General features: G+C 70.4%; 57 protein-coding genes (1 of these 57 cut by a window edge). 20 read left to right on the forward strand and 37 right to left on the reverse strand.

Annotated elements, in window-relative coordinates; translation table 11 throughout:
- Positions 1-40: 40 nt before the first annotated feature.
- Positions 41-457, reverse strand: a complete 417-nt coding sequence (locus tag OU416_RS15095; protein WP_270927584.1) for a RidA family protein — start codon at positions 455-457, stop codon at positions 41-43.
- Between the two features lie 294 nt (positions 458-751).
- Here OU416_RS15095 and OU416_RS15100 point away from each other — a divergent pair, with 294 nt between their 5' ends.
- From OU416_RS15100 to OU416_RS15115, 4 genes are all read left to right on the forward strand, one after another.
- A complete protein-coding gene (locus OU416_RS15100) occupies positions 752-1,834 on the forward strand; it encodes a serine hydrolase domain-containing protein (protein WP_270927585.1) in 1,083 nt (360 codons plus the stop codon).
- 71 nt (positions 1,835-1,905) lie between these two features.
- Positions 1,906-3,540, forward strand: coding sequence for a hypothetical protein (locus tag OU416_RS15105; protein WP_270927586.1), 1,635 nt, complete (start codon positions 1,906-1,908; stop codon positions 3,538-3,540).
- Positions 3,541-3,560: 20 nt separating this feature from the next.
- The gene (locus OU416_RS15110; RefSeq protein WP_270927587.1) at positions 3,561-4,019 is read left to right on the forward strand and encodes a GNAT family N-acetyltransferase; all 459 of its coding nucleotides are present in this window, start codon (positions 3,561-3,563) and stop codon (positions 4,017-4,019) included.
- A 28-nt stretch (positions 4,020-4,047) separates the two neighbouring features.
- A complete protein-coding gene (locus OU416_RS15115) occupies positions 4,048-4,440 on the forward strand; it encodes a VOC family protein (protein ID WP_270927588.1) in 393 nt (130 codons plus the stop codon).
- A gap of 4 nt (positions 4,441-4,444) precedes the next feature.
- Here the strand turns inward: OU416_RS15115 and OU416_RS15120 are convergent, their stop codons facing one another.
- On the reverse strand, positions 4,445-4,987 hold the full coding sequence (locus OU416_RS15120) for a GNAT family N-acetyltransferase (protein ID WP_270927589.1): 543 nt from the start codon (positions 4,985-4,987) through the stop codon (positions 4,445-4,447).
- 127 nt (positions 4,988-5,114) lie between these two features.
- Here OU416_RS15120 and sph point away from each other — a divergent pair, with 127 nt between their 5' ends.
- Positions 5,115-6,038: a sphingomyelin phosphodiesterase gene (gene sph / locus OU416_RS15125; RefSeq protein WP_270927590.1), complete on the forward strand. Its 924-nt coding sequence runs from the start codon at positions 5,115-5,117 to the stop codon at positions 6,036-6,038.
- Between the two features lie 62 nt (positions 6,039-6,100).
- Here sph and OU416_RS15130 read toward each other — a convergent pair whose 3' ends face one another.
- Complete coding sequence (locus OU416_RS15130) at positions 6,101-7,087, reverse strand: malate dehydrogenase (RefSeq protein WP_093146003.1); 987 nt, start codon at positions 7,085-7,087, stop codon at positions 6,101-6,103.
- Between the two features lie 280 nt (positions 7,088-7,367).
- Here OU416_RS15130 and OU416_RS15135 point away from each other — a divergent pair, with 280 nt between their 5' ends.
- Both OU416_RS15135 and OU416_RS15140 read left to right on the forward strand, forming a co-directional pair.
- Positions 7,368-8,042, forward strand: coding sequence for a DUF899 family protein (locus tag OU416_RS15135; protein ID WP_270927591.1), 675 nt, complete (start codon positions 7,368-7,370; stop codon positions 8,040-8,042).
- An 87-nt stretch (positions 8,043-8,129) separates the two neighbouring features.
- Positions 8,130-8,768: a LysE family translocator gene (locus OU416_RS15140; protein WP_270927592.1), complete on the forward strand. Its 639-nt coding sequence runs from the start codon at positions 8,130-8,132 to the stop codon at positions 8,766-8,768.
- A gap of 3 nt (positions 8,769-8,771) precedes the next feature.
- On the opposite strand, the gene OU416_RS15145 is transcribed toward OU416_RS15140, so the two are convergent.
- The 12 genes from OU416_RS15145 to OU416_RS15200 form a co-directional block, all read right to left on the reverse strand.
- Positions 8,772-9,038 (reverse strand): YdeI/OmpD-associated family protein, encoded by a 267-nt coding sequence (locus OU416_RS15145; RefSeq protein WP_270927593.1) that lies wholly within the window; start codon positions 9,036-9,038, stop codon positions 8,772-8,774.
- A 26-nt stretch (positions 9,039-9,064) separates the two neighbouring features.
- Positions 9,065-10,321: an MFS transporter gene (locus OU416_RS15150; protein ID WP_270927594.1), complete on the reverse strand. Its 1,257-nt coding sequence runs from the start codon at positions 10,319-10,321 to the stop codon at positions 9,065-9,067.
- 75 nt (positions 10,322-10,396) lie between these two features.
- Positions 10,397-12,685, reverse strand: a complete 2,289-nt coding sequence (locus OU416_RS15155; RefSeq protein ID WP_270927595.1) for a PQQ-dependent sugar dehydrogenase — start codon at positions 12,683-12,685, stop codon at positions 10,397-10,399.
- 29 nt (positions 12,686-12,714) lie between these two features.
- On the reverse strand, positions 12,715-13,365 hold the full coding sequence (locus OU416_RS15160; RefSeq protein WP_270927596.1) for a hypothetical protein: 651 nt from the start codon (positions 13,363-13,365) through the stop codon (positions 12,715-12,717).
- The gene (locus OU416_RS15165; protein ID WP_270927597.1) at positions 13,362-14,255 is read right to left on the reverse strand and encodes a sugar phosphate isomerase/epimerase family protein; all 894 of its coding nucleotides are present in this window, start codon (positions 14,253-14,255) and stop codon (positions 13,362-13,364) included. The genes OU416_RS15160 and OU416_RS15165 overlap by 4 nt, the downstream gene beginning before the upstream one ends.
- A complete protein-coding gene (locus OU416_RS15170; protein WP_270927598.1) occupies positions 14,252-15,409 on the reverse strand; it encodes a dihydrodipicolinate synthase family protein in 1,158 nt (385 codons plus the stop codon). Before OU416_RS15170 ends, OU416_RS15165 begins: the two co-directional genes overlap by 4 nt.
- A 124-nt stretch (positions 15,410-15,533) precedes the next feature.
- Complete coding sequence (locus tag OU416_RS15175; protein WP_270927599.1) at positions 15,534-16,682, reverse strand: Gfo/Idh/MocA family protein; 1,149 nt, start codon at positions 16,680-16,682, stop codon at positions 15,534-15,536.
- A gap of 31 nt (positions 16,683-16,713) precedes the next feature.
- The gene (locus tag OU416_RS15180) at positions 16,714-17,454 is read right to left on the reverse strand and encodes an ABC transporter ATP-binding protein (RefSeq protein WP_270927600.1); all 741 of its coding nucleotides are present in this window, start codon (positions 17,452-17,454) and stop codon (positions 16,714-16,716) included.
- Entirely contained in the window at positions 17,444-18,172 is a 729-nt protein-coding gene (locus tag OU416_RS15185; RefSeq protein ID WP_270927601.1) for an ABC transporter ATP-binding protein, read from the reverse strand. The genes OU416_RS15180 and OU416_RS15185 overlap by 11 nt, the downstream gene beginning before the upstream one ends.
- The gene (locus OU416_RS15190) at positions 18,169-19,197 is read right to left on the reverse strand and encodes a branched-chain amino acid ABC transporter permease (RefSeq protein ID WP_270927602.1); all 1,029 of its coding nucleotides are present in this window, start codon (positions 19,195-19,197) and stop codon (positions 18,169-18,171) included. Before OU416_RS15190 ends, OU416_RS15185 begins: the two co-directional genes overlap by 4 nt.
- Positions 19,181-20,065: a branched-chain amino acid ABC transporter permease gene (locus tag OU416_RS15195; RefSeq protein ID WP_270927603.1), complete on the reverse strand. Its 885-nt coding sequence runs from the start codon at positions 20,063-20,065 to the stop codon at positions 19,181-19,183. Before OU416_RS15195 ends, OU416_RS15190 begins: the two co-directional genes overlap by 17 nt.
- A gap of 7 nt (positions 20,066-20,072) precedes the next feature.
- On the reverse strand, positions 20,073-21,287 hold the full coding sequence (locus OU416_RS15200) for an amino acid ABC transporter substrate-binding protein (RefSeq protein ID WP_270927604.1): 1,215 nt from the start codon (positions 21,285-21,287) through the stop codon (positions 20,073-20,075).
- Between the two features lie 116 nt (positions 21,288-21,403).
- On the opposite strand from OU416_RS15200, the gene OU416_RS15205 reads away from it, so the two are divergent.
- Both OU416_RS15205 and OU416_RS15210 read left to right on the forward strand, forming a co-directional pair.
- Entirely contained in the window at positions 21,404-22,432 is a 1,029-nt protein-coding gene (locus OU416_RS15205) for a LacI family DNA-binding transcriptional regulator (protein WP_270927605.1), read from the forward strand.
- A 98-nt stretch (positions 22,433-22,530) separates the two neighbouring features.
- Complete coding sequence (locus OU416_RS15210) at positions 22,531-23,259, forward strand: hypothetical protein (RefSeq protein WP_270927606.1); 729 nt, start codon at positions 22,531-22,533, stop codon at positions 23,257-23,259.
- A gap of 31 nt (positions 23,260-23,290) precedes the next feature.
- On the opposite strand, the gene OU416_RS15215 is transcribed toward OU416_RS15210, so the two are convergent.
- The 3 genes from OU416_RS15215 to OU416_RS15225 form a co-directional block, all read right to left on the reverse strand.
- Entirely contained in the window at positions 23,291-24,193 is a 903-nt protein-coding gene (locus tag OU416_RS15215; RefSeq protein WP_270927607.1) for an RNA polymerase sigma-70 factor, read from the reverse strand.
- Positions 24,194-24,238: 45 nt separating this feature from the next.
- Positions 24,239-25,414 (reverse strand): NAD(P)/FAD-dependent oxidoreductase, encoded by a 1,176-nt coding sequence (locus OU416_RS15220; RefSeq protein ID WP_270927608.1) that lies wholly within the window; start codon positions 25,412-25,414, stop codon positions 24,239-24,241.
- A 245-nt stretch (positions 25,415-25,659) separates the two neighbouring features.
- Positions 25,660-26,442, reverse strand: coding sequence for an SDR family NAD(P)-dependent oxidoreductase (locus OU416_RS15225; protein ID WP_270927609.1), 783 nt, complete (start codon positions 26,440-26,442; stop codon positions 25,660-25,662).
- Between the two features lie 238 nt (positions 26,443-26,680).
- On the opposite strand from OU416_RS15225, the gene OU416_RS15230 reads away from it, so the two are divergent.
- Positions 26,681-27,427, forward strand: a complete 747-nt coding sequence (locus OU416_RS15230) for a GNAT family N-acetyltransferase (protein WP_270927610.1) — start codon at positions 26,681-26,683, stop codon at positions 27,425-27,427.
- Positions 27,428-27,620: 193 nt separating this feature from the next.
- Positions 27,621-28,673, forward strand: a complete 1,053-nt coding sequence (gene trpS / locus OU416_RS15235; RefSeq protein WP_270927611.1) for a tryptophan--tRNA ligase — start codon at positions 27,621-27,623, stop codon at positions 28,671-28,673.
- A 34-nt stretch (positions 28,674-28,707) separates the two neighbouring features.
- Here trpS and OU416_RS15240 read toward each other — a convergent pair whose 3' ends face one another.
- The 3 genes from OU416_RS15240 to OU416_RS15250 form a co-directional block, all read right to left on the reverse strand.
- Positions 28,708-31,194, reverse strand: coding sequence for a tetratricopeptide repeat protein (locus OU416_RS15240; protein WP_270927612.1), 2,487 nt, complete (start codon positions 31,192-31,194; stop codon positions 28,708-28,710).
- A gap of 169 nt (positions 31,195-31,363) precedes the next feature.
- Positions 31,364-32,047 carry an ABC transporter ATP-binding protein gene (locus OU416_RS15245; protein WP_270927613.1) on the reverse strand — a complete coding sequence of 228 codons (684 nt, stop codon included), beginning with the start codon at positions 32,045-32,047 and terminating at the stop codon, positions 31,364-31,366.
- Positions 32,044-33,111 carry an ABC transporter permease gene (locus OU416_RS15250; protein ID WP_270927614.1) on the reverse strand — a complete coding sequence of 356 codons (1,068 nt, stop codon included), beginning with the start codon at positions 33,109-33,111 and terminating at the stop codon, positions 32,044-32,046. Before OU416_RS15250 ends, OU416_RS15245 begins: the two co-directional genes overlap by 4 nt.
- Before the next feature lie 234 nt (positions 33,112-33,345).
- On the opposite strand from OU416_RS15250, the gene OU416_RS15255 reads away from it, so the two are divergent.
- Entirely contained in the window at positions 33,346-34,557 is a 1,212-nt protein-coding gene (locus tag OU416_RS15255) for a sensor histidine kinase (protein WP_270927615.1), read from the forward strand.
- On the forward strand, positions 34,557-35,189 hold the full coding sequence (locus OU416_RS15260) for a response regulator (RefSeq protein ID WP_270927616.1): 633 nt from the start codon (positions 34,557-34,559) through the stop codon (positions 35,187-35,189). Before OU416_RS15255 ends, OU416_RS15260 begins: the two co-directional genes overlap by 1 nt.
- Here the strand turns inward: OU416_RS15260 and OU416_RS15265 are convergent.
- Positions 35,173-35,991 carry a hypothetical protein gene (locus tag OU416_RS15265; protein WP_270927617.1) on the reverse strand — a complete coding sequence of 273 codons (819 nt, stop codon included), beginning with the start codon at positions 35,989-35,991 and terminating at the stop codon, positions 35,173-35,175. The two genes, OU416_RS15260 and OU416_RS15265, sit on opposite strands and share 17 nt — an antisense overlap.
- Positions 35,992-36,100: 109 nt before the next feature.
- On the reverse strand, positions 36,101-36,670 hold the full coding sequence (locus OU416_RS15270) for a hypothetical protein (RefSeq protein WP_270927618.1): 570 nt from the start codon (positions 36,668-36,670) through the stop codon (positions 36,101-36,103).
- Positions 36,671-36,780: 110 nt separating this feature from the next.
- Here OU416_RS15270 and OU416_RS15275 point away from each other — a divergent pair, with 110 nt between their 5' ends.
- Positions 36,781-37,503 (forward strand): 3-keto-5-aminohexanoate cleavage protein, encoded by a 723-nt coding sequence (locus OU416_RS15275; protein ID WP_270927619.1) that lies wholly within the window; start codon positions 36,781-36,783, stop codon positions 37,501-37,503.
- Positions 37,500-37,904: a PaaI family thioesterase gene (locus OU416_RS15280; RefSeq protein WP_372907200.1), complete on the forward strand. Its 405-nt coding sequence runs from the start codon at positions 37,500-37,502 to the stop codon at positions 37,902-37,904. Before OU416_RS15275 ends, OU416_RS15280 begins: the two co-directional genes overlap by 4 nt.
- On the opposite strand, the gene OU416_RS15285 is transcribed toward OU416_RS15280, so the two are convergent.
- The 4 genes from OU416_RS15285 to OU416_RS15300 form a co-directional block, all read right to left on the reverse strand.
- Positions 37,901-38,680, reverse strand: coding sequence for a MerR family transcriptional regulator (locus OU416_RS15285; protein ID WP_270927620.1), 780 nt, complete (start codon positions 38,678-38,680; stop codon positions 37,901-37,903). The two genes, OU416_RS15280 and OU416_RS15285, sit on opposite strands and share 4 nt — an antisense overlap.
- A gap of 4 nt (positions 38,681-38,684) precedes the next feature.
- A complete protein-coding gene (locus OU416_RS15290) occupies positions 38,685-39,806 on the reverse strand; it encodes a serine hydrolase domain-containing protein (RefSeq protein WP_270927621.1) in 1,122 nt (373 codons plus the stop codon).
- A gap of 74 nt (positions 39,807-39,880) precedes the next feature.
- The gene (locus OU416_RS15295; protein ID WP_270927622.1) at positions 39,881-40,789 is read right to left on the reverse strand and encodes an alpha/beta fold hydrolase; all 909 of its coding nucleotides are present in this window, start codon (positions 40,787-40,789) and stop codon (positions 39,881-39,883) included.
- Complete coding sequence (locus OU416_RS15300) at positions 40,786-41,457, reverse strand: TetR/AcrR family transcriptional regulator (protein ID WP_270927623.1); 672 nt, start codon at positions 41,455-41,457, stop codon at positions 40,786-40,788. Before OU416_RS15300 ends, OU416_RS15295 begins: the two co-directional genes overlap by 4 nt.
- Positions 41,458-41,590: 133 nt before the next feature.
- On the opposite strand from OU416_RS15300, the gene OU416_RS15305 reads away from it, so the two are divergent.
- Positions 41,591-42,391: a GNAT family N-acetyltransferase gene (locus OU416_RS15305; RefSeq protein WP_270927624.1), complete on the forward strand. Its 801-nt coding sequence runs from the start codon at positions 41,591-41,593 to the stop codon at positions 42,389-42,391.
- Positions 42,392-42,447: 56 nt separating this feature from the next.
- On the opposite strand, the gene OU416_RS15310 is transcribed toward OU416_RS15305, so the two are convergent.
- The 4 genes from OU416_RS15310 to OU416_RS15325 all read right to left on the reverse strand — a co-directional run bounded on the left by OU416_RS15310 (position 42,448) and on the right by OU416_RS15325 (position 46,967).
- On the reverse strand, positions 42,448-42,963 hold the full coding sequence (locus OU416_RS15310) for a cupin domain-containing protein (protein ID WP_270927625.1): 516 nt from the start codon (positions 42,961-42,963) through the stop codon (positions 42,448-42,450).
- A 19-nt stretch (positions 42,964-42,982) separates the two neighbouring features.
- Complete coding sequence (locus tag OU416_RS15315; RefSeq protein WP_270927626.1) at positions 42,983-44,167, reverse strand: cytochrome P450; 1,185 nt, start codon at positions 44,165-44,167, stop codon at positions 42,983-42,985.
- A 20-nt stretch (positions 44,168-44,187) separates the two neighbouring features.
- Entirely contained in the window at positions 44,188-45,294 is a 1,107-nt protein-coding gene (locus OU416_RS15320; RefSeq protein WP_270927627.1) for a type III polyketide synthase, read from the reverse strand.
- A 1,289-nt stretch (positions 45,295-46,583) separates the two neighbouring features.
- Entirely contained in the window at positions 46,584-46,967 is a 384-nt protein-coding gene (locus OU416_RS15325; protein WP_270927628.1) for a winged helix-turn-helix transcriptional regulator, read from the reverse strand.
- Between the two features lie 100 nt (positions 46,968-47,067).
- On the opposite strand from OU416_RS15325, the gene OU416_RS15330 reads away from it, so the two are divergent.
- Entirely contained in the window at positions 47,068-47,466 is a 399-nt protein-coding gene (locus OU416_RS15330; protein ID WP_270927629.1) for a RidA family protein, read from the forward strand.
- 30 nt (positions 47,467-47,496) lie between these two features.
- Here OU416_RS15330 and OU416_RS15335 read toward each other — a convergent pair whose 3' ends face one another.
- Positions 47,497-47,805 (reverse strand): DUF6221 family protein, encoded by a 309-nt coding sequence (locus OU416_RS15335; RefSeq protein WP_270927630.1) that lies wholly within the window; start codon positions 47,803-47,805, stop codon positions 47,497-47,499.
- A 207-nt stretch (positions 47,806-48,012) separates the two neighbouring features.
- On the opposite strand from OU416_RS15335, the gene OU416_RS15340 reads away from it, so the two are divergent.
- Positions 48,013-49,116 carry a peptidoglycan recognition protein family protein gene (locus OU416_RS15340; protein ID WP_270927631.1) on the forward strand — a complete coding sequence of 368 codons (1,104 nt, stop codon included), beginning with the start codon at positions 48,013-48,015 and terminating at the stop codon, positions 49,114-49,116.
- Positions 49,117-49,251: 135 nt separating this feature from the next.
- On the opposite strand, the gene OU416_RS15345 is transcribed toward OU416_RS15340, so the two are convergent.
- The 3 genes from OU416_RS15345 to OU416_RS15355 are packed head-to-tail and all read right to left on the reverse strand — an operon-like array spanning position 49,252 to position 52,171.
- Positions 49,252-50,730 (reverse strand): site-specific integrase, encoded by a 1,479-nt coding sequence (locus tag OU416_RS15345; RefSeq protein WP_270927632.1) that lies wholly within the window; start codon positions 50,728-50,730, stop codon positions 49,252-49,254.
- A complete protein-coding gene (locus OU416_RS15350; protein ID WP_270927633.1) occupies positions 50,730-51,053 on the reverse strand; it encodes a helix-turn-helix domain-containing protein in 324 nt (107 codons plus the stop codon). The genes OU416_RS15345 and OU416_RS15350 overlap by 1 nt, the downstream gene beginning before the upstream one ends.
- Positions 51,050-52,171: a tyrosine-type recombinase/integrase gene (locus tag OU416_RS15355; protein WP_270927634.1), complete on the reverse strand. Its 1,122-nt coding sequence runs from the start codon at positions 52,169-52,171 to the stop codon at positions 51,050-51,052. The genes OU416_RS15350 and OU416_RS15355 overlap by 4 nt, the downstream gene beginning before the upstream one ends.
- A 276-nt stretch (positions 52,172-52,447) precedes the next feature.
- Between OU416_RS15355 and OU416_RS15360 the strand changes: the two genes are divergently transcribed.
- The gene (locus OU416_RS15360) at positions 52,448-52,633 is read left to right on the forward strand and encodes a hypothetical protein (protein ID WP_270927635.1); all 186 of its coding nucleotides are present in this window, start codon (positions 52,448-52,450) and stop codon (positions 52,631-52,633) included.
- A gap of 90 nt (positions 52,634-52,723) precedes the next feature.
- Entirely contained in the window at positions 52,724-54,859 is a 2,136-nt protein-coding gene (locus tag OU416_RS15365; RefSeq protein ID WP_270927636.1) for a hypothetical protein, read from the forward strand.
- A gap of 152 nt (positions 54,860-55,011) precedes the next feature.
- Here the strand turns inward: OU416_RS15365 and OU416_RS15370 are convergent, their stop codons facing one another.
- Both OU416_RS15370 and OU416_RS15375 read right to left on the reverse strand, forming a co-directional pair.
- Positions 55,012-55,992 carry a TerC/Alx family metal homeostasis membrane protein gene (locus OU416_RS15370; protein WP_270927637.1) on the reverse strand — a complete coding sequence of 327 codons (981 nt, stop codon included), beginning with the start codon at positions 55,990-55,992 and terminating at the stop codon, positions 55,012-55,014.
- A gap of 165 nt (positions 55,993-56,157) precedes the next feature.
- Positions 56,158-56,446, reverse strand: the end of a protein-coding gene (locus OU416_RS15375; RefSeq protein ID WP_270927638.1) for an MFS transporter. It continues 899 nt past the right edge of the window; 289 of the gene's 1,188 nt are visible here — the last part of the coding sequence; its start codon lies beyond the right edge, outside the window; it ends in the stop codon at positions 56,158-56,160.

Raw genomic sequence — 56,446 nt, forward strand, 5'->3', positions numbered from 1 at the left:
GGGGGGGGGGGGGCGCGGGGGGCGCCCCCCCACCACGGGGTCAGGCCGTGGCCAGAGCGGCCAGGGCGTCGATCTCCACCAGCTGGTCGTCGTAGCCCAGGACGGTCACGCCGAGCAGGGTGCTGGGCGGGTCGTGGTCGTGGTCGGCGAAGTAGTCGCGCACCACTTCCCAGGCCGTGACCAGGTCCTGCTGGTCGCTGCTGGCCACGTAGACGGTCGTCTTGACCACATCGGACAGTTCGGCCCCGGCTTCGGCCAGGGCGGTCTTGAGGTTGTGCATCATCTGGCGGGCCTGGCCGGCGTAGTCGCCGACCGCCACGGTCGCCCCGTCGTCGTCGAGCGGGCAGGACCCCGCGGCGAACAGGAGGTGTGCATCGGGTGGCACGACGGCGCCGTAGGCGTATTCGGCCACATCGGACAGTGTTGAGCTGCGCAGCAGACGGATCTTGCTAGACACCCCACGACGCTACCGGCGGCGCCGGGCCGGTGAGCCGGTGTTCGCTCCGAGGGAAAAATCAGTTGATCGTCCCAATAGTCTGGAGTCGTCAGTCGAAGGACTGGTTGTGGAACGAGTGCTGCGGGAGGTGCGGGTGATCAGCGGGCGCGCTGGTGGCGGACCGTTCGTCGGAGACGTCGCCGCAGCACGCCGCATCGACCGCAGCACCCGGAAACCGGTGCGGGCGAACTGGTACCCACCTGCGTTCGACCTGCCACGTCGGCAGCTGGATCCACTGTGGAGGAACGGGGGACGATGAGATCGCAGGGCGTGGTGGACGAGCGGTTCGCCGTGGTGCGCGAGGTGTTCGACGGGTTGCTGGCCTCCGGAGCGGAGACCGGCGCGGGGCTGGTCGTGCGCCACGAGGGCCGGGAGGTGGTCCGGCTCAGCGGCGGCTGGACCGACGCCGCCCACCGCGCTCCGTGGCGCGATGACACGCTGGTGCAGGTCTTCTCGCTGGGCAAACCGCTTGCCGCGCTGACCGCGGTGAAGGTGCTCGCCGATGCCGGGCTCGGGCTGGACCGGCCGGTGGCCGAGGTGTGGCCGGACTACGCCGCGGCGGGCAAGTCGGCCACGACGCTGCGGCAGCTGCTCAGCCACCAGGCCGGGCAGCCGGCGTTCCCGGAGGCGACGACCGATCTGCTCGACGACGCGCGGCTGCGCGCCGAGCTGGCCGCGGCCGCACCGGAATGGCCGCCCGGCAGCCGCATCGCCGAGCACGCCCTGACCTACGGGCACCTGCTCGACGGGGTGGTGCGCGCGATGACCGGGCGAAGCCTGGGCGAGGTGTTCCGGCGCGAGGTGGCCGCGCCGCTGGGCTGGGACGCGCACTTCGGCGTGCCCGAGGCGGATCTGCCGAGGGTGGCCGAGCTGGTCGTCGGCGACCCCGGGTACTGGACGTTCGGGCAGGCCGGCGGGCTGGTCCAGCGCGCCCTGACCACACCACCGGGCGCGCTGGAGGTGGCGGTGGCCAACAGCGCGCGGTGGCGGCGGGCGCAGTTCCCGGCGATCGGCCTGCACGCCACGGCTTCAGCGATGGCGTCGTTCTTCGCCGCGCTCACCGACACCGCCGGGCCGGTGGCGCGGCTGCTGGGCGAGCGGATGCACGGTGAGCTCATCGCCCCGCAGGCCAGCGGTCACGACGAGTTCCTGAACTGCGACGTGACCTGGACGCTGGGAGCCCAGCGCGAGGAGGACCAGCTGGACATGGGCGGGATCGGTGGTTCCACGGCGTGGGTGTCGCTGCGGCACGGCTATTCCTGCGCCTACCTCACCCGACACCTCGCGGGCCCGCACCGCATGCTCGCCCTGGAGGAGGCCATCAACTCGCTGTGGTGAACCGGCTTCCACCGGGAAATCGCCGGCCCGCACCGAGCCCGGATCGCTGACGGCCTGGATGCTCCTTTCAGGTGGTCATTGGTTCGCCGGGCGTGGTTGTTCTCGATTCGAGGCCGGCATCACTCCGCCTGGGTGATCATGGCGAAGTGTCTCCTGTTCCTGATGCCGCCGTGTGGATCGCGGTGGCTGCTGCGCTGATCCAGGTCGCAGTGGTCGTTCACGTCGGCCGTGGGCGGGAGACGGGTGGGCGCGGCCCGCACCGGTCGGTGCCGGACACCGTGTTCGTGCTGGGAATGGCCGTCGCGGTATTCGTAGAACTGCGGATAATACTGGAGGACGCCGCATCGGAGAATGCGCAGGGCCACAACCCGATCGGCGCCCTGTCCCCCTTTCTGGACACCACGTTGTTCAAGTGGGTGCTCGTCATTTTCGCCCTGGCGTCGATGCTGATCCGCATTCTCTGGGCATGGGTGATCGGCGCGGTCATCAAAAGTCTCGTGGCCGGAAACCTGGACCGGGTGCAGGTTCTTGCGCACATCGCAACACTGGTCACAACCGCGACGGCCGGCGTGCTGCTCATCGGCGTCGACCACCGATCCTTCGCGCGGGATCTCATCATCTGGGTGCCGATCGTTCTTGGTTTCATCGGAGGCCTGCTGGAGCCGGTTGAGGTTCCAGCAGGGCAACCGCGTGATGACAACCGCCGTCCCGTTGGTGGGCAGGCCCGGCAAAGTCCTGGCCGTGGGCTCGCGCTGACCGTTGTGGGGTGGACGCTGTTCGCCCTGTCGTTGTTGATGCCCATGATCTTGATTCCCTGGATCGACTTCCAGCTGTACGAGAGCCGTGATCCTGTGTCCGATGTCCCGATCTGGATGTCTGCGATGATCGCGTTCGCGGTCATCGCGCCTGGGTTCCTGCTCTTCGGCATCGGCAACGTCCTGCTCAAGAAGGGCAAGCAGCTGCGCCACCGGATCATCCCTTCATTCGAAGAGCTCGCCGGGGAGCGCTATCTGCTCTACCTGCGCCCCTTCTCCCTCGACCCCGTGATGGCCTTGCCACCGGGTGACGACCCGTCCCTGAGCGCCGGCTCTCCCTTCGAGCTCGTCGGGACCTACGAGGAATTCCTGGTGAGCCAGTTCCAGGGCCTGGGCCGCATCGTCGCGATCGGCCAGCCCGGCGAGCCCCTGCCGGAACTCGGTGCTGAACGCGGCTACCTGCCCCGCGACGACGACTGGAAGGACACGGCGAGCAGGCTGATCAAGGGGGCGCACGCGGTCATCATCACCGCGGCTCCCGGTTCCGGGACGATGTGGGAATTCACCGAAGCGCTGCACGCCACCACGCCCACCCGGCTGCTGCTGCTCGTCTACGACGACGAAACCTACCGCTCCTTCCGGGAAGGTGTGGCGCAGGAGTACGCGACGAGGTCGTCCGCCGAGGCGGACCTCGACTGGCCGCCACTGCCGCAATTGCCGGATGTTCCGCCGCCCCCTGCGCGCGCCAGAGGGGTTCGTTGGGAATTCCCGCTCAGGGGAATCCTGTCCTTCGACCACGAATGGCGTCCGCAGTTCACTCGATTCCCGCCGACCCTGCCGCGGATCAGGCATGCCTGGACCATACGCCGGCTGGTCCGGCGCGAACTCAAGCCGGTTCTGGATCCGGTGTCGCAGCTGCCCCCAGCACCACCGCTCGAACGGTGTCGGTGAGGTCGTGTTGACTCGGGGGCATGACGACGCACGTGGAGGACGCGACGATCGCCGACGCCGAGGAGCTGACGCGGATCGTGCGCACCAGCAGCGCCTACGACGGGCACTACCGGGTGATGGTGGCCGAGCTGGGCATCGACGCCGGGTACCTCGCCGAGCATCTGGTGCGGGTCGCTCGCGACGGTGACGGGCGGCCGCTGGGCTTTCACACGGTGATCGTGCCGGGACGCGGTGCCGATGGTGAGGGCGAGCTGGACTACATGTTCGTCGACGACGCCGCGCAGGGCCGGGGTCTGGGCCGCCTGCTCATCACCGACGCCTGCCGGCAGGCCCGGGCGCGCGGGCTGCGGCGGCTGCACGTGGTGTCGCACCCTCCGTCGGAGGGCTTCTACCTGTCGATGGGTGCCCGGCGGGTCGGCACGGTGCCGCCGGCGGGCGAGATCACCTGGTCGCGGCCGCACCTGGCGTTCGAATTGTAGGTGCGCGCGTTCGGTTTACGGTGGCCTCATGCGCATCTCACGCCTGCAGTTCGTGTCCGTTCCGGTCAGCGATCAGGCCCGGTCCCGCGACTTCTACGTCGACGTGCTCGGTTTCGAGCTGGTGGTGGACGTGGCCGGTCCGCACGGCCGGTTCCTGATGGTCGCTCCGCCCGGCTCGCCCAGCGGCGTGGTGCTGGTGGACTTCCCGGTGGGCGGCATGGAGCTCAGCGGTCCGGTGCACCTGCAGTTCCACACCGAGGACGTCGAGTCCGATGTCGCCGAGCTGCGCGGGGCGGGTGTGCAGGCCGGTGACGTGCAGGAGATGCCGTGGGGGCGGGCGACGTCGTTCACCGATCCCGACGGCAACGCGATCTCGTTGCTGGAGCCCTCGCGGATGGGCGAGCGGCCGGCCGCGACCTGAGCGGTCAGCGGGTCAGCCGCCAGATGACGTCGATGCCCGCTTCGCCGGGGCTGGTGGGCAGTTCGCGGGGCGGGCTGCGGCGGTCGACGCAGGTGAAGCCGAGGCGTTGCGGGACGGCGGCGCTGGCGGTGTTGCCCGCGTCGTGCCAGATCTCGACGTGGTCGATGCCGGGCAGCGCCAGCGCCTGGTCGACGAGCGCGGCGGTGGCGGTGGTGACCAGGCCGCGGCCGGTGTGGCCGGGGTGCAGCCAGTATCCGATCTCCAGGCCGGTGGGGCCGATCCGGCGTTCCAGGGCGATGCAGCCCGCGATGGTGCCGCCGACGGTGATGGCGTAGGTGAAGGCCCGGCCGCTGCGCCAGTTGTCCTGGGTCTTCTGGAGGAACTCCGCGGCGTTCTCCAGCGAGTAGTCACCGGCCGCCCACGGCATCCACGGCCGCAGGTGCGGTAGTGCTTCGGTGACCACGCGGTGCAGCGCGGCGAGGTCGGTGCTGCGCCAGCGCCGCAGCACCGCCGATTCCAGGTCGATCTTCTCGGCAGGCCGGTCCATGCGTTGATACTGCTGGTCGGCGCCGTGCGGTGGCAACCGAATTGATCCCGGGTGTTCGCCGCGGAGGCCTGGATGGTGGTGCCTGCGGGCGGCATGATGATCCACCGTGAAGATACGAATCGCTTTCATGTCTTTGGCGGTGGTGATGAGCGGGCTGGCGGCCCCGTCGGCCGTGGCCGCCGCCGACGGTCCCCGGATCGCCTCCTACAACGTGTTCATGCTCCCGCGTTCTCTGTTCCCGAACTGGGGGCAGCTGCAACGCGCCGACCTGCTGGCCTCCGAAGGCGTGCTGGCAGGTCAGGACGTCGTGGTGGTGCAGGAGGCCTTCGACAACGAGGCCTCGCAGCGCCTGCTGGCCAACCTCGCCGGTGACTACCCGCACCAGACGCCGGTGCTGGGGCGCTCGCGGAACGGGTGGGACGCCACGCTGGGGTCCTATTCGGACACCCGCCCCGAGGACGGCGGGGTGGCGGTGCTCAGCCGCTGGCCGGTGACCGAGCGCGTCCAGTACGTCTTCGGACCGGGCTGCGGCGCCGACGCCGCCTCCAACAAGGGATTCGCCTACACCCGCATCGACTCGCCCACCGGCCCGGTGCACGTGATCGGCACTCACCTGCAGGCCGACGACAACGCCTGCGGTGACCGGGCACCGGGCGTGCGGGCCGGTCAGCTGGGCGAGATCGCGCAGTTCGTGCGGGACCGGGCGATCCCGGCCGCCGAACCGGTGGTGGTGGCCGGTGACCTCAACATCGACGCCACGGCCGAGGAGTTCACCGCCGCGCTGGCCACCCTGGGCGCCACCGCCCCGGAGACCACCGGGCATCCCTTCTCCTACGACCCGGCGACCAACTCGGTGGCCGCCTACCAGGCACCGGGCTGGCCGGGCCAGCAGCTCGACCACGTGCTGCCGCTGGCCGGGCACGGGCAGCAGCGCTGGGTCTCGGAGACCCGGGCGGTGCACTCGCCGGAGTGGTCGGTGACCTCGTGGGGCCAGACCTACACCTACACCGACTTCTCCGACCACTACCCGGTCTTCGCGCACCCGGCGTAGAGACCGCGGAAACACCGCGGGGCCGCACCCCTCGCGAGGGGTGCGGCCCCGAGCGGTCCGGCTCAGATCAGGCCGAGCTTGCGGACGGCGTCGCGCTCCTCGACCAGCTCGTTGACCGAGGCGTCGATGCGGGCGCGGGAGAACTCGTCGATCTCCAGGCCCTGCACGATCTCGAACTTGCCGTCGCGGGCGGTGACCGGGAACGAGGAGATCAGGCCCTCCGGCACGCCGTAGGAACCGTCGGAGACGACCGCCGCCGAGGTCCAGTCACCCTCCGGGGTGCCGTTGACCCAGGTGTGCACGTGGTCGATGGCGGCGTTGGCGGCCGAGGCCGCCGAGGAAGCACCGCGGGCCTCGATGATGGCCGCACCGCGCTTGGCGACGGTGGGGATGAACTCGTCGGCCAGCCAGGACTGCTCGACCTGCTCGGCGGCGATCTTGCCACCGACCTCGGCGTGGAACAGGTCCGGGTACTGGGTGGCGGAGTGGTTGCCCCAGATGGTCAGCTTCTTGATCTCGCTGACCGACACGCCCAGCTTCTGCGCCAGCTGGGTCAGCGCCCGGTTGTGGTCCAGGCGGGTCATGGCGGTGAACCGCTCGGCGGGCACGTCCGGGGCATGGGCCTGGGCGATCAGCGCGTTGGTGTTGGCCGGGTTGCCGACCACCAGCACGCGCACGTCCTCGGCGGCACCGGCGTTGATGGCCTCGCCCTGCGGCTTGAAGATGCCGCCGTTGGCCTCCAGCAGGTCACCGCGCTCCATGCCCTTGGCGCGGGGGCGGGCGCCGACCAGCAGCGCGACGTTGGTGCCGTCGAAAGCGGTGCGCGCGTCGTCGGTGATGTCGATGCTCTGCAGCAGCGGGAACGCGCAGTCGTCGAGCTCCATCGCGGTGCCCTCGGCCGCCTTGACCGCCTGCGGGATCTCCAGCAAGCGGAGCTTGATCGGGGTGTCGGGCCCGATGAGCTGACCGGAAGCGATCCGGAACAGCAACGCGTAGCCGATCTGACCGGCCGCACCGGTGACGGTCACGGTGACGGGAGCTTTGGTCATGGGGTTTCGTTCTCCTGCTCGCCGGGTGATTGCCTAGTCCGGATGCTATCCCCAGCGCCGGAGCGCCGCGGCGGGCCCGCCACGGATCACAGTGGACGCGGCGCGGGACCGATTCAGCCTCCTCGGTGAACACCACAGCCGGGGTGAACGCGGCTCCGGTCACCACGTCGAGGGTGGTGCGGATGAAACCGCTGGTGATCGACCTCGGCGATGAGTTCGAGCCTGCGGTGCGGTCTGACCTGGTGGAGTTGTCAGCTCACCACGGCCAGGAGGAGCAATCATGACCAAGCGCGATCAGCCGAAGGCCGCACCGGAGATCGTCGACCGCGCCGCGTTCGAGGAGGCGCTCGCCGAGCAGGTGGCCGCGGAGAAGGAGGTCACCCGGCACAACGACCGGGTCGCCGCGGCCCGGCGCAGGCTGCCGATGGTGGAGGTGCCCGACTACGTCTTCACCGGCCCGGGCGGACCGGTGCCGCTGAGCGGGCTGTTCGGCGACACCTACCTGCTGGTGGTGCAGAACGTGATGTTCGGCGCGGACTGGGACGAGGGGTGCCCGAGCTGCACGTGGGCGGTGGACAACCTGCCCGCCACCACGCAGCGGTTGTCCGAGGAGGCGATCGCGTTCGCGATGATCTCGCAGGCGCCGATCGGCAAGCTGGAGGCCTGGCGCGCCGAGCGGGGCTGGGAGTACCCGTGGGTCTCCTCGGCCGGAACGACCTACCACTACGACTGGGGCTGGACGCAGCGCGACGAGCAGGGCGGTGAGGTGCTGCGGCCCGGCTACTCCTACTACCTGCTCAAGGACGGCAAGCCGTACCTGACGTACATGACCACCGCGCGAGGCGTCGAGGCGGTGCTGCCGGTGGCGCAGATGATGGACCGCACCGCCTACGGCCGGCAGGAGGAATGGGAGGACAGCCCCGCGGGCTGGCCGCAGTACCCGACCTACGGGTGAGGGTGGCCAGTTCCGGCGGATTGGCCGTTCGCGCCTGCTCCGCCGCCGCTTAGCGTTCACCGGAACGGACTAGCGGAGGTGGCGGGCGTGGTCAGTTTCGGTGCGGTGGCCGGGATCGCGGTGGTGGCGCTGGGGTTGGTGCTGACCCCGGGGCCGAACATGGTCTACCTGGTGTCGCGGTCGGTGACGCAGGGGCGGCGGGCCGGTCTGGTGTCGCTGGCCGGGGTGGCGGTGGGGTTCCTGGTCTACGCCGCGGCGGCCTCGGCCGGGATCGCCGCGGTGTTCACGCTAGTGCCCGCGCTCTACACGGCGGTGCAGGTGGCCGGGGCGGTGTACCTGCTGTGGCTGGCCTGGCAGGCGGTGCGCCCGGGCGGGATGTCGGTGTTCGCGCCCGCGGCGGTGCCCGAGCACACCGCGGGCCGGTTGTTCGCGATGGGGCTGGTGACCAACCTGCTCAACCCGAAGATCGCGGTGCTCTACGTGTCGTTGCTGCCGCAGTTCGTCGATCCGGCGCGGGGCGGGGTGGCGGGCCAGAGCCTGCTGCTGAGCGCGGTGCAGATCGTGGTGGCGGTGTCGGTGAACGCGCTGATCGTGGTGACCGCGGGATCGGTGTCGGGCCTGCTGTCGCGGCGGCCGGGGTGGCTGCGGGTGCAGCGGTACTTCATGGGTGCGGTGCTGGCGGGCCTGGCGGTGCAGTTGCTGGCCGGGCGGGCCCGTCCTGCTTGAGCGCTAGCGGCCGTTGCGCTCGCGGTGCTTGCACCCGGGCCAGCAGCAGGGCCTGCGCTTGCCTTCCAGCAGCTCTTCCCGCGTCCGGCGGATGCGGCGTTCGCGGGTGGCCGCCTGCTTGGCGTCCTCGACCCAGCAGATGAACTCGTTGCGGGCCAGGGGCGTGATGTCGTGCCACGCCGCGAGCGCGGTGCCGTCGGCGATGAGCGCCTCGCGCAGGTCTGCGGGCAGTTCGTGCACCGGTCCACCGGGTACTGGCTGGCTGTTCACGAGCGCCACGGTAGCCGAAGCGCCGGTCAGCCCGTGGTTTGCGGGGTGGCGGGCTCGGGGAGGGTGGCGTGCCGGAACGGGGACGCGGCCAGCACCACCGCGGAGGCGACGAGGCCGGCGATGCCCGCCCACAGCGCGGTGCGCAGGCTGGTGGCGTCGGCGATGAGGCCGCCGAGCGGGGCGCCGATGACGATCGCGCCGCGGTTGAGGGAGCGGATGGTGGTGTTGACCCGGCCTTGCAGCCGGTCGGGGGTGATGGCCTGCCGGTAGGCCATCTCGTTGGGGCCTTCCAGGCCCATGAGCACCCAGAACAGCAGCTGCGAGAGCCCCAGGAGGACGATCACCGCCGGGCTCGGACCGAGCAGCGGCACCAGCAGCCACGGCAGCGGCATGAGCACGCGGGTGAGCACCACGGTGCGCCCGGCGCCGAAGCGGCGGCCGCTGCGGTTGGCCAGCGCACCGCCTGCCACCGCCCCGACACCGGCGCAGGCGTAGCTGATGCCCAGCTGGAACTCGCCGAGCCCGAGGCCGCCCTCCGGTGCGCGCAGCACGTAGAGGACGTAGACGGTGGTCAGCATGCTGTGGGCCAGGAACCACAGGTGCCCGGCCAGCGACTGGGGGCCGAGCATGCGGTGCCGGTAGACCCAGGAGGCGCCTTCGCGCAGTTCGGTGAGCACGCCGCGCCGCTGCGCGCGCGGTGCGGACTGCTCGCGGGTGCCGATGCCCGCCAGCAGCGCACCGGAGATCAGGTAGGAGATCGCGTCGACCAGGATGGCCAGCGGGGCGCCGATGGCTTTGACCAGGGCTGCCGCCAGCAGCGGGCCGGTGGTCTGGGCGACGGCGTGGGACTGCTCCAGGCGCGCGTTGGCCGAGGTCAGCATGTGCACCGGGACCAGCTTCGGCAGGAATGCCTGGTCGGCGGCGTCGAAGAACAGCGACAGCAGGCCCAGCAGCGCGGCGAAGGCGATGAGCACCGGCAGGGTCAGCAGGCCGGCCAGGTGCAGCAGCGGGATCGCGCACAGCACGACCGCGCGGGCGAAGTCGGCGCCGACGAGCAGGGGTTTGCTGCGGTAGCGGTCGACCAGGACGCCGACGAACAGGCCCAGCAGCAGGTAGGGCACCCAGCGGGCGGCGTTGAGCAGGCCGAGTTCGGTGGCGGTGGCGTGCAGGGTGAGCGCGGCCAGGACCTGCAGGGCGAGGGTGGTGACGTAGGTGCCGAAGATCGAGGTGGTCGATGCCGCCCAGAACCTGCGGTAGTCGGCGACACCGGCCGGTTGCGTCATGATCGAACCGTAGCAGCCTCCTTTTCGCAGCTGGGGGGCTTGGCGCGGGGTGGGCGGACCCACCCCGCGCGGATGTCAGCGGTCGGTGAAGCGGCGGTACTGCTCGGCGATGGTGCGCTGGTCGGCGGCGGTGTTGAGGAACATCAGCGAATCCATGCGGCAGTGGCAGGGGTTGCGCTCCCGGTCGTTGCCGGGGAAGCTGCCGCCGATCTTGATGCCGCGCGGCGTGGAGGCGGTGGTGCCGGTGCCGTCGACCTGCCACGGGTCGCCCGGGTCGGTGTAGAAGCCGGGCAGCGGTGCGCCGTTGCGGTACAGCGCCATCTGCCCGGTGGTGTAGTCGAACGTCGCCGCCAGGTGCACCCACTGGCCTGCGGGCAGCAGTTCGCGCCAGTCCTGCTGGGCGGCGAAGGTCTGCGAGGCCCCGTCGTCGAGGCGGCGGCCCAGGGCGACCAGCCGCAGCTGCCCGTCGACCTCGATCAGCTCCAGCAGGGCCCGCACGTCGTGGCCGGTGGAGTTGCCGGTGAGCAGCCCGGCCAGGCCGACGGCGTGGTAGCGGTCGGCTGGGTCGGGCGTGGTGGTGTTGGGTGCGGGGTTCTCGCCGGTCATCTTGAACCAGCCCATGACGGTGGCGCCGCGGGTCGCGTTGAACGCCGACAGCGAGCCGGTCTCGTCCCAGACACCGGCCTTCCAGTCGTCGTTGCCGTCGGCGTCGGGGGTGATCTGCCGGGTTTGCAGGGCGTTGTTGCTGCCGGGGAACGCCCCGTCGGGCACCCGCATGTCCTGCCCGCCGTTGATCAGCGACAGCAGGGTGCGCGAGGAGCCGGTGTCGAGTTCGCGGGAGTCGTCGGCGGCGAAGGGGTGCTCGAAGTCGTAGTGGGCCACCAGGTCGCGGCGCACGGTGTCGGTGACCTCGGAGTCGCGGGCCGGGCGGGTGCCGGTGACCTTCCAGATGGTGCCGTTGGCCTTGGCCAGCAGGTAGAGGTTGCGCTGCGAGTCGGTGCCGAAGCGCAGGTCCACCCGCCCGTCGCCGACGAAGTCGCTCATCCGCAGCTGCTTGCCGCTGGTGTCGAACAGCGCGAGCTCGTGCAGCGGCGCGCGCGGCCGGCCGCGGCGCATCTGGTCGGTCTCGGTGTAGAACACGCGGCCGTCGACGAGGTCGCCGAAGACGTACTTGCCGCGCAGCTGCGGCAGGTCCTGGCCGCGGTAGACCTGGCCGCCGGAGACGGCGTGGCCGCTGTCGGAGTTGCACGGCCAGTTCGGCGGCGGGTCGTGGTCGTAGGCGGCGACCGGGTAGGTGTAGCCGTACTTCGCGTCGTCGGCGGGCAGCGGGTAGAGGTAGCACTGGGTCTGCGGGTCGAAGGTGAAGGCTCCTTCGCGCCGGCTCCAGCCGAAGTTGTCGCCCGCGCGCACCTCGTAGACGGCTTCGATGGCGTGCTGGCCGATGTGCCCGAGGAACATGCGGCGGTCCTGCGGGTCCCAGCTGAAGCGGTGCGGGTCGCGCATGCCCACCGCGTAGATCTCGCCCAGCGCGCCGGGTCGCCCGGTGAAGGGGTTGTCGGCGGGGATGCCGTAGCGGCCGCCCGGGCCGTTGCTGCCCGCGGGGTCGATGCGCAGGATCTTGCCCGCCGGGGTGCTCAGGTCCTGCGGGATGTCGGTGTCCAGGCCGATGCCGCCGTCGCCGACGCCGAGGTAGAGCAGCCCGTAGTCGGGGTCGCCGGGGCGGGCGGTGGGGTTGAAGTCGATCTGCTGGACGGCGTGGACGTGGGTGGCGAATCCGTAGCGGAAGATCTCGCGCTGGGTGCCGGTGAAGGTGTCGGCGGCCGGGTCTTGGGCGGTCCACTCGGTGACCACGCTCTGCACGACGGCCTCGGGCTGGTTGGGGTAGGTGGGCGGTCGGGTGGCGATGGCGCCTTCGCCCTCGGAGTGCACGGTGTAGAACTTGCCGTTGGTGGCGAAGTCGGGGTGGAAGGCGACGAACCCGAAGCCGCTGCCCATGCCCTTGCCGGAGAAGAAGTGCTCGAAGCGCTCCCGGAAGTCCAGGTAGAGGTGCTGCTGGCCGCCGTCGAGCAGGTGCAGCGGGCCGTTGAGGTCGGGCACGTACTGGCGGCCGGAGCCGTCGGGGATCTCACCGATGTGGTTGATGCGGTTGTGGCGGATCAGCCGCGGGTCGGTGGCCGGCGGGGTGGCCTCGGTGGCGGGCAGCTGCGCGTGCTGCTCCAGGACCAGGCCGAACTCGGCGGCGATGGGCGCTTCGGGGATGGGGTCGGTGATCGGCTCGTCGGCGGTGGCCGGTGGTGCTGCGGTCAGGGTCGCGGCGAGCACCGCTGCGGTGATCGCGGCGACCCGGCGTCTGTGCGCTCGCATGGGGACTCCAGCGGTGGTGGGGACGGAGGTCAGGCGGGGCGGCCGGTGAGGGTGAGCTCGCGGATGCGGCCGTGGTTGTCGAAGGAGCCGAATCCGGCGCGGCCGCCGGGCAACCGGGTGTCGGTGGCGGTCAGCAGCGGCTCGGGCGAGCCGTCCAGGTGCACCGCGATGCGGCCGGTCGCGGGGTCGTGGTCGAGGCGGACGTGGTGCCAGTCGGTGTCGTCGATGGCCGGTGGCGCGCCGGTGGTGCCGTCCCACTGGTCGTCGATGCGCAGCCGGTCGGCGTCGTCGACGACGAACAGCCCGTTGTGCGGGTAGATCGTGTTGTCCTGGGAGAGGTGGGCGTAGTAGAAGCGGGTCGGCGAGCGGTAGCCGAAGATCAGCACCACGTCGCGGTCGTCGCGGGTGACGGGTTCGTCGATGCGGACTTCGGCGGTGCAGCGCAGCTGCCCGAAGTCCGGGCCTTGCCGCACGATGGCGTACTCGTAGGGCCGTCGTGGGCCTTCGGGTGCTTCGCCGCGTTCGGTCAGGACGACCTGGCCGTGGCCGAAGGCCCACTTGTGCGGGGTCAGCGGCGCCCAGTGGGCGGGGTCGTCGCCGGGGCGGATGCGCACGCCGGGGGCGGCCATGGCCAGGGTCGGCGCGGCGGCCAGCAGCGCGGTGAACGTCCGGCGTCTCATGTGGACCGTCCTTCCCGGGGCAGGTGGGGCGCGAGGAGCTCGGCGTGGCGGCGGGCGCAGGTGGCCAGCACCTGGGCGCCGGGGGCGGCCCAGACCTCGGCGTTGAAGACCTCCACCTCGACATCGCCCCGGTAGCCGGCGTCGATCACCGCGCGGGTGAAGGTGGTGAAGTCGATGTGGCCGTCGCCGACCATTCCGCGGCTGAGCAGCGCGTCGGGCGGCAGCGGCGTGATCCAGTCCGACACCTGGTAGGCGGTGATGCGCGGCCCGGCGCGGGCGATCTGGTCGAGCACGCCGGGTTCCCACCACAGGTGGAAGGTGTCGACCACGACCCCGACGACGTCCGGTGGATGCGCTTCGGCGAGGTCGAGGGCCTGGGCGAGGGTGGAGATGACGCCGCGGTCGGCGGCGAAGATCGGGTGCATCGGCTCGATGCCCAGCCGCACGCCGCGGGCCCGGGCGTGCGGGACGAGTTCGGCGATGGCCTCGGCCACGCGCTGACGCGCCCCGTGCAGGTCGCGGGAACCTTCGGGCAGCCCGCCGGGCACCAGCACCAGGGTGGGGCAGCTCAGCGCGGCGGCTTCGTCGAGCGCGGCCAGGTTGTCGTCCGAGGTGTTCCCGGTGGTGAAGAACCCGCCCCGGCACAGCGAGGACACGCGCAGCCCGGCATCGGCGATCATCCGCGCGGCCCGGGCCAGCCCGGTCTCGGCCAGCGGCTCGCGCCACACGCCGATCGCGCCGATGCCGGCGGCCGCGCAGCCGCGCACCGCTTCGGGCAGCGACCAGTTCGCGGTGGTGCGCTGGTTGAGCGCCAGCCGCGCCAGCCGCGGATCACCGGGTTCGGGAGTGCGGATGCGGGCGGGGGTCGCGGAGGGGACGTCGGTGTTCATCGGCTCGCTCCTGCCGCTTGCAGCCACAACCGCATGCGGTGCGCGGCCAGGTCGGGGTCGGGCAGCAGCCGGAGCTGGTCGGCCAGCTCGAAGATCCGCGCCAGGTGCACCAGGCCGCGGGCCGATTGCATGCCGTGCAGCATGGTGAACCCGGGCTGGTGTCCGGACAGCCAGGACAGGAAGGCGATACCGGTCTTGTAGTGGGCAGTCGGCGTGCTGAAGAGGTGCCGCGACAGCGCGGCGGTGGCCTCCATCTCCACGTCGTAGGTGGTCAGGTCGCCGTCGTCGAGTGCGCTCAGCGCCGCCGAGGCCGCGGGGGCGATCGCGGCGAAGGCGCCCAGCAGCGCGTCGGAGTGGTGGGTGCCGTCGCCGCGGATGAGCTGCGGGTAGTGGAAGTCGTCGCCGGTGTAGAGCCGCACCCCGGTGGGCAGTTCGGCGCGCAGGTGGCGTTCGTGCTCGGCTGAGAGCAGCGAGACCTTCACCCCGTCGATGGCTCGCGCGTGCTCGCGCACCAGGTCCAGGAACACCGCGGTGGCGGTGTCGAGGTCGGCCGATCCCCAGTAGCCGGTCAGGTGCGGGTCGAAGACCTCGCCGAGCCAGTGCAGCACGACCGGTTCGGCGACCTGCCGCAGCACCGCGTCGTAGACCCGCTGGTAGTCCTCGGGGCCGCGGGCCAGCGCGGCCAGCTGGCGGGAGGCCATCACGACCACTTGCGAGCCGGTGGACTCCACGAACGCCACCTGCTGCTCGTAGGCGGCGATGACGTCGTCCAGTGTGGACAGATCGGTGCGGTGGTCGGTGCCGGCGCCGGAGGCGATGCGGGCACCGCACGCGCGGGCCTGCTCGGCGCTGCGCCGCACCAGTTGCTGCACCGCGGCCCAGTCCAGGCCCATGTTGCGCTGCGCGGTGTCCATGGCCTCGGCCACGCCCATGCCGTAGTCGAACAGCACGCGGCGGAACGCCAAGGTGGATTCCCAGTCCACCGCGGCGGGCGCGCCGGGGCTGTTGTCGCCGAGCGGGTCGGCGACCACGTGCGCGGCGGCGAAGACCACCCGCGAGGTGTAGGGCTGCGGATGCGGCTTCCACGCCCGGGGCTCGCGCACCGTGATCCGCCGCCAGCCACCCCCGCTCGTGGGCAGGTCGATGGTGCTCATGCTGGTCCGCCTCCCCGCGATTCGCAGTGGTGGTTGCGTTCCGGCTTGATCCTGCGTTGTGCGATTTCTTGTGGCCGGGTCGCGTCACGGTCCCCTGAGGTGCGGTTGAGCAGGGCTCGGCTGTTCATGCGGCATCACCGGGCAGTGCGATGCGGCGGCCTTGGGCTGAGGACTCCAGTCCGGCGTGGGCCAGTTGCAGGCCGCGCACCCCGGCGGCCAGGTCGTAGGCGTGCGGGCGGTCGTGGTGGACGTCGAGCAGGAACTGCTCCCACTGGGCGCGGAACCCGTTGCCGAACTCGGTGTTGTCGGGCACCTCGTCCCACTGGGCGCGGAAGTCCTCGGTGGTGGGCTCGTCGGGGTTCCACCGCGGCCGGGGCGTGCGCACCCGGGGCTGCACGCGGCAGCCGAACAGGCCCGCCACCGCCGAGCCGTGCGTGCCGTCGACCTGGAACTCCACCAGTTCCCGGCGCTCCACGCGCACCGCCCACGAGGAGTTGACCTGGGCGATGACGTCGCCGTCGAGCTCGAAGATGGCGTAGGCGGCGTCATCGGCGGTGGCCCGGTACGGGCGGCCGTGCTCGTCCCAGCGCTGGGGGATGTGGGTGACGGCTTTGGCCGTGACCGCGCGGACGCGGCCGAAGAGGTTCTCCAGCACGTAGTTCCAGTGGCAGAACATGTCCAGCACCAGCCCGCCGCCGTCCTCGGCGCGGTAGTTCCAGCTGGGCCGCTGCGCCGGGAGCAGGTCGCCTTCGAACACCCAGTAGCCGAATTCGCCGCGCACCGACAGGATCCGGCCGAAGAAGCCGGCGTCGACGAGCCGTTTGAGCTTGCGCAGCCCGGGCAGGAAGATCTTGTCGTGCACCACGCCGTGCACCACCCCGGCCGCGCGGGCGGCGTCGACGAGCTGCTGCCCTTCGGCGATCGACCCGGCGACGGGTTTCTCGGTGTAGACGTGCTTGCCCGCGGCCAGTGCGGCGGTGATGGCTTCGTGGCGGCGGCTGGTGACCTGGGCGTCGAAGTAGATCTGGGCGTCTCCGGCCAGCTGGGCGGTCAGGTCGGTGTGCCATTCGGCGATGCCGTGCTGCTTGGCGATGTGGGCGAGCTTGTCGGCGTTGCGTCCCAGCAGGACCGGTTCGACCTGGATGCGCGAACCGTCGCCGAGGTCGATGCCGCCGTCGTCGCGGATGGCCAGCACCGAGCGCAGCAGGTGCTGGTGGTAGCCCATCCGGCCGGTGACGCCGTTCATCAGGATGCGGTAGGTGTGCTCGGTCATGTGTGCGTCTCCCTGCGGTGGGAATGCGGTGTCATGACGTGCCCGCGCGGCGGGTTCCGAGGTAGAGCTCGCCCAGCCGGTCGTCGGCGAGCAGTTCGGCGGCCGGGCCCGACAGGTGGACCCGGCCGAGGTCGAGCACGCAGCCCAGGTCGGCGGTTTCCAGCGCGCGGCGGGCGTTCTGCTCCACCATCAGCACCGCGGTGCCCGCCTCGCGCATCCGGGCCACCTGCGCGAAGACGGTTTCGGTGGCCTTGGGGTCCAGGCCCATCGACGGTTCGTCGAGCAGCACCACCCGCGGGCTGACCATCAGCGAGCGGGCGAACTCGACCTGCTTCTGCTGCCCGCCCGACAGCGCCCCGGCCAGGGAGTCCCAGCGTTGCGCCACCACAGGGAAGAGGTCCTTGACGAACTCCACGCGCTCGGCGGTGCGGGTCTTGTCGCGCAGCGCGTAGGCGCCGAGCAGGACGTTCTCGCCCACCGTCATCTCCGGGAACACGCTGTGGCCCTGCAGCACGTGGGTGAGCCCGGCGGCCGGCATCTGCTGCGGGCGCCTGCCGGTGATGTCGGTGCCCTCCAGCAGGACCCGCCCCGAGCGCGGGGCGAGCATGCCGCTGGCCACTTTGAGCACGGTGGACTTGCCCGCGCCGTTGGGGCCGACCAGGCACACCACGCTGGCCGGCGGTACCCGCACGGTCAGCCCGCGCAGGACCAGCGCCGCCCGGCCGTAGCCGGCTTCGACGTCGCGCAGTTCGAGCAGCGGCTCAGACGCCAAGGTATGCCTCCAGCACTGCCGGGTCCGCGCGCACCTCGCCGGGCGTGCCGGTGGCGATGGGCCGCCCCCGGTCGAAGACGACGACGTGGTCGGACAGGCTCATCACCAGGTCCATGTTGTGCTCGACGATGACGAAGGTGCGGCCTTCGGCGTTGAGCTCGCGCACCAGTGCCGCGATGCGGTCCAGCAGCGCCGGGTTGACCCCGCCCGCCGGTTCGTCGAGCATGATCGTTTCCGGGTCGGTCATCAGCACTCCGGCCAGTTCCAGGAGTTTCTGCTGGCCGTAGGACATGTCGCGGGCCTGGGCCTCGGCCAGGTGCTCGATGCCGACGCGTTCGAGCAGGTGCTGGGCGCGGTCGAGGTCGGCGCGCTGGCGGGCCGGGAGCAGCTTGCCGAGCAGGCCCGGCGTGCGCACGGCCACCAGCAGGTTCTCCAGCGCGGTCATGCGCGGGAAGATCCGGCACAGCTGGAAGCTGCGGCCGATGCCTGCGCGGGCGATGCGGTGCGCGGGTGCGCCGGTGATGTCGCGGCCGCGGTAGCGGGTGGTGCCGGAGTCGGGCCTGATCATGCCGGTGACGCAGTTGAAGAAGGTCGTCTTGCCCGAGCCGTTGGGGCCGATGAGCGCGTTGACCTTGCCGGGCAGGAAGCTCACGCTCGCGCCGTCCACGGCCCGCACCCCGCCGAAGGACTTGGTGAGCTCGGTGGTCCGCAGGCTCATCGGGTGGCCTCCTCGGGGGTGCGCTGCGCGGCGAGTTCGGCCTGGCTGACCTCGCGGATCGAGGTGGCCCTGGGTTTGCGCAGCCAGCCGGTCAGCGCGGGGATGACGCCTTCGGGCATGAACAGCACCACCGCGGCCAGCAGGACGCCGAGGGCGACCAGGTGCAGCTGGGTGTCGCCGTAGGAGTTCTTGAAGAACTCCACGGCGTAGCCGACCACCACCGCGCCCAGCAGCGGCCCGAACAGGCTGCGGATGCCGCCGAGCAGGCTCATCAGCACCAGGTAGGAGCCGGCGAGGATGGAGAACTGGAAGACCGGGTCCAGGAAGCCGAACCACAGCGCGTACAGGCCACCGCCCAGCGCGGTGAACAGCGCCGAGATGACGAACACGACCAGCTTGTAGGCGAAGGTCGGCACGCCGAGGGACTGGGCCTTGTCCTCGTCCTCGCGGATGGCTTTGAGACCGGCGCCGAAGCGGGAGCGGTCGATGATCCACCAGCACAGCAGCGCCAGGGCCAGCACGGCGGCGTGCAGGTAGAAGAACCGCTCGTGCTGTTCGGGGCGCAGCACGTCCTCGCCGAAGGGGCGGGGCACGCGCAGGCCGTTGGAGCCGCCGGTGAGCTCGCCCCAGCTCTGGAACACCAGCAGCGTGATCAGCACCAGGGCGATGGAGACGATGACGAAGGAGGCGCCGCGCACCCGCAGGCTGGCGATGCCGATGGGGATGGCCAGCAGCGCCACGACAACCGCGCCGGTCAGCAGCGCCAGCCACGGGTTCATGCCGGTGCGGGTGATCAGCAGCGCGGTGGCGTAGCCGCCGAGTCCGGAGTAGGCGGCGTGGCCCAGCGAGATGTAGCCGGTGAAGCCGCCGACGAAGTTCCAGGAGGTGGCCAGCACCGCGTAGCTCATGATCACCACGCCGACGGAGAGGATGAAGGCGTCCGGCGCCAGCTGCGGGAAGGCCAGCACCAGGGCGGCCAGCGCCAGCAGGCCGGCGGGGCGGAGGAGGTCAGAAACGCTGCGCAAGTCGGCCTCCGAACAGTCCGCGGGGTTGCAGCATCAAGGTGGCGAACAGCGCGACGTAGAACAGGGTTTGCGCCCAGGTGGTGCCCAGCGGCAGTTGCAGCAAGCTCTGGCCCAGGCCCAGCACCATCGCGGCGATGGCCGCGCCGCCGACGCTGCCCAGCCCGCCGACGACGATGATGGCCATCAGCGGGCCGATCCAGTGCCAGTGCAGCGACGGGTAGATGGTGGAGTCCAGGGCCAGGGCGGTGCCGCCGACCGCAGCGGTGGCCAGCCCGAGCCCGAAACCCAGCCCGGCGGTGCGGTCGGTGTTGATGCCGACCAGCTGCGCGGCGTCGCGGTGCTGGATGGTGGCACGCAGCGCCCACCCGAAGCGGGTGAACTTCAGCAGCGCGTACAGCCCGCTGAGGGCGATGGCGGCCAGGGCGAAGGCGATGAGCTTGACCACCGGGATGCTGGCGCCGAGCACGACGAGGTCGGCGCCGGAGTAGGGCAGCTGGATGCGCCGGTGGGTGCCGGAGAAGACCAGCCCGAGGACGCCTTCGACGATCAGCGCCAGCGAGAAGGTGAGCAGCACCGACATCATCGTCATCGTGGCCGGGCGCAGTCGGGAGATCAGCAGCCGCTGCAGGCCCACGCCCATGGCGAAGAACAGCGGCACGGTCACCACCAGCGACAGCAGCGGGTCCAGGCCGGTGCGCTGGTGGAACCACCAGGCCAGGTAGGCGGCCAGGATCAGGAACGCCGAGTGGGCGAGCATCACCACCCGCATCACGCCGAAGTAGAGGGTCAGGCCGGCGGCCAGCAGGGCGTAGAGCCCGCCGAGCAGCACGCCGAGCACCAGGCTCTGCAGCAGCAGGGATCCGGTCATCGGGGCATCACCACGCCGGTTTCGGGTGCACGAGGGCGGTCTGGGCGGCGTGTGCGGGCAGCACGATCTGGATGCGGCCGTCGACGTACTGCTGGATCAGGTGCGCGCCCTGGGGTTTTCCGGTCTCGTCCCAGCTCAGCGGGCCTACGACGGTGTCGACGGTGTTGGTGTGCAGCCAGTCGATGAGCTTGCGCTGGCAGTCCGGGTCGGCCTCGGCGCAGCCGACGGCCTGCACGGCGGCGGCCACGACCTGGCCGGTGGTGTAGGCGTTGGCCTCGTCCTCGGTGGGCTCGGTGCCGTGCTTCTGCTGGAAGTGGGCGACGAATTCCTGGTTGGAGGGGTACGGGGCGGCCGGGGTGTAGCCGGTGGGCGAGAGGATGCCTTCGGTGCGCTCGCCGATGGCGCGGGGGAATTCGGGGTTGGTGGGTGCGGTGGAGAAGGCGGCCATGGCCGGTTGGTGGCCGAGCTGGCGCAGCGCGACGATGAGGTTGACCGCGTCCTGGTACTGGGTGCCGCCGACGAGCAGTTCGGCGTCGGAGTCGGCGATCTTGGCGGCGATGGAGCCGAAGTCGGTGGTGCTGGGCGGGTATTGCTCGTCGGCGACGGTGCGCACGCCGGCTGCTTCGAGGCGGGTTTTCAGGCCGTGGGCGGTGCCCTTGGCGAAGGGGTCGTCCATGACGGCGTAGGCGGCGGTGGCGGGGCGCTGGTGCGGTGGCATCGCCAGGATCGCCTCGGCGAGGTGCTGGTAGTGGTCCTCGGCCACGGCGGGTGCGGCGTAGAAGAGGTTGTCGAACCCTTGCTGGAAGACCTCTTCGGCGGCGCCTGCGGGTTCGACGAACAGCATCCCGTAGTCCTTGGCCACCTGGGCGGCGGGGATGACCAGGCGGGTGGAGAAGGGGCCGAAGATGAGGTCGGCGCCGTCGGAGTTGATCAGCTTCTCGTAGTCGGCGGCGACGCGGTCGGCGTTGGACTGGTCGTCGAGGATGCGCAGTTCGACCTGGCGGCCGAGCAGTCCGCCGCGGGAGTTGACGTGCTCGGCCCAGGCTTCGTAGCCGCGGCGCACGCCTTTGCCGGGTTCGGAGAAGTCGCCGGTCAGGGGGAGTGAGATGCCGATGCGGATGGTGTCCTGGCCCGCTTGGGAACCGGCGCTGAGGCAGCCGGTGAGGGCCAGCGAGGCGGCGGCCAGCAGTGCCGCGAATCGGGGGCCGTGTTGAGTTTTCATGATCCACCCGTCGTTGGGGGCATGTCGTAAGCGCTTTCGTAAGCGCTTACGGCAGAATAGGTACCGATGATCGCAGTGACAAGGGTCACTGCCCGTGACGGGGAGAGGAGACCCTGATGGCGCAGCGCGCGAGACCGCGGCTGGTCGATGTCGCACAGGCGGCGGGGGTGTCGATCGCGGCGGCCTCGCGGGCGCTCTCAGGTGCCGCGGGGGTCAGCGAGGAGATCGCCCAGCGGGTGCGGGAGGTGGCCGCCGAGCTGGGTTACGTGGCCAACGTGCACGCCCGCACCCTGGCCGGTGGCACCAGCACCGGGGTCGGTCTGCTGGTGCACGAGATCGGCGACCCCTACTTCACCGAGATCGCCAGCGGTGTGCTGCGGGTGGCCGCGCAGCGGGGGCTGACGGTGCAGATCGGCCACACCGGCCGCGACCCGGATGCCGAGCTGCTGCAGGTGCGCGCGCTGATCGCCAACCGGGTGCGGGCGATCGTGATCTCCGGGTCGGGGTTCGTCGAGGCCCGGGTGCAGGCACCGGTCAAGCGGGAGCTGCAGGACTTCCAGACCGCCGGGGGCCGCGTCGCGGTCATCGGCCGCCACCACCTGGGCACCGATGCGGTGCTGCCCGACAACCTCGCCGGCGGCCGGTCGATCACCGAGCACGTGCTCTCGCTGGGCCACCGCCGCATCGCCTTCGCGGTGGGCCCGGTGGCGCTGACCACGGTCGCCGACCGGCTGGCCGGCGCTGAGGAAGCCCTGAGCGCGGCGGGTTTGCGGCTGGCGGAGCTGCCGGTGGTCGAGGAGGCCTTCACCCGCGACGGCGGAACCCGCGCCACGCTGCGGATCCTCGACGAGCACCCGCGGACCACGGCGGTGATCGCGCTCAACGACGACATGGCCATCGGCGCGCTGGCCGCGCTGCGCTCCCGCGGTGTGGCGGTGCCGAGAGAGGTGTCGGTGGCCGGTTTCGACGACGTGGCGGTGGCCGAGCACCTGTCCCCGGCGCTGACCACGGTGCGCCTGCCGATGACGGCCATGGGCGAGCAGGCCCTGCTGCTGGCCCTCAAAGAACCCTCCGCCCGGCCCCGCCGCCGCACCACCGAACACCACCTGGTGGTGCGCGATTCCACCGCCGCGCCCCGCATGTGAGAGGGAACCGATCGCCGGTGCGCCACGTCGCACCTGTTGATCATCCGGAGGCCGTCGTCGGGCGCGCTTACGGTGCCACTCGAGGTGAGGAACCGATGATGACCGAGCTGACCGCGTACGAGACGACGTGGCTTGGTGTGCTGGAGGAACTGCGCGGCTGCCCGGAGATCAGGGTGACCGAAGTCGAGGAGGGCGAACTGCGCGGATCCGAGGACGCCGACCGGGTTTTCGGCGAGCTCGCCGAGCGCGAGGGCATCGCGCTGGATGCCTCGCTGAAGCAGTGCCACCTGCGCTTCTCCGATCTCGGGGCGGCCTGGAGCGTCCGCGATCCCGAGTACGACGAGGAATCCCTCTTCGCTGGGGAGTTCCACCTGACCAACATCCACCAGGCGATCCGCTCGGGCTCGCTGGAGACGCGCTGGTTCGATCCCACCTTCGATCCCGATCCCACCCCTGAGGAACTGCGGTTCTACCGCGAGCTGCGCAGCTTCGACGGCACACCGTGGGGCGGGATCGGCAACCTGTCGATGCTGCGGATCCGGCCGGGCGTGACCGATCCCGAGCTGTGGTTCGACACCACGACCAAGGGCCTGCACCGGTTGGACCTCGATTACCCCGGCTATCTCGAGGCGTTGCGCATCACCAAGGGAACCTACGGCTGGCAGTTCCTGTTCGCCGACGTCCGGCTGGACGAATATGAAGACTTCGAGGTCGTCGGGCGGTTCGCCAAGCTCATGCTCGAGGTCTTCCCGAGGTTGTTCCCGGACCACGACTACGCGCCGCTGCGATCCCGCCTGGCCGAACGCCACCGGGGCTTCCGGGCCTGAACCCGGTCGGCCGGGCCCAGCAGTTGGGTACTCATCGCAGGGTGAGCGGGGTTTCGGCTTCGAGGCGGGTCAGCTTCTGCGGGTTGCGGACGTAGTAGAGGCCGGTGATGCGGGTGTCTTCGACGCGCAGCGCCATGATCCCGTCGAGTTCGCCGTCGACGTGCAGGGCCAGGGCGGGGCTGCCGTTGATCGTGGTCGGCTCGGCGGTGAGGGTGACGTCGTGCTTGGTGAGGCCGCCGACGATGAAGCGGGCCACCTTCTCGGCGCCGGTGACCGGACGCGGGGTGGCCTGCTTGATGCCGCCTCCGTCGCTGATCGCGACGACGTCGGGTGCGAGCACGTCGAGCAGGCCTTGCAGGTCCCGCGTTTCCAGCGCGTGCCGGAAGGCCGTGGCGGCCTCGCGGGCTTGGCGTGCGGTGACGGTGTGGCGGGGCTGGCGGGCTTCGACGTGCTTGCGGGCGCGGTGGGCGATCTGGTGCACGGCGGCGCGGGTCTTGCCGACGGCGGTGGCGATCTCGTCGTAGTCGATGCCGAATGCTTCGCGCAGGACGAACACCGCCCGTTCGGTCGGGGTCAGGGTCTCCAGGACGAGCATCAGCGCCATCGACACGCTCTCGGCGAGTTCGACGTCGGTGGCCACGTCCGGTGTGGTCAGCAGCGGTTCCGGCAGCCAGGAGCCCACGTAGGACTCCCTGCGGCGCTTGAGCGTCCGCAACCGGTTGAGCGCCTGGCGGGTGGTGATCCGGACCAGGTAGGCGCGGGGTTCGCCGATGCCGGCGGTGTCGACGGCGCTCCAGCGCAGCCAGGTCTCCTGCAGGACGTCCTCGGCGTCGGCCACCGATCCGAGCATCTCGTAGGCGACGGTGAACAGCAGGCTGCGGTGCGCGAGGAACGCTTCGGTCGCCTGATCACCGGGTTCGTGCGTGGTGTCCATGGTGTCCTCTCCGCCGATATCGTCGCGCTGCGCGCAGCGCGGTGCCTAGGCGATCGGTGCCGTCTGGGCCGCCAGCTGCGCAGGTCGGTGCTTTCCGTCCTTGGGCCAGTGGTGCGCGCCGGGCTTGCGCGCCTCGGTCACCAGGTGCTTGACGCTGGCTCGACAGGAAGCCTCCTTGAGCGCCTTGCCCGCGAACCCGGGGAAGTAGAGCGGCAGCGCGGTGTCGTCCTTGCGTCCGAGCTGGAAGATCCCGGCGTTGCGGCCGAAGCTGATGCACATGGCGGGGAAGGCCAGGTCGACCGGTGCCGGGTGCTGTCCGGCGATGCGGTGCAGCACCGTGTCGGCGGCGTGCGCCCCGAGGCATCCCGCGGCGTAGGCGCTCATCCGGAACGGCAGGTCCGATGGTGCCGAGCAGTCGCCCGCGGCGACGATGCGCTCGTCGTCGATGCTGGTCAGCGTTTCGTCGGTGAGCAGTCGTCTGGCGGAGTCGGTGCGCAGCCCGCTGCGGGCGGCCAGATCCGGCACCCCGAAACCCGCCGCCCAGATGGTGACCTGGCTGGCCAGCGTCCGGCCGTCGTGGAGTTCCACGGCGTCCCGCCGCACCTCCGCGACCGCCGAACCGGGGCCTTCCAGGAGATCGACGCCGAGCCTGGCGAGGTACTTGCGGGCGGTGCGCCGGGCTTTGGGGTGCAGGTACGGGCCGAGTTCACCGCCGCAGACCAGCGTGACCCCGCGCCCCCGCTCGGCGAGTTCCGCGGCCGTCTCGATACCGCTCGGGCCACCCCCGACAACGGTCACCGCGGCCGGTGCGGGGGCGTCGAACAACGCCTCCCGCAGCCGTTGCGCCGCCTCCAAGGTCGCGACCGGATGGGCGAACTCGGCCGCGCCCGGCACCTGGGGTGCGGCGTTGCCGCTGCCCACCGCGTAGACGAGGTAGTCGTAGCCGATGCTGGCCGAGGCCAGCAGCACCCTGCGCTCGGCCGCGTCGATGCGCGTGGCGCTGTCGACGACGAGCCGGACGCCTTCGGCCAGGACGTCGGTGTAGTCGACGACCGCGTCGTGGGTTCCGCCCACCAGCTGGTGCAACCGCAGCCGCGGGACGAAGACCGGGCGCGGGTTGATCAGGGTCACCGCCACGTCCTCGCGCTGCGTCAGGCGGTTGGCCGCCATCACACCGGCGTATCCGCCGCCGACCACGACCACATCGGTCTTCTCGCCCACGCTGGTCTCCTTCGCTCCGAGAGGTTCGAGCACAAGACACCGCACGGGCGAACTTCCTGACAGCCTGTGTCTCAGGTCACTGGTCGGGCCCTGGACGCCGACCCGGGCTCGCGTTCGAGGGGATCGATCCCGAGGAGTGCGGCCGTCTCGTCGTAGATGATGCGGGCCAGGGCGTCGTTCTGGCCCGTGCGCGAGGGCGTGTCCGGTTCGAACTCGCTTTGAGCACTCGGCGCCGACAGGCGGGGTCAGAGCATGCGCTTGCCGCCGCCTGCGTAGATGGTCTGGCCGGTGATCCAGCGGGCTTGGTGGGAGGCGAGGAAGACGGCCAGGTCGGCGATGTCGTCGGGGCGGCCGATGCGGCGCAACGGGCTGAACTCGGCCAGGCGGGCTCTGGAGGCCTCGTTGAGCCATCCGGTTTGCACCGGTCCGGGGGAGATGATGTTGACGGTGGTGCCCGCGGGGCCGAATTCCACGGCCGCCGCGCGGCTGAGCGATTCCAGCGCGTTCTTGGTGGCCGAGTGGGAGATCTCCTCGGCGGCACCGGAAGCGGTGTCGGCGGAGATGGTGATGATGCGCCCCCAGTCGGCCTTGCGGCGCAGGTGGCGGCGGTGGAACTCGGCCATCAGCAGCGCGGGCGCGCGGGTGTTGATCGCGTAGTGGGCATCCAGGCCGGTCGCGTCGATGGTGACCAGGTCGCGCACCGGGCGGGGCTGGAAGGTGTCGGGCACGCGGTGCGCGGCGTTGTTGATGAGGATCTCCACCGGTCCGAAGGCGGCTTCGGCGTGGTCGAGGATCGCCGGTGCGCCCTCGGGCCGGGTCAGGTCGACGGCCACGGATTCGGCGTCGGCGCCGTCGGTGCGCAGGGCGTCGCGCACGTGGTCGGTGGCCGTTGCGGCCTGCGGGGCTTCGGCGAGCACGATCTTGCAGCCCTGGCGGGCCAGAGCGCGGGCGATGGCCGAGCCGACGTCCAGCGGACTGGTGGCGCCGGTGATCACCGCGACGCGGTCGCGCAGGCGGGGGTCGATCACCGGGTGGCCCTCCCGAGACCTCGGTTGCGGCTGGTGGTACCCGCAATCGGCGGCGAGATGTCCGCTGTGGACTTCGATGCGGGTGTCATGGTGGCCTCTTCTCCGGCGCGATCGGGTCGCTGACAGCCCCCGGATCCGCGCCTTGTTGATCTTAGTGCACCGGTCGCCGCCGTCAATTCCCCGCAGTGGCGGGGGAATTCGATTGCCTGCGCGGGGTTTGCGGTGTAGACCTTGGCGAATGCTGCGAGAAGACGGCGCTTCCGACGGCGTCGTGGTGCTGCGCCGGGGCACCACGACGGTGTCCTACGCGCCGGTGATCGGTGTGCCCAGCATGGCCCAGGTGCTGGAGGCCAGCGGACCGGACGTGCTCGCGGCGCTGGCCGAGCAGCTGCCCGGCTGGCAGATCTCGGTGCCCGAAGCGCTCGGGCGGCAGTTGGTGCTGGCCGGTGCGCGCATGGTGCGCCACGCCGCCACGATGCACCGCGACCTGCGCCGCGACCCGCCACCACCGCAGTGGGCCGGGCACACTCCGCAGGCACCGCTGCGGCTGGTGCCCTGCGACCGCCCGGCCAGCGCCCTGCTGCCCGCGCAGCGGCAGGCCTACCCGCCGGGCCACCCCGATGCCTTCGACGGCAGCGACCAGCAGCTGCTGACCGAGATGATCCAGCCGCTGCTCAGCGGGCGGGTGCTGGGCCCGGTGCTGGACTGCAGCGCGCTGGTGGTCGACGCCGACGACGAGGTGGTGGCGGGCCTGGTGGCCAACGACTTCAACGGCACGGCCTGGATCGGCGACGTGTTCCGCCGCCCCGGCACCACCTTCGCCGGGCTGGGCGGCCTCCTGCTGCGCCGCGCGCTGGCGCTGGCCGCGGCGCAGGGCTGGCCGGTGATGGGGCTGGCGGTCACCGTCGGCAACCCGGCGCAGCACCGCTACGAGAAGCTCGGCTTCACCACCACCGAGACGTCGATGAAGATCGTCGTGAGCTGAGCCCGCGGCAACGGGTACAGTGGCGTGGTGATTCGCAGTTCGTGCCAGGCATGGTGGCGCTCCGGTTAGGAGCGGCCGCCAGCTTTCACGCACGACATCATGTCCGGGCCGTTCGGTTGAACGGCCCGTTCTCGTGTTCTCCCACGACCCGGCGGGACTTCGGCCGAGGCCCGCGGAGAGAACCGGGAGAACCATGACCAGCCTGATCGACACCGCCCCCGCCGTGCGCCGCAGCGCCGAGCTGGAGCAGCTGATCCAGCAGCAACCGGAGCGCTTCCGCGTGCTCACCGGCGACCGGCCCACCGGTCTGCTGCACCTGGGCCACTACTTCGGCACCCTGCACAACCGGGTCCGCCTGCAGCGCCACGGCGTGGAGCTGATGGTCATCATCGCCGACTACCAGGTGCTCACCGACCGCGACATCGCCGAAGAACTGCAGCAGCACGTCGAGGACCTGGTGCTGGACTACCTGGCCGCGGGCATCGACCCGCAGCGGGCCACGATCTTCACCCACAGCGCCATCGCCGCGCTCAACCAGCTGCTGCTGCCGTTCCTGAGCCTGGTCTCGGTGGCCGAACTGAGCCGCAACCCGACGGTCAAGGACGAGATCGCGCACTCCCGGCAGAGCGCGGTCAGCGGCCTGATGTTCACCTATCCCGCCCACCAGGCCGCCGACATCCTCTTCAGCAAGGCCAACCTGGTGCCGGTGGGTCAGGACCAGCTGCCGCACCTGGAGCTGACCCGCACCATCGCGCGCCGCTTCAACGACCGCTACCGGCCGCTGTTCCCGCAGCCCGAGGCACTGCTGTCCCCGGCCCCGCTGCTGCTGGGCACCGACGGCACGAAGATGAGCAAGAGCCGCGGCAACGCGATCCTGCTCTCGGCCACCGCCGATGAGACCGCCCGGCAGATCCGCGGCGCCAAGACCGACTCCCAGCGCCACATCACCTACGACCCGCACACCCGCCCGGAGGTCTCCAGCCTCCTGCTGCTGGCGGGCCTGTGCAGCGACCGCGATCCCCATGAGCTGGCGCAGGAGATCGGCTCCGGTGGCGCGGCGCTGCTCAAGAAGGTGGTCACCGAAGCGGTCAACGAACACCTGGCGCCGCTGCGCGCCCGGCGAAGCGAACTGGCGGGCGACCGCCCGTACTTGCGCGCGGTCCTGCGCGAAGGCAACGCCGCGGCCAACGCACTGGCCGAGACCACCCTGGCCGAAGTGCGCGAAGCGATGGGCACCCACTACTGACCGCCGTCCTCAGGCGCGCGGCGGCCCCGGGGTGCTACCGAGCGGTGCTCCCCGGGTCGGTCCCGCCCCACAGGTCCAACCGCTCCCTGGTCCGCTGGACGTCGGGATGGTCCTCTCCGAAGACCCGCACCTGATCGGCCAGCAGCGAACGCAGGTCGGGCAGTGCCCCGGGGTCACCGGCCTCGCCGCGCCAGCGGACCAGGTTGTAGCGGGCGGTCAGGGTGGCGGGGTGGTCCGGGCCGTTGACGCGCAGGCGGTCTTGGAGGAGGTCACCGAACTCCTGGGCCGCCCGAGCCGGGTCACCCGCGGCACCGCGCCAGTACGCGAGGTTGTTGCGAGTGCCGAGGGTGACGGGGTCGTCGGCGCCGAGAGCCCGCAGGCAGTCCTCCAGCAGCGCCTCGAACTCGGTGACGGCCGCGCCCACCTCGCCGAGCTGGGCCCGCCGGTGGGCCAGGTTGCCGCGGGCCATCAACGTGTCCGGGTGGTCGGGACCGCTCTGCCGGGAGTGGACCTCCACCAACTCCGCGTAGGCCGCCACGGCCTGCGAGACCTCCCCGACCTGCGCCTGCCAGTACGCCAGGGTGCCCCGCATGGCGGTGGTCCGCAGGTCTGCGGTGCCCAGCACCTCCTCGGCCTCGGGCAGCAACTCCCGCAACGCAGCGACGGCGCCGACAGCGTCACCGCCCGTGCCGCGCAGGCGTGCCAGACCCGTGCGGATCGCCAGGACCGAGGGATCCCGGTGTCCGCGCATCCGCGCCGCCTCGGCCAGCACGTCGCCGAGCAGGGCGATGGCCCCGCGCACGTCCCCCGCGTCACCGCGCCGTCGAGCCAGGCCATGCCGGAAGTCGAGCACGGCGTCCGGGTCGGCGCCGGGAGTCGCCTCCGCGTCGGCCACCAGTTGCTCGGCGATCGCGAGGGCTCCCGCCGCGTCACCGGTCTCGCCGAGCCACTCGGCCAGCCGGTTGCGGAAGACCCACGTGTTGCTGTGGCCGACGCCGTAGTGGCGCTCCGCGGTGTCGCAGAGGCGCCGGTAGTACGCGGTGGCCGCTGCCGCCTGCCCGCTCCTGCCCAGGCTGTCGCCAGCGTCGATCATGACCGCGTGCGAGTACGGCCACCAGAGGCTGTCCTCGGCGGTCTGCTCCAGGACGTTGGTGTTGGCCCGCAGTGCGGCGACGAGGTCGGCTCGACCACCGTCGCGCGGCCAGACCTCCCACAGCGCCATGGCCGCTGCCCGGCCCAGCGTGCTGAGGTCGCGGTCGGCGAGCCGGTCCCGCGTGGCGCGCTGCACGAGGGCGTGCACGCGGACGCCCAGGTGCGGCACCGCCAGGTCGACGGTCACGAGGTTGAGCCGGTGCAAGCAGCCGAGGCCGTCCAGCGCTCGTTCCGCATCCACCGCGGGCGCGGCGCCGCGGGAGAACAGGGTCTTGAGCCGACCCAGGCCGGAGGCGGGCGGGCGGACCGCGGCGGACAGGTGCTCCAGCACGGCGGAACTGGTGAACACGGCGGTGGGGATGCCGTTGGGGTCGAGCAGACAGGCCAGGTCCAGCAGGGGACGCGCCAACCCCTCGGGGGCGAGCCGGTCGGCCAGCTCGATCGACAGCGACCAGGTCACCGCCACGGTGTCGCGGTGCTCGTCGGGCAGCGCGCCGGGCTCGGGCAGCAGGGTCGCGAAGTCGCGCCGCCGGTCGAGGAAGCGGTCGAGGTACTGGGCGCAGGTCATGCCGCGGTCGAGGAGGTAAGCCGCTGCCTGGGCCAGGGCCAGCGGTAGGTGGCCGAGGGCATCGGCCAGCTCGGCCGCACCTTCGGCCGAGCGCGGCCGGTCGGCGAGCTTGCCGGTCAGGTAGGCCAGCGACTCCTCGGGCGTGAACAGGCCGATGTCGATCAGCTGCCGGCCGCTGCCGCGCAGGGCGGCGTCACGGCGCCGTGTGGTCACCAGCACACGCCCGGTCGGCGTGGCCGACGGCCACAACCCGGAGAGGTCGCCCGGCACGCGCAGGTCGTCCAGCACCACCAGCCAGCGTCGCCGCGTGCTCGCCAGCCAATCCAGCAGCCGGCCCGCACCGACCTCGGAGTCGGCGTCCTCCTGACCGGTCAACCGGGCGGCGATGCGGGCGAAGTCACCGACGACCGCCTCTCTGGACGTCGCGGTCACCCACACCACCAGGTCAAGGACGCCTGCGGCCCACATCCGCTCCATGTGGTCGACCGCCAACTGGGTCTTGCCCACGCCACCCAGGCCGGAAAGCACACCGGTGGTCGCGGCATGGGAGGTGAGCACCGCCGCACCGGTCCCGTCCAGGGCCCGCACGAGGTCGGTGGCGACCTCCCGGCCGACGAAGCCGTCCGCGCGCGGCGGCACCCGGCCGAACCGGAGCGGGAACTCGACGGGCGGCTGCTCGTGCACGTGCTGGTGGAACGCGATGCCACCGTGGATGTCGCGGGCTTGGACGATGTGGCCGAACGTCCGCCCGGTGACGGAGTTGTTCACCGCGCGGGCGTCGTCCCCTGGGACCGGGTTCACAGCACCGATCATGGTGCATCGCAGGGGCGGCGGTCACCTAGCAGTGTCGTGGCGGTGGGCTGACCAGCGCGAACGGTGGAACGGCCAGAGCGCGGAGTCCTGACCGCTCGACCTCGAGTGGCCAGGACTCCACCGCACGTTGGCTGCTGCGCGAAAACTGCCGGGACGGTCAGCGCCGGGCGCTGAGCGCGCTCAACCGCCCGTCGCGCATCTCCACGACGTCGTCGACCTGATCCAGGTACTCCGTGTCGTGGGTGACCATCACGGTGGCGACCTGGTGCTGCCGGGTGACCTCGGCCAGCAGCTCCACGATCTGCGCGCCGCGGTCGTGGTCGAGCGCCGCGGTCGGCTCGTCGACCAGCAGCACCGCGGGCCGGCCGCTGAGCGCACGAGCGATGTTCACCCGCTGCCGCTCCCCACCGGAGAGCTGGTGCGGACGCCGGTGCTGCTTGCCGTCCAGACCGACCGTGGCCAGCAGCTCGGCCGCGGCACGTCGCTGCCGGCGCACCGATCCGCCGCGCATGTGGTGCGCCGCCAGCAACTGCTCGGCGGCCGTCAACGACGGCAGCAGGTTGGGCTGCTGGAAGACGATGCCGACCTTGTCCAACCGCAGCCGGGCCCGCTGCGCCGCCGACAGGTCCCCGGTGTCGACCCCGCCGACGAGCACCCGCCCGGAATCCGGGCGCAGCAGCGTCGCGGCCACCGCCAGCAGGCTGGACTTGCCCGACCCCGACGGCCCCACCACGGCCACCAGCTGCCCGGCGGCCACCTCCAAGCTCACCCCGTCCAGGGCGGTCAGCACCCGATCACCATCGGGGTAGGTCAAACGCAGATCGGTCAGGACGAGACTCATCGGGCAGCTCCCAGCGCGGTCAACGGGTCGACGGAGGTGATGCGCCGCACCGCCAGCGCGGCGCCGATCATGCCCAGCACGATCATCAGCGCCACCGGCAGCACGGTCGTGGCGGCGGTGAGCTGGAACGGCACGACCTGCGAGGCCAGCGCCCCCAGCCCGACACCCACCGCACCACCGAGACCCGCGCCCAGCAGCAGCACGACCACCGACTGGGCCAGCGCATCGCGCAACAGGTACCCGGTCGCCCCGCCCAGGGCCTTGAGCACCGCGATGTCACCGCTGCGCTGGATGGTCCACACGGTCATGAACGCACCGATCACCAGCGCCGAGATCGCGTACAGCAGGCTCTGCATCATCAGCAGCGACCCGTTCTCCGAGGAGTAGGAGCCGATGCCCGCCAAACTGCCCGACAGCGTCTCCGAAGCGGTCCCGGCCGCCGCATCGGCAGCGGCCGGATCGGCGAGGTCGGCGGCGATCACGGTGGCCACCGCGGCATCCGCGCGGGGCGGCCGCAGCTGCGACCACGTCTCCAGCGCCGTCCAGGCCACCGGGGTGTGGCTGTAGTAGGAGTCCTCGACGATCCCGCCGATCCGCAACTCCTCGACACCGGCCTGCACCCGCTGGCCCACCGCCAGCCCGGCCTCCTCGGCCAGCTCCCGGCTGATCACCAGCTCACCCGGTACGACGACAGCGGGGGACAAGCCCGCTTCGGCGGTCACCCCGAACACCGTGGCCGAAGCACCACCGGCCGGGGTGTCCAGCCGGGTCTGGGTGATGCCCAGCGGCACGGCCCACCGCACCCCGGGCGCGGCGCGGTAGGCCGCCAGCTGCTCGGCGGTGACCGAGGAATCGGCGAAGGACTTCTCCGGGGCCTGCCCGTCGGCGGCCCCGAAGGCGATGTGGGTGGCGGGCAGCTGCGTGATCGCCGAAGTGGACTGGTGGGCCAGGCCCGCGGTCAGTCCCGACAACAGCACGATCAACAGCGTGATCAGCCCGACCACCGATCCCATGAGCGCGAACCGCCCCTTGGCGAAGCGGATGTCGCGGATGGCGAGGAACACGAGTGCTCTGCTTTCCGGTCGTGGTCGATTGCGCCTTCCAGCCTCGCCGCCGCGGGCACCGCTGCCATCGCAGCGCCGATCGATTTCCCACCGCCACCGGGTGCAGCCCGAACTCAACCGAACGAACGATGCCGACCCGCCCCGGCGATGGCTAGAAAGGTCCTGGTGAGCACTCCACCGGCCAGCCGCGCCGCCGCCCAGGAGGAACCCGGCACGGCAACTAAGGTGTCCACGATGTCCGAGACGTCCTCCTCACCCGGACTGGTCGCCGTCCTGCGGCTGGTGCGCCTGGCCTTCCACGCCGGCTTCCTGCTGCTGCTGGCCATCGCCACCGCACGGGTCTGGCTGACCCACCCCACCGGGGCGACCGGCTGGCTGGCCGCGGCAGGCGCAGCACTGCTCACGGTCGTCTACTGCTTCGGCGCCGTCGTGCGCCACGCCCTGCACCGCCGGTGGCTGGCGATGAGCTGGCTGGCCGCCGTCACCGCGGTCTGGGCCGCGCTGCTGGCCATCAGCCCGGACTTCTCCTGGCTGGCCTTCCCGCTGTTCTTCCTGCACCTGCACCTGCTGCGCGGACTGCACGCCCTGGTCGCCGTGGTCGTGGTGACCGCACTCGTGGTGACCGCCCAGGGCTGGCGCACCGGTGCCTGGAGCGTGGGCATGGTGCTCGGCCCCATCATCGGCGCCGGCGTCGCCGTCATCATCACCTGGGGATACGCCGCCATCTACGCCGAGAACCAGCGCCGCCAAGCCCTCATCGACGACCTCACCCGCACCCGCGCCGAACTGGCCACCACCCAGCACCAGGCCGGCGTCGCCGCCGAACGCGAACGCCTCGCCCGCGAAATCCACGACACCCTCGCCCAAGGCCTCTCCAGCATCATCCTGCTGCTGCGCGCCGCCGAAACCGCCCTGCCGCCCGACGCCGACAAGGCCCGCGCCCGCATCACCGAAGCCCACCGCACCGCCGCCGACAACCTCGACGAAGCCCGCCGCTTCGTCCGCGACCTGCGCCCACCCTCGCTCAGCGACGCAGGCCTCCCACAAGCCCTGGACCGGCTGTGCCAGAACACCGCCCGCGAAACCGGAACCGACTGCCGACTGCTCACCAACGGCGCACCGGTGGCACTGCCCTCCAGCTACGAGGTGGCGCTGCTGCGCGCCGCCCAGACCAGCCTGTCCAACGTCACCCGCCACGCCCGCGCCACCACCACCGTGGTCACCCTCGGCTACCTCGACACCGAAGTCACCCTCGACATCTACGACGACGGCACCGGCTTCGACCCCACCACCGCGCGCCCGGCCCCCGACGGCAGCGGCTACGGGCTGACCGGCCTGCGCGAACGCATCACCGCACTGGGCGGATCGATGGCGGTGGAATCCGCACCCGGCGACGGCACCGCGGTGGCCATCCGGCTGCCCCTGACCCCCGAGGAGATCCGGTGATGGCCGACCCGCTGCGCATCCTGCTCGTCGACGACCACCCCGTGGTGCGCCGCGGCCTGCGCGCGATGTTCGACGACCGCCCCGACATGACCGTGGTCGCCGAAGCCGCCGACGGCCAAGCCGCCCTGGACGCCCTCACCGGCACCGACGTCGACATCGTCCTGATGGACCTGCAGATGCCCACCGGCATGGACGGCGTCACCGCCACCCACCGCATCACCGCCGACTGCGGCCCACCGGTGCTCGTGCTCACCACCTACGACTCCGACGCCGACATCCTCGCCGCCGTCGAAGCCGGCGCCACCGGCTACATGCTCAAAGACGCCCCACCCGACGAGCTCTGCCAAGCCGTGCAACTGGCCGCCCGAGGCCAGACCGCACTGGCCCCCGGCGTCGCAGCCCGCCTGCTCGGCCACCTGCGCCGCCCCCAACCGGCCCTGAGCCCGCGCGAAGTGGAGATCCTGCAACTGCTCGCCCAGGGCCTGTCCAACCGCGCCCTGTCCAAAGCCCTGTTCATCAGCGAAGCCACCGTCAAGACCCACCTGGTGCACATCTACGACAAGCTCGACGTCGACAACCGCACCGCGGCCATCACCACCGCACTGCAACGCGGCATCATCCGCCCACGCTGACCGGATCCGGCCCCTCCCGGAACCGATGACCACCCGCACGCAGGTGCCGGAACTCGAAGAACCCCAGCACCAACGTGGAGAGCAACCCGCCGATGTTGAGCCCCAACCACAACACCGCAGGCACACCCTCGGTGTTCCACAGGTAGACCTCCCGAACGCTGACCACCAGCGCCAGCCCCACCGACCCCACCGGCGCCAGCAGCGGATGCAGCTCGCCGAGGCAGAAACCCGTCCGCGCCAACCAGTACACCGTGCACGCGAAGAACACCGCGCACCACGGGACCACGGTGAAGAACCCGGGCACGGCCAGCAGGAACGCCACCAGCCCCCACACCCCGGTGATCTGGCCGTCACCGTTGCCGTCGAGCAGGGAGAAGCTGCCGACGAAGGCGAAAACGCCCACCAACGGCACGAAGCAGCAGGCCAGCCCGATTCCCACCCGCCGCAACAACCGCGGCACCGAGGCGACGAACCGGCGACGGTGAACCGACCGGGTCACCGCGAGCACCACCAGGAACACCAGCGGGATCCCGGCCAGCGCGTACCCCGCGGTGAGCTGGGTCTTGGCCTGCACGTTGCTCAGAACGTCCAGCGGGGAGAGGTAGGCGCCGCTGGCGACGACGACCACCAGCAAACCGGTCGCCGCGCGCCAGAACCCGAGACGATCCAGCAACCGGTCCCGAGGCAGCTGCCCGACCCCGGGTTTGAGCAGGAACTTCGCGGTGGACCACGGCAGGAACACCGCCGCGATGATCCGCAGCGCCCGCCTCCCACCGCTTTCCGGAACCTGCGCTCCACGCACCTGCTGTCCCAACACGGTTCCCCCAGCGCCGCCGAGCGCGCCACAGCCTACCGACCCCAGACCCCGGCCCGACCGGAATCAGCGGCATTCACCCGCACGGGCCAACCCGCTAATCGCCGCCCTCCAGGTACGAACGACCGCGCGCCGAAAGACCGAACCCCACGCCCACCGGCTCCACCAGCCCCAGCTCCCGCAACTGCCACACATCGGACTTGCAGCGCGACGCCGGACGATTCCGCTCCACGGCGAGCTCACCGGCCCGGATACCGGGCTGCCGCCGCAACACCTCCAGCACCTGCCGCGTCCACGGCCCGCGCGGAGCCGAAACGTCCAGCCGCGCCAGCTGCTGATCGATCACCGCCCGCTCACGCCCACCCAGCACCACCGCCTCGGCCACCGGCCGCCCCGGCCCCTCGAAGGTGAGCGCGAGCCGGTAGACCTCACCCCGGCCGCGCTTGGCCAACGAGGCCCGCAATCCCGCCGCCGAACCGAAACCCGCACGCCGCGCATCATCATCGGTGAGCTGCTCGGGATCGACCCGGCTGACCTCACCGACACCGATCAACCCCACCGCTGTGCTCAACCGGGTGCCCGCCTCGGCCAGCTGCGAAGGCCACCGCAGATAGGCCTCGCTGATCTCCCCGGCGGCCACACCCCGCAGGATCCGCTTGCTCAACACCCCACCCACGCTAACCGGCAGCCACCGATGGTGGGACAGCACCACGCGATGATCACGAAACGCTCTCGCCAACTACCGCCCGCGCATCCCACCAGGGGAGAATCGAGGCCATGCTGCAGGTCTGCCTCAACGGCGCCCGGTCACCGCGAGAGCACTTCCACCTGCCCGTGCACCCGGAAGAACTGGCCAAAGCCGCCGCCGACGCCGTGGCCGCCGGAGCCACCGACATCCACCTGCACCCCAAAGCCCCCGACGGCACCGACAGCCTCGACCCGCACCTGGTCGCCGCCACCCTGCGCGCGGTGCGAGCCGCCACCCCCGGCATCCCCGTCGGCATCACCACCGGAGCCTGGACCGCACCGGATGCCACCGCCCGCGTCCGCGCCATCCGAGCCTGGACCGTGCTGCCCGACCACGCCTCGGTCAACTGGCACGAACCCGGAGCCGACGACATCGCCGCGGCCCTGCTCGAACGCGGCATCGGCATCGAAGCGGGCATCCACTCCGGCACCGACGCCGACCAGCAGTTCCGCAACTCACCACACCGCCTCCGCGTCCTGCGCGTGCTCGCCGAAGTCACCGACCGCACCGCCCGCGGCGCGGCGGCCACCGCCGAAACCCTGCTGACCCGGCTGCGCCCGGCACCCGCCCCGATCCTGCTGCACGGCCAAGCCGCCGGAGCCTGGCCGGTGCTGGCCGCAGCAGCCCGCCACGGCCTGAACACCCGCATCGGCCTGGAAGACACCCTCGCGCTGCCCAACGGCCAGATCGCCACCGACAACGCCGAACTCGTCACCGCCGCCATCACCCTGCTCACCGAAGGGGCACCGTGACCACCGACCACCAGCAGCTGATCGCCCTGATGCCCTTCGCCGAAGCCATCGGCGTGCGCCTCACCGACGCCACCCCGCACGAAGTCCGCGCCCACCTGGACTGGGCACCCCAGCACTGCACCGCGGGAGGCGTGCTGCACGGGGGAGCGGTCATGACCCTGGCCGACGCCGCCGGAGCGATCTGCGCCTTCCTCAACCTGCCCGAAGGCGCGGGCACCGCCACCACCGAATCCAAGACGAACTTCTTCCGCGCCCTGCGCGAAGGCACCCTGCACGCGGTGAGCCGCCCACTGCACATCGGCCGCACCAGCATCACCGTGCAGACCGAACTGCTCGACACCACCGGCCGCCGCATCGGCCACACCACCCAGACCCAAGCCGTCCTGGACGCACGCCCCTAACCCGCCCCGGGCACGCGAATCCCGGCCGAGCGCAGCTCGGTCTCCACCAGCGCCACCAGCCTGGCCGCCCCCGACCCCCGGTCGTCACCGTGGTGGGCGACCAGCCGGTACCGGGTCGCGGCCTCCGAACGAGCTTGCAGACCGGTCACGATCTTCAGCAGCACGGGATTGGCGAGGCAGTGCTCGACGAAAGCGGTGACGAGCTCACCGATGCGCGGATCGTCCGGCTCCCACTCCATCGCCTCGACCCCGCGCCGGAACAGAGCGACGAACCGCGCATCGCCGAGCGCCTGCTCCACGTGGTCGAGGTAGTCGTCGAACCCTTCCGGGACCAGCGCCCTGGCCAGCACCCACCCCTCCCTGGTCGCCGCCACCTCCGCCGCGGGCAACCCGAGCCCGGGCATCCGCGCCAGCAGCGCCACAGCACGATCGGGCAGCAACGCCCGGTCACCATCGGCCAGCCGGTGCAGCACCTCCCGCCGCGCCACCAGCTCCTCGATCCGCTCGGTCAACTGCCGATCGACATCGGCCAACGCCGCGGCGAACACCTCGGCATCGGCATCGAGCAGGAACCCGATCTCCGCCAGCGGCACCCCGGCACCCGCCAGCGTCCGGACCCGCACCAGCCGCAACAGCTCCGCCGACCCGTACCGCCGGTAACCGGAACCATCGCGCTCCGGCTCCGCGACCAGCCCCAGCTTGTGGTAGTGCCGAACCGTCTTCACCGTGACGCCCACGAAGGCCGCCGCCTGCCCGATCGTGACCCCGTCGCTCATCCGCTCAGCCCCCGAACACCTCGTCGACGAGCCTGCGCTGAGCCTCGACGAACGCCGCCCCGATGGACAGCGGCTCATCGTCCACGTAGTTCAGCGCGGCGGACAACGTCGTGCCGCCGTCGACCGAGCTGCACATCAGCACCGAGTGCCCCACGCTGGCCCCGTTGTGCGAGATGACGGTGCCACCATCATCGACGAACACCCCCAAGCCGTAATTCGCGTCCGGGAGGCCCGTCGGTCGCGGAGCGCGCATCTCGGCCAGCAGCTCAGCAGGCAGGAGCCCACCACCGTTGAGCGCCGAGAAGAACGTGCACAGGTCCCGGGTCGTCGAGATCATGTCGCCACCGGCGGAGACCCACGACGGGTTCTGCCGGGTGACGTCGACCGTCCGCAGCTCACCGGACTCCTCGTAGCGGTAGTAGGCACGGGCGCACGGCTCGGGGATCTCCGCCGAGGCACCGGGCACCACCGTGCCCGACAGCCCCAGCGGATCCAGGATCCGCCGCCGCGTCTCCACGCTGATCGGGCAGCCGGAGACCTGCTCGACCAGCAGGCGGGCCAGCACGTAGTTGGTGTTGGAGTAGCTCCAGCCCGCCCCCGGCTCGAACCGCGCCGGCCGGGACAGCCCTTCCCGCACCAGCTCCTCCGGCCGCCAGGTGCGGAACCGCTCCGCCAGCCACTCCCGGCCCGTGCTGCCGTAGGGGATCGGGATCGCCTGCACGACCGACCCGTCCTCGTAGACCTCACCGGTGAAGTTGAACAGCCCGCTGGTGTGCTGCAGCAGCATCCGCACCGTGATCCGCCCGTCCAGCCCGAACCCGGGCAGCTGATCGGCCACCGGGTCGTCCAGCCCGATCCGGCCCTCAGCGACCAGCTGCAGCACCACAACAGCGGTGAAGGTCTTGGTGCTGCTGCCGATCCGGACGTGCCCGTCGACCGGCGGTGCCACCGACCCGCCCAGCTCCGCCGCCCCGGCGCTGCCCACCCACTCGCCCCGCTCATCGCGCACCCGCAGCGACACCCCGGTGAAACCGGATTCGACGATCTCCTCGATGGCCCTCCGCAGCGCCCGCCCGGCAGCGGTGGTGGGCTCGTCGTGGTCCTGGCCGGAAAAGCTGATGGACATGGCGCGTTCCTTCGTCTCGGTGGTGGCGGCGCGCTGCCGCTGCGCCGAGCTTCCACCCTGACCCGAGGTCAACCTCAACCATGATCCCGATCACAGCCGCCCGCGGCCCGGTCCAGCCCGTCCAGGAAGGACGTGATCGCCGCGGCCACCTCATCAGGCTGATCCAGCGGCGCCAGGTGCCCAGCACCACCGATCTCGGCCAGCACCGCCCCCGGAGCCGCCGCCACGGCTCGCCGCATCACCGCCCGGCCCACCAACGCGTCCTCCCGCCCGTGCACCCACAACGACGGAACCCGCAGTCGCGGCAGCTCCGGGATGTGGTTGAGCCGCATCCGCCGCGGCCCGTAAGCAGCGATCTGCCAGTCGTCCAACGCACGTTCGCCGTGCTCGACCCGGCGCCGCGCCTCGGCCCCGATCAACTCCATCAGCACCCCGAGATCCCGCGTTCCCTCGCCCCGGGCGAACGTCCGGAGCATCGAGCGCCGCAGCACCGACGGCGAAGCCGCCCACCGCATCGACCAGCGCAGCAGGGGAGAGCACTGCAACGACAACCACGTCAGCAACTGCAGCGGCCGCTTGTCGTCCAGCCCGCCCGGGTTGATCGCCACGAGCCCCGCGACCCGCTCCGGACGCGCCAACGCGTAGCCGATGCCGACCCCACCGCCCATCGACAGCCCCACCAGCACAGCGCGGGAGACGCCGAGGTGATCCAGCAGCTCCTCGACGACCCGCTCCATCCGCGCCTGGTCCAGCAACCCCTCCCACGGCCGCGACCCGCCGTGCCGCGGCATGTCCACCGCCACCACGCGCCGATCCCGGGCCAGCGCCGGCATCAGGTGCCGCCAGGTCAGCTCCGCGGTGTCCAGCATCGCCCCGTGCAACAGCACCACGCACGGCGCACCCGCCGGCCCCGCCTGGTACACCCGCAACGGCCCCTGCGGCAGGTCGACGTCCTGGTGATCAGCGAAAACACCGGTGCTCATGCTTCTCCCACCTGGTCGGCGAGCAAGTCCAGCAACCGCGAATGAGCCCGGTGCGCGGCCTCCGGATCACCGTCACCGCCCACCTCCCACCCGGCGGAGACCAACCCGGCCATCAGCTCCACGGCCCGGCCCAACTGCTCACCGGTCAGCGCACCCACCGTCGCCGACGCGTTCGCCAGACCCACGGCGAACACCGACATCACCAACGAGGCCGCCGCCGGATCCAGATCAGCGCGCAGCAGCCCCGCCCGGCTCAGCTCGGCGACGTAGTCCGACAACCACTCCATCCGCGGCCGGTACCGCTGCGGCCCCTTCTCCCGCAGGTAGCCGCCCAGCGCACCGTCATCGGCCAGATAGCAGGCGAGCATGAGCTCATCACCCAGCAGCGCCTCCAGCCCGAAGCGGTAGACCGCCGACAGCGACACCGGCAGCGCACTGCCGTCCACCCGGTCGCGCACCACCTGCGTCAGCGCCCGCGCGGAGCGGACGAGCAAGGCGTCCAGCAACGCCTCCTTGGAGGGGAAGTCCAGGTAGACCGCCCCCTTGCCGACTCCCGCGCGGCGGGCGATCTCGGCGATGGTGGTGTGCTGGTAGCCCTTCTCCAGGACGATCGCGCGCGCCTGGTCCAGGATCACGTTCGCACGGTCGGGAATGGTCGCACGGGGCATGGCACCTCCACGTCGTAGTGACCATAATCGTACATCAGGTCACTACGGCAGAATCGGAGGGCGGTCGGAACAAAGCGGTCCGACCGCACGGGAAAGCCCCCGTCAACACCGACCAGCTGCCCCAGGAGGCCCGGTGCCCATCCCGGCGGACTCGATCGAATCCATGCACCAGCTCGCCGCGTCCTGGCGCCCGTTGGTGCTCGACCACAACCCGCACGGCGATACCCGAGACGTCCCGGGAATCGCCGTGCGCTGGGCTGATTCCCAGTTCCCGCTCTGGAACTGCATCACGCTGACCGACATCGACGCGAACGCGGCGTGCGTCGCAGAACGCCTGGAACACGCCGCGGACATCATGCGCGCCAAGCGGTTCCCCGGCCTGGTCGCGATCTTCGAAGACCTCCTCGCCGACGACGCCCGCACAGCGCTGAGCTCAGCGGCCGAGAAGGCAGGACTCCAGCACGCCTTCACAGGAACAGGCATGGCCGCAGACCCGCTACCCCTGCCCGAACCCGAGCACCCCGACCTGACGTTCGTGCGAGTGCGCACCGAATCCCAGCTGCGCGACTACGCCGACCTCAACTCACGCGCCCAAGGATTCCCGCTGTCGGCCGGCCGCGACGGCCTGACCGGCTCCGCGTTGTGGAAGAACCAGGTGCACGCCTACCTCGGCCTGCACAACGACGTTCCGGTGACCTGCGCGGCGGCGACGGAAGCCGACGGTCGCCTCTTCGTCCTGCTCGTCGCGACCGATCCGCGATGGCAACGCAGGGGCTACGGCGCGGCGGCAACGCGAAAAGCGCTCCACGAAGCAGCCAAAGCAACCGGCCTGACCCGAGCAACCCTGCACGCAACACCCGCCGGAGCTCCCGTGTACGCCCGAATGGGATTCAAACCGAACTCACCGATCCACTTCTACGGCCTGCACGCCTGAACCAGGAAGCAGGGGAGAGGCCGACTCGACCGCGGCCCGCCCGGTGCAGCCGCACATCAGGAATCGAACCGCAGCGGAGTCAACTGATCGATGTCATAGCGCTTCCGAAGATCAGCCACCGCAGCATGATCCACCCCACCTGGTGCCTCCAGGATCTCCAGCAAATCCTCGAAGTACTGCTCGTGGTGCGACGGCGGCGACGACTGGAAGAACATCTTCGCCGGTTCGGGACCCGGATTGGCGAAAGCGTGCGGGCACCCCGGTGGCACGAACATCACGCTGCCCGGGCCCGCGCGGTAAACCCGGTCACCGGCGTCGCTCTCCCAATCCCGCCAACCATCACCACTGCGCACCACCGGCTCGAACGCCAGCAGATCCAGCTCACCTTCCAGCACGTAGAACAACTCCTCGCTGCTGGCATGCACGTGCGCACCTACGTCGAACCCCGGCGGAACCACCACCTCGAAACTCGACGACGCCCGCGAGTGCGCCCCCGTCACCTTGAACGTCACCTCCTGCGCCCCGGTGACGATGCGCTTGCCCCGCCCCGGCGGGACCACCAAACCGGTCACTCGACACACCTCCGCCCGATCACCACATCACCGGCAACGCCACCGGTGTCCGGATCAGCACATCCCGCTGCCAGGCAACTTCCTGCGGCGCCACCGCCAACCGCAGGTCCGGCAACCGCGACAACAACACCTCCAACAGCACCTGCGCCTCCATCCGAGCCAACAGCGGACCCACGCAGTAGTGCGGACCATGACCGAACGCCAGGTGCGGCACCTCCACCCGGTCGAGATCAATCCGCTCCGGATCCGGAAACACCGCTGGATCCCAGTTCGCCGTCACGTAGGAGACGTACACGACCTCACCGGCCCGGATCCGAACCCCCTGGATCTCCACGTCCTCCAGCGCAACCCGCGGCTGACCGATGCCCCGCTTGTGCGGGATGAAACGCAGCAATTCCTCCACAGCCCGAGGAATCAGCGCCCGGTCGGCCAGCAAGCGCTCCCGCAGCCGCACGTCCGTCAGCAGCACGTACACCATGCAGGAACTGTTGCAGCGAACCGCGTGCCACCCGTTCAACGCGATCAGAATCGCCGACCCGCCCAATTCCTCATCATCGAGCTCACCACGCTCACGCGCTTCGGCCAGCACCGACGCCAGATCATCACGCGGCTGCACCCGACGACGCTCGACCAGCTCGTGGATGTACTCGTACACCGCAGCCCGCACCTGATAAGCCCGATCGACCTCGCCCTGGTCCTGCGCCACCCGCATCAGCGTCGTCGCGCACTCGACCAACCACGGCCGATCGGCCACCGGCACACCCAGCACCTCACCGATCATCGCCATCGGGAACGGCGACGTCACGTGCTCCACGAGATCTGCAGGCCGCCCCGCCGCCACCAACGCATCCACCCGCTCGGACACCACTTGCTCTGCGCGGCCGCGCAACAGCTCGACCGCGCGCGGTGCGAACGCCTTCGCCACCACCCGCCGAATCCGCGCGTGCTCCGGCGGATCAGCGAAGCTCAACGCCCGATCCATCGGCAGGTAGTGCTTGGTCATCTTCGGAAATGGCCACCCCGCGACGGCCTTCCGGCTGAACCGCGGATCCGAGGTCACGAACTTGACGTCCTCGTACCTCGTCACCAACCACGCCTCGCCCTCGCCGAACCGCATCCGGATCCGGGCTACCGGCTCATCGCGCAGGAATTCGGCCAACTCCGGTTCGAACCCCAGCCCCGAGATGTTCGGTGGCTCGTACAACCGCGCCGGACAACCACTCATCAACGACCTCCTGCCGCTCGCGCTGCCACCGGCTCGGCACGAGGCCAGGGGACCGCCGCCTCCGGGAGCCAGCTGCCCACAGCCATCTCCGCACTGATGCCCGGCCCGAAACCGGCGATCAATCCACGCGCCCCAGCCGACAGCGCGTTCTCGCCGAACATCCGCGACAACGCGTCCAGCACCACCGCGCTGGCGATGTTGCCGCACTCGGTCAGCGTCGCCCGGCTGAACCGGAACGCCTCCGCGGGCACCCCCAGGAACCTGGAGAGATCGTCGAGGATCCGCGGCCCACCGGCGTGGATGATGTAGAAGTCCAGCGCCGCGGCGTCCCACCCGTGCACCTCCGCCAACGCGCGCAGCGCCGGCGCCAACGGCCCCATCGTCGTGGGCACCCGCTTGTCCAACCGGAAGTGGAACCCGGTGGCCTTGACCTGGTAGGAGATCCAGCCGCAGGTGTCCGGGATCAGCGAGGCCGCATTGCGCTCCAGCAGCACTCCGCTGCCGCCAGCGCCCCGCACGACCGCCGCGGCCACCGCATCCCCGAACAACCCGTTGGACAGCAGCGAACCGATGTCGTGGTCGGTGGGCTGGTAGCACAGCGAGCAGAACTCGCAGGCGATGATCAGCGCGTTCAGCTCCGGGTAAGCGGTGCAGAAGTCGTGCGCCCGGTTGATCGCAGCACCTCCGGCCGCGCACCCGAGCTGGGCGATGGGCAGCTGCCGGGTGTCCGGGCGGAATCCCATCGAGTTGATCAGCCACGAGGTCATCGACGGCATCATGAAACCGGTGCAGGAAACGAACACGAGCAGATCGATGTCGTCGGCCTGCAGACCGGCGTTGTCCAGGGCCTGCGCGGCCACCTCGGGTACGCGCTGTTTGGCCTGCTCCTCGAAGATCCGGTTCCGGACCTCGAATCCAGGATGCTCCAGCGTTTCGCCGATCGGCCGGATCAGGTGCCGCTTGCGCACCCCGGTGTTGCTGATCAACCTCAGCACGAGCGGAAGCTGCGGATGACCGGCGTGGATCCTCTCGGCGAGTTCAAGGGTCTCCTCAACGGTGATGACGTGTTCGGGGACCGCGACCGCCGGTCGGCACAGGATTGCCACCACAACCTCCATCGGTATGGACGAACGGGACTCCCTGCAGCGGAGGAAACATGCTTCTCATCATCTGGCGCTCGATTGGTCCCTGCGACCGGGATGAGCAGTGTTAGCCCAGCAAAACCACTGATGGGAGGACACCCGCATACCAGGTCGCACCAGGGGAGAGGCGCCCGCACTGCGCACCAGAGGAGGGTGCGAGCCGTGCTCGTCCGACTGGTTCTGAACACTTCATGAACCCGTTGCGCGTACGTGCGGCCGTCAGACGTGCCCGCCGCACGCAGGAAGGCCCTGAGACGCACATGTGGGATGGCTCAGCTCGATTGAGAACGGACAGCAGCACCAGAGGAGAAGTGGGGCACCGCCGTTCCGATTGACTTAACATAATGTACATTATCGGCGTTACGGCGACCTGCGGAGATGGCCTCCGGAAGGGCTTTTCGGCGACGCTGACCGATGTAACGCACATGCGGCTGGCGACCCGTCGGCGGTCGTTGTGCGCAACGGTTCGTCGCGGTGGGCCGCCGTCGGTTCTCGCGAGCGCCTGCGGCCCGCCGGCTGGCAGCGCTCAGGTGCGGCCCGCACGCAGGCGAAGTCGCACCTGAGCATCCGACACCTGGCGACCCCCTGGGTGCTGGGTTGCCCTTGCTGGCACGGCATTTCGGCGTCACCGTCCATCCAGCTATTAACGTCACAGTGACAAAACAGGGTTGATGGATCTGGACGTCCACCTGCGACAACGAGCAGGATCCGAGCCGGGTCCAGCTCGTCAGTTCATGATCAACGGGCTCTGGGCGACGGCTCGGTTCGATGATCGGCGATCCACGCGCTGTGGGCTGCCATCGGTCGACTCGGCATGCTTCTCGGCGCGGTGGACGTACTTCGCGGGACCAGTGGATGTGCGCTTGAGCGCAGAGGCGGTTGATCAACACAGGTGGGGCGCACCTCGATCCCCCGGGACGCACCCTCTCCACCCGGAAACCACTTCTCCATTTGATGGATAATCAACATTATCCATCAAATGGAGAAAGTTCCATCGAAGAGCTGGCTTGCTGCATCCGACCGTTCGCTGTCACGCACCCCGGCGGTTCGAGACCGCACCTTTCGTTCACCGAACTCGGTACCACTCCGGACCGGCTGAACGTTCCACAGCCGCCGCTGCTGGCTGACTATCGCAGTGATTCGTCCAGTTCCGCAGCAGTTCCCCTACCCTGCCGCGGCCGCCTGGCGCGTTCGAGTAGCGCATCAGGACGTTCAACGCAGTGCCCTCCTCCCCTCGCCTGGCCGCGGTCGTTTCAGCCGGTGAAGCGGTGGCGGGCTTTCTCGATGTGGTCGAGGTGTTCGTGGGTCCAGCCGCAGATGGCGTCGACCGTGGTGCGCAGGGCGCGGCCGGGTTCGGTGAGGGTGTAGTCGACGCGCGGCGGGACGGTGGGGTGCACGGTTCGTTCGAGCAGGCCGTTGCGCTCCAGCATGCGCAGGTTCTGGGTGAGCATCTTGTGGCTGATGCCTTCGACTTCGCTGCGCAGTTCGCTGAAGCGGCGGGTGTCCTCGCCGAGGGCTTCGATGATCAGCAGCGCCCACTTGTTGGCGACGTCGGAGAAGATCTCCCTGGCCAGGGAGTCGGCGCGCCGCAGGTCGGCGTCTTCGGGCAGGCCTGCGAGCTGGTGCTTGGTCACCATCGGGTTCCTCTGTTTCGGAAAAGTGCGTTCTTCCAGGTCGGCTCACACTCTCCTACGGTTTCCGAGTAACCACAAGAGAGCACGGAAGAAGGTGGGCCTGGTGGCCATCGATGTCTACGACCACGACGTGCCGGCGGAGGGCGCGTTCGGCTACTCGCAGGCGATCAGGTCCGGTGAGCTGATCCACGTCTCCGGGCAGCTGTCGCTGGACGAGACCGGCGAGTTCGTCCACGCCGACGACTTCGGCGCTCAGCTGGAGCGGACGTACCGCAACGCGGACCGCGTTCTGGCGCACTACGGCGTCACCCGCGACCAGGTCGTCTCGCAGACGGTGTACGTGGTGGGCCTGCAGCGCCACGCCGCGGCGGTGGCGGAGGGCAATCTGGCGTACTTCGGTGCGCACCGGCCGGTGAGCACGGTCGTGGGCATCGCGGAGCTGACCTTCCCGGGTCAGGTCGTCGAGATCGCCTTCGTCGTCGACACCGGGCTGCCCGCCTGATCCGGCGCCCCTGAGTCCGCCGAACCGGGCTCAGGGGCGCCAGCGGGACGCGTAGCCGGGGCGGTCGGTGTAGGGCAGGCCGAGCAGGGCCCGGGTGGGGCAGCCTCGTTCGTCCTCGGGCGGGTAGCTCTCCCCCAATTCGTCGCAGGGGCCTTCGCCGGTGCCGCAGCGCTGGTGGGTGGTGAGCAGGCGGGTTTTGAGCTCGTACTCGCGGAAGCCGCGGATGGGGGTGATCAGGCAGGTGTGGTGGGTGCCGGTTTCGGCGTCCTGCCTGGCTCGGCGCAGCAGTTCGAGGTCGATGTCGAGCTGGCGGTGCAGGAACTGGGCGAACCGGTCCATCTGTCGCACTCCTGGTGTCCGCTGTGGTGGTCGGTCACAGGCAGGGACACGGTGGCGGCTCGGTGATGACGTCGTTCGACGGGTGATCTTGCCGGATTGTGGATGGTTGTCGGATTGGTGGCGGGTTGTCGCCAAGAATTCCCGTGCGCGGGTGGTGCTTCTTAGGGTCGGCGCGGATCTGGTCGTTCGGACGTGCGGGAGTTCGGCATGGTGTTGCGCGGTGTTCAGGTGGCCCGGCGGGTGTTGCTGGCCGGTGGGTTGGCGGCCACGGCGGTGGGCGTTTCGGGGATTCCGGTGTGGGCGTCGTCGTCGCGGCGGGCGGCGCCGGAGATCGCCTCGACGTCGGATTGGCAGGCGCGGGAGCCGAGTTCTCCGGTGCAGGTGCTCGACGTGAAGCCGGTGAAGATCGTGGTGCACCACACCGCGACGCCCAACAGCGAGGACACCTCGCAGGAGCACGCGATGGAGCTGGCGCGCCAGATCCAGGACTTCCACATGGATTCCAACGGGTGGATCGACACCGGGCAGAACTTCACCAATTCCCGGGGCGGCTGGTTGCTGGAGGGCAGGCACAAGAGCTTGTCGGTGCTGACCGCTGGCGAGCAGCACGTGCTGGGTGCGCATGCCGGTGAGCAGAACTCGGAGTCGCTGGGGATCGAGAACGAGGGCACCTACATCGATGCGAAGGTGCCGGATGCGTTGTGGGATTCGCTGGTGGAGTTGTGCGCGTACATGGTGGCGCAGTACGGGATCGAGCCGGGTGAGATCTACGGGCACCGGGACTTCATGGCCACCGAGTGCCCGGGTGATGTGCTTTACGCGCGATTACCGGAGTTGCGGGAGGCGGTGGGTGCTGCCGCGGGCAAGGTGGTGGCGCAGCCGGTGGTGTGGCCGTTGCTGCGGGCGGGTTCGGCTGGTCCGCGGGTGAGCGCGTTGCAGCTGTTGTTGCGGGCACGGGGTGAGTCGGTGCCGGTGGATGGCGTGTTCGGCGGGCGGACGCAGGAGGTGGCGGGCCGGCTGGCCGGTGAGCTCGGTGCCACGGGCGCGGAGTGCTCGGGGACTCGGGTGGCCGAGCCGGGGTTGTTCGGTGGTCGTGGTTGGGATGGTCTGGTTCCGGTGGTGGGTGGTGGTGCTTCGGGTGATGTGGTGCGTGCGGTGCAGACGTTGCTGATCTCCGGTGGCCGGTACGTGGCCGCGGATGCGCGGTTCTCCGACCGGATGGTGTCGGTGGTGCGGGAGTTCCAGGCCTCGGCTGGGCTGGCGGTGACCGGTGTGGTCGATCGGGCGACGTGGCAGCGGTTGCTGGCGTGATCGAGCGATGAGGAACGTTGCAGTGCTCCCCGGCGGCCAGCTGGGGAGCACTCGCTCTGTCTCAGGCGCGGGGTTGAGTCTGGTGAGCTCTTGTGATCGAACGGCCTGTATTCGACGTGATGGGCCGGGGTGCAGTCACTGATCGTGGTCGCCGGGGGCGTAGCGGTTCCAGTTGCCTCCGGCCTCGACCAGGACGCGGGTGGTGTGCTTGTCGTGGAAGCCGAGCATCCGGGCGACGACCGGAGCTGGGGCTTGCAGGACGAGTTGACGAAGCGCGGAGGTGCGCCCGGCCTGGACGGGAATTCCGTGGCGGTGCAGGGCTTCGCCGAGGCTGCGGTGCTGTAGCGGCTGGCCTGCGCGTCGGCCTGGGAACAGCCAGGTGGATTCCTTGTTCGGCCCGGAGAACGCGGCGCGTTCGGCCAGCAGCGCGCGGAGAATGCCGGCCAACGGACCGGGTGCGGGCGTGGGCGGGTCGCCGATGCGGAGAAGCACCTCGTTGTCGCTGGTGATCACGTCGTGGATGGTCATCTGGACGACGCGGCTGAGCGGCTGGGCATAGAGCAGCACGAGCAGTCCAGCGGTGCGTTCCCGCAGCGGGATCGTCTGGTCGGCGATGAGTCGGCGAATCAGCGCGAGTCGCTGATGCTGGGCCATCGGTGTGGGGTTGGTCGTCGTCTTCCAAGCCCAGGTCAGCTTGGGCATCGCCCCGGAGCGCATGGCCCAGCGCAGGAACGCCTGCGCTGGCCGGCGGGTCGCGTAGTGCTCGGAGTGCCAGGCGTCCAGGGCGGCCTGCGTGCAGTGTTCGAGGCTGATGTCGTGGTCGGCCAGCCAGGCCAGGAAGTCGGCGGCGCGGTTGATTCGCTGGCGGGATTCGTTAGTGGTCGTGGAGCGAAGAGGTCCGTCATCGGCTTTCCGCCGCAACCGCCGTAGCTCGTTCCAGGTGGCGAAGCGGTGGACGAGCTGGGCGTGTTCGGGAGGTTCGATGTCGGCCAGGCGCCCGGCGAGCCAGCGCTCGAACAGCATGAGCTGCTTGTCCAGGCGCGGCAGGACACCGTGGTGCATCAGCAGTTCCCGGACGAAGGAGACGACCCGCCAGTCCGGATGCGCTGCCAGTGCGGCGTGGGTGAGGGGAAGTTCGCCGCGGGCCAGCGCTGAGAGCAGGGCTGACCCGCGGGAGGTAGCGAGCCAGGACAGTTCTCGTTTCGGTGCGGTGGTGGCCAAAACGCCGTCGAGCAGCGGAACGAGGTCAGGGTGAACGTGCCCGGTGCCGTCATCCAGGGCCTGGGTGAGTTTGTCGGCGAGGGTGCAGCGCTCGCAGAGACGCCCGCCGAGCAGGCAGCCCTCAAACCCGCAGCGGTCGCAGAAGAAGTCGCGGGTGATGGCCGCGCAGTCACGGCAGACCGGGACATCCTGACCTGCTTGTCGGCGGCCCGGTAGCAGGCGGTGGGTGCCGCAGTCGGGGCAGGAACCCCAGGTGTGGACGGCGTGATCGAAGCAGGTTCGGCAGATCGGGCCTTCCCAGTTCGCGGCCTTGGCCGCCCGCCGTCCGCAGCGTGCGCAGTCCCGGAGGTGCCAGCGCTCGAACTGTTCCCTGGTCGTGTAGGACGGGCTCATCACCGGGGGCGCAGGCGGGCGCGCTTGGGGGTGATCGCCGCCGGGTCGATCACGGCGTCGTCGGTGGCTGTCTTGCGGCCGGTGGCGTTCTCGGCCTTGGTCGCGATCAGCTCTGCCGGGGTGCATTCGAAGATGTCGCAGAGCGCGGCGAGCACGGCCAGCGACAACCGTTCCGGCGTGCCGGTGGCCAGCCGGTGCACCTGCGATACCGACAGCTCGATGCCTCGTTCGCGCAGGAGGGGAACGAGTTCGGTGGTGGAGAACATGCCGTGCCCGGCCATGAGTTCCCGCAGCCGCCATTGGTAGCTGACCTGGCGTTTCATCGTGTCCTCCGGTTCGGGTCGAGGGCCGCGCCGAGGGTGTCGTCCAGGGCGCGGCGCAGGGTGCGGGTGCGGAAATCCGAGGACACGCACGTGTAGATCGAGGTCGTCGAGGCATGTTCGTGCCCGACCTGCTGCTGAACGAAGAACGGATCCCATCCGGCCTCGATCAGGTGCGTGACGTAGGAGCGGCGCAGCGAGTGGAAATCCAGCCCAGGATCCAGGCCCAGCGCGTCGCGGTAGAGCGCGAACCGCGCGTCGAGCTGGCTCAACGCGATCCGCTCGGCCCTCTCCGAGGGCCAAAGCGCCGGGCTGTCGGCGCGGCCGAACGCCGGGCGCACGTGGATGATCCATTGCTCCAGGATCTCTGGTGTCCAGTCCCAGACCGTCAGCACGCTGCGTCGTTTCGGCGGTGAGCCCTTCTTGGCCTTGCCGTGCCGCACGTAGAGCACGCCGTAGTCGCCGAACTCGGGAGCGTGCGGGTTGCGGCCGAGATCGGCCAGGTCGAGCATCCGAACTTCGTTGCGACGCAGGCCAAAGGAGTAGGCGACCTTGAACAGGGTGGCGTCCCGGAACGCCGGTAACCAGCCCTTGCGTCCGGCGACCCGCACTCGCGCGACCTGCTCGTCGGCGTAGTCGAAGAACAGCTCCAGCTCGTCGAGGGTGAACGCGCGCTTCGCCGGGTCGGCCTCGCTGTCCTGGACGTGCACCGCGGTGTTCCACTCGTGGCAGACCTGCACCGGGTGTGTGCCGAAACGCTGCTCGCACTCCGCCGGCCACTGGTAGGCCGGGTCGGTGACGTAGTGGCAGAACCCTCGCAGCGCCTCCTGGTAGGCGCGCACGGTCGACCGTTTTAACCGGCGCACCGCCCGCAGATCGCTGAACCACTCGTCGGCCAGTTGCGGGGTCCACCACCACGGGAACACATCCGCGTGCCGGGCGAACGCCCGTACCGCCTTCTCCCGGCCGTCGATCGTGGACAGCGCCAGGTTCCGCGCCAGCTGCTGATTGCGCCAGCCCTCCAGCATCGCGGAGAACACCTGCTCCTCCGGGTGCAGCAAGGCCACCCCGTCGGCCAGATGCAGCCGGGCGACACCCGGAACCCGCCCGCCCTCGACCACTCGACACCACGCTCCGTAGATCGCATTAGATGCGAGATCATCGCATCTAATGCGATCGGAGCTGCATTCGGGCTGATCACGCCCCCTCGGAGCGGTGGCGCTACCATCGCCCGGTGGCCAGCCCAGTTGGGTTCGACGCCTCGAACACCAAGGATCCACCCCAGCTCACAGGCCGTATCTGGCCATGAGGACGAGCCGATTCGCGCGGCGACCTGAAATCGCATCCGTTGCAATACAAGCCATTTGGAACATCGGGACGGTGGACAGCGCTAAGCCGTGACCTGCTGGGGCGCCTACACCTTCTGCGTGCTGGAGCGGTTCCACCGGTGCATGCGGCGCCGGGACATCTTCGTGGAGGTGCTCGCCGAGCTCGTTCCGCACGATGCCGACCAGAGCGGCGGGTTCGGGTGGGGCTACAACGGCGGCGGCATGAGCCGGGCCCGCACCTCCCTCCGGGGGTGATCGGGTTCCCTCCGGCTGGTGATCAGAAAATGCGGAGACATGATCGGGCGCGCTCTGCCAGCATGAGGCGATGATCTTGTAGGAGGTGTCGTGAGCGACGACGGCGAGAAGTTCCGCCTCGGCGAGTTCAGTGCCCGGCTCAAAAGCGACGACATCGACGTCGTCTGCCGGGCTCTGGATGACTACCAATCAGCAGAGGCGGACACCAGGTGGGGTGTGGACAACCCCTATCGACCGCTGGACGACGATGTGCTCTTCGCTGCCCGGGACCTCCTCAGGCGGCCGCGGTCCGGCCATAGCCACGACAGCGCTCTCACGATAATGCGGCACCTCGCGGAAGCGCAGGACGCTGATCTGATCGCCGACGCCCTCGAGCACCCCGAGTACGCCGCGGGGTCGACAGGCTTCGACGCGGCCGGCACTGCCCTCGCGGCCGGCGAGGAGCCGAACCCGCGGCTGCTGACGCTGATCATCGCCAAAGTGCTGGACGAGAGTCTTGACGTGCGCGAACGCAAGGAAGCCATGCACTCCCTGGACGATCTCGATCTACCAGAGGTCGAGGACCTCCTCGTCCGCCTCACCGAGTCGCCCGATCTGGAACTCCAGGTGTTCGCGGTGGGCTGCCTCGCGACGTCTCTGCGGCTCCGCGTCCACCGCGACCGCGTCAAGCGGCTTGTCGAGTCTTGGCCCGAGGATGTGGGCCCGACGGTCCATCCGACGGTTCAATGGATACGCGAAGCGCTCGAAGGCTTCCACAGCATCTACTGGAAAGACACCGATCTGGACGATCCGGTACTCCGAAAGGCTCATGAGGAGCTGAGGTTCCCGCTCAGCGACGAGGGATGCCTCAAAGCATTCGCCACCCTGCTCCGCAGCGAGGACCCGGTAGCCGTGGGAATCGCGCTCGACCACCACGAGTCCTGGAAAGGGCTGCGCCGCGTCCTGGAGGACGAGGAACGTGCCAACGCATACCTGCCCGAGGTACTCGCCCGTGCCCGTGAGGTGCTCCGGCGGCCGATGTCGCCCGCCGAGGTGAGCGCTCTGAACATGATCGGGGCGCGCCACGCCGAGCCCGGCGACACCGACCTCGTGCTGGACGTTCTCCAGCGGACGGACTCGGACACGGTCCGAAAGGAGGCCATCTGGGTGGCCTACGGTGTGCTCGACGAGGCCGAGGAGAAGGACGAGAGGCTAATCGAAGCCCTGGGGGACCTGATCTTCGACCTGTCTCTCGGGGAGACAGCAATCCGCGTCCTAGCTGGCAGCCTCGGTGCGGGGGCCGATGACATCCTCCTCCGGGCACTCCATGAGGGCGAGCCGAGGGTCCAGGCCCACGCATCCTATTTCCTCGTTCGCACGGGAGGCATGGAGCGCCACCGCGCCATCCTGGAGGAGGTCGCCGAGAGCTGGGACGACTGGCCTCCCCAGCGTGCCATGGGCGAGGACCTCGATGAGCTGATCTTCGGCAAGCCGCACAGCGTTCACTGGGAAGGACACCGACTGGCGGACCCGGAGCTGCATCGCGCCCACAAGAGGCTGCGGGCTCCCGGGATGGACGAGTCGTATCACCAGGCGCTTCGCACGCTGCTCGAAAGCGACGACCAGGCGGCCGTGGGCATCGCCGTCGACCACTGGTGGAGCCCGGACGGCGCCAAGAAGCGGGGCGGCGAGCAAGCGCGTGAACCGGAGAGGGCACTCGTCCTGGACCGCATCCGTGACATGCTGCGGGAGCCGTCCTCGCCGGCCGAGCTCAGCCGCGAGTACGGACCTGAGGCCAAGCTCCTCACCGCGTTGGCGGCTCTCCGCGTCGCGGCGGAGCCGTCGCTCGTGGCGGAGGTCGTGGAGAACGCCGCGAACGACCTGATCCGCTCCGAGGCTCTCGACGCTGCGGAAGTGGTGTTCCAGGACGCGGAGGAGGCCGACCCTCGGGTCGTCGAGGCGCTCGGGAACGTCGCCTGCGACGACTCCGTGCGGATGAACGACCGTGTCAGGGCCCTGAACATCCTGGACGAGTCGCCGGGCAACAATTCCGTTGACGCGCTCGTGCGTGCGACGCGCTGTCCGGAGGTGGAGGTCCAGGCGGCCGCCGCGTGGGCCCTGATGTGGGAAGGGATCATCGAGGACCATCGCGCCATGCTTGAGGCGCTGAGCGCGGAGTGGCCCGTCGAAGACGCCCCGTGGGAGGCGCAACGGGTTCGCGAGATGCTCGACGCGGCTAAGGAGTGAGCCAGGCCGCGCGTGTGTGCAGGTGACGTCGGCGCGGGAAGCTCGTGGTGAGGCTCGCCGCCTTGAGATACTTGTCGCGCGCGGCGCCGTGGTGGCCCGTCACTCCCAGCAGGTGGTCGCGGACGGCGTGGAGCTGGTGGCGGGTGTGGTGGTCATGGTGGGTTGGTGGGTTCTGGCCGGGTTTTTCGGCGGGTGTGCAGGCTGGTGGCCGTGACGGTGGCCAGTACCAGCACGATGACGGCCAGGGACAGCGTGGTGGGGATCTGCGGGAGTGCGGGCCAGATGTCGTGGGCCCAGTGCAGGACGAGCTTGGCGCCGATGAAGGCCAGGATGATGGCCAGTCCGTGGCTGAGGTGTTCGAGCTGGGTGAGCGTGGTGTGCAGGACGAAGTAGAGGGCGCGCAGGCCGAGCAGGGCGAAGGCGTTGGTGGTGAAGACGAGGTAGGGGTCGTCGGTGACGCCGTAGACGGCGGGGACGGAGTCCACGGCGAAGACGATGTCGGTGGCGAAGACGGCGACCACGACGACGGCGAGCGGGGTGAGGGCTGTCCGTCCGCTGTCGCGGACTACGAGGTGGGTGCCGCGGTAGTCCTCGGTGATGGGCATGAGGCGGCGCAGCAGCCGCACGGAGCGCAGGTCGGAGACGTCGTGGTCGAATCCGGTGCCGGTGATGGCCTCGTGGAGGATCTTCCCTGCGGTGATCAGCAGTACGGCGCCGAAGAGCAGGAAGGCCCAGGTTCCGGTGTGCAGGAGGGCGGCTCCGGCGGCGATGAACACGCCGCGCAGGACCAGTGCGCCGACGATGCCGTAGAGCAGGACGCGTTGCTGGAGTTCGGGTGGGACGGCGAAGCCCGCTAGCAGGAGCATGAAGACGAACAGGTTGTCCACCGACAGGGATTTCTCGACGACGAAGCCGGTGATGAACTCCAGGGCGTGCTGGCCGCTGAAGGTGGTCCACAGCAGCAGTCCGAACAGCAGGGGCAGGGTGAGGTAGAAGGTCGTCCAGCCGATGGCTTCGCGCAGGCGGACTTCGTGCGGGTGGCGGGTGACGAGGAAGTCGGTGGTCAGCAGGGCGAGCAGGGCGGCGATGCTGATGGCCCACAGCCAGGGGGTGCCGATGGAGGTGGTGGGCACGGGGTCTCCTCGAACTGGTCGGTTCGAGGTCTCCTTCGCCCGCGGTGGGCGGCCTGCCGGGAACACCTGCCGGGGTTGTTCGTCCTGACCGGTCGGGCCTTTGGTGAAGTACTCCCCTCTTGGCCGAGTATCGGCCAAGAGGGGCTGGGTGCAAGCCGGGTGGGTTCAGCGGGTGCTCGCCGGTTCGGCCGGGGTGTTGCGGGTGGGCAGGTGGCGGTCGATCGCCCAGGTGGCGAGGGCGCAGCAGGCGAAGGCGGCTCCGAGCAGGCTGGATCCGGCCCAGCCGGTGGAGGCGAAGACGAGCGTGGTGGTGGCTGCGCCGAGGGCGGAGCCGAGTGAGTAGAAGAGCATGTAGCCGCCGATGGTGCTGCTGGTGCGGTCCGGGTTCGCTGCGGTGAGCAGGTGCTGGTTGCTGACGTGGGCGGCTTGGACGGCGAAGTCGAGGAGGAGCACT

This window comes from Saccharopolyspora indica (genome assembly GCF_027853965.1).
GTDB lineage: Bacteria > Actinomycetota > Actinomycetes > Mycobacteriales > Pseudonocardiaceae > Saccharopolyspora > Saccharopolyspora indica.

Coding starts and splice junctions, on each gene's coding strand:
- OU416_RS15165 (WP_270927597.1), bottom strand. CDS start 14,255: ATGAACACCGACGTCCCCTCCGCGACCCCCGCCCGCATCCGCACTCCC.
- OU416_RS15285 (WP_270927620.1), bottom strand. CDS start 38,680: ATGAGCGACGGGGTCACGATCGGGCAGGCGGCGGCCTTCGTGGGCGTC.
- OU416_RS15260 (WP_270927616.1), top strand. CDS start 34,557: ATGGCCGACCCGCTGCGCATCCTGCTCGTCGACGACCACCCCGTGGTG.
- trpS (WP_270927611.1), top strand. CDS start 27,621: ATGACCAGCCTGATCGACACCGCCCCCGCCGTGCGCCGCAGCGCCGAG.
- OU416_RS15150 (WP_270927594.1), bottom strand. CDS start 10,321: ATGACGCAACCGGCCGGTGTCGCCGACTACCGCAGGTTCTGGGCGGCA.
- OU416_RS15215 (WP_270927607.1), bottom strand. CDS start 24,193: ATGGACACCACGCACGAACCCGGTGATCAGGCGACCGAAGCGTTCCTC.
- OU416_RS15275 (WP_270927619.1), top strand. CDS start 36,781: ATGCTGCAGGTCTGCCTCAACGGCGCCCGGTCACCGCGAGAGCACTTC.
- OU416_RS15175 (WP_270927599.1), bottom strand. CDS start 16,682: ATGACCGAGCACACCTACCGCATCCTGATGAACGGCGTCACCGGCCGG.
- OU416_RS15230 (WP_270927610.1), top strand. CDS start 26,681: ATGCTGCGAGAAGACGGCGCTTCCGACGGCGTCGTGGTGCTGCGCCGG.
- OU416_RS15170 (WP_270927598.1), bottom strand. CDS start 15,409: ATGAGCACCATCGACCTGCCCACGAGCGGGGGTGGCTGGCGGCGGATC.
- OU416_RS15110 (WP_270927587.1), top strand. CDS start 3,561: ATGACGACGCACGTGGAGGACGCGACGATCGCCGACGCCGAGGAGCTG.
- OU416_RS15300 (WP_270927623.1), bottom strand. CDS start 41,457: ATGCCCCGTGCGACCATTCCCGACCGTGCGAACGTGATCCTGGACCAG.
- sph (WP_270927590.1), top strand. CDS start 5,115: ATGTCTTTGGCGGTGGTGATGAGCGGGCTGGCGGCCCCGTCGGCCGTG.
- OU416_RS15135 (WP_270927591.1), top strand. CDS start 7,368: ATGACCAAGCGCGATCAGCCGAAGGCCGCACCGGAGATCGTCGACCGC.
- OU416_RS15155 (WP_270927595.1), bottom strand. CDS start 12,685: ATGCGAGCGCACAGACGCCGGGTCGCCGCGATCACCGCAGCGGTGCTC.
- OU416_RS15120 (WP_270927589.1), bottom strand. CDS start 4,987: ATGGACCGGCCTGCCGAGAAGATCGACCTGGAATCGGCGGTGCTGCGG.
- OU416_RS15340 (WP_270927631.1), top strand. CDS start 48,013: ATGGTGTTGCGCGGTGTTCAGGTGGCCCGGCGGGTGTTGCTGGCCGGT.
- OU416_RS15245 (WP_270927613.1), bottom strand. CDS start 32,047: ATGAGTCTCGTCCTGACCGATCTGCGTTTGACCTACCCCGATGGTGAT.
- OU416_RS15345 (WP_270927632.1), bottom strand. CDS start 50,730: ATGAGCCCGTCCTACACGACCAGGGAACAGTTCGAGCGCTGGCACCTC.
- OU416_RS15290 (WP_270927621.1), bottom strand. CDS start 39,806: ATGTCCATCAGCTTTTCCGGCCAGGACCACGACGAGCCCACCACCGCT.
- OU416_RS15160 (WP_270927596.1), bottom strand. CDS start 13,365: ATGAGACGCCGGACGTTCACCGCGCTGCTGGCCGCCGCGCCGACCCTG.
- OU416_RS15115 (WP_270927588.1), top strand. CDS start 4,048: ATGCGCATCTCACGCCTGCAGTTCGTGTCCGTTCCGGTCAGCGATCAG.
- OU416_RS15195 (WP_270927603.1), bottom strand. CDS start 20,065: ATGACCGGATCCCTGCTGCTGCAGAGCCTGGTGCTCGGCGTGCTGCTC.
- OU416_RS15350 (WP_270927633.1), bottom strand. CDS start 51,053: ATGAAACGCCAGGTCAGCTACCAATGGCGGCTGCGGGAACTCATGGCC.
- OU416_RS15130 (WP_093146003.1), bottom strand. CDS start 7,087: ATGACCAAAGCTCCCGTCACCGTGACCGTCACCGGTGCGGCCGGTCAG.
- OU416_RS15185 (WP_270927601.1), bottom strand. CDS start 18,172: ATGAGCCTGCGGACCACCGAGCTCACCAAGTCCTTCGGCGGGGTGCGG.
- OU416_RS15325 (WP_270927628.1), bottom strand. CDS start 46,967: ATGGTGACCAAGCACCAGCTCGCAGGCCTGCCCGAAGACGCCGACCTG.
- OU416_RS15200 (WP_270927604.1), bottom strand. CDS start 21,287: ATGAAAACTCAACACGGCCCCCGATTCGCGGCACTGCTGGCCGCCGCC.
- OU416_RS15335 (WP_270927630.1), bottom strand. CDS start 47,805: ATGGACCGGTTCGCCCAGTTCCTGCACCGCCAGCTCGACATCGACCTC.
- OU416_RS15205 (WP_270927605.1), top strand. CDS start 21,404: ATGGCGCAGCGCGCGAGACCGCGGCTGGTCGATGTCGCACAGGCGGCG.
- OU416_RS15100 (WP_270927585.1), top strand. CDS start 752: ATGAGATCGCAGGGCGTGGTGGACGAGCGGTTCGCCGTGGTGCGCGAG.
- OU416_RS15210 (WP_270927606.1), top strand. CDS start 22,531: ATGACCGAGCTGACCGCGTACGAGACGACGTGGCTTGGTGTGCTGGAG.
- OU416_RS15255 (WP_270927615.1), top strand. CDS start 33,346: ATGTCCGAGACGTCCTCCTCACCCGGACTGGTCGCCGTCCTGCGGCTG.
- OU416_RS15295 (WP_270927622.1), bottom strand. CDS start 40,789: ATGAGCACCGGTGTTTTCGCTGATCACCAGGACGTCGACCTGCCGCAG.